The 56,705-nt window shown below is 72.7% G+C and carries 50 protein-coding genes and 4 tRNA genes (2 of these 54 running past the window's edge); 16 read left to right on the top strand and 38 right to left on the bottom strand.

The annotated features are described in order from the left end of the window. From ACGFSC_RS23690 to ACGFSC_RS23680, 3 genes are all read right to left on the bottom strand, one after another. Nucleotides 1–322, bottom strand: the 5' portion of a protein-coding gene (locus ACGFSC_RS23690; RefSeq protein ID WP_359829808.1) for a P-II family nitrogen regulator. Its footprint begins 17 nt before the window's first position; 322 of the gene's 339 nt are visible here — the first part of the coding sequence; its start codon is at nt 320–322; its stop codon lies beyond the left edge, outside the window. Next, complete coding sequence (locus tag ACGFSC_RS23685) at nt 319–1,725, bottom strand: ammonium transporter (RefSeq protein ID WP_359900585.1); 1,407 nt, start codon at nt 1,723–1,725, stop codon at nt 319–321. Before ACGFSC_RS23685 ends, ACGFSC_RS23690 begins: the two co-directional genes overlap by 4 nt. Nucleotides 1,726–2,132: 407 nt before the next feature. Further along, nucleotides 2,133–3,587: a hypothetical protein gene (locus ACGFSC_RS23680; RefSeq protein ID WP_359900583.1), complete on the bottom strand. Its 1,455-nt coding sequence runs from the start codon at nt 3,585–3,587 to the stop codon at nt 2,133–2,135. 637 nt (nt 3,588–4,224) lie between these two features. On the opposite strand from ACGFSC_RS23680, the gene ACGFSC_RS23675 reads away from it, so the two are divergent. Then, complete coding sequence (locus ACGFSC_RS23675; RefSeq protein ID WP_359900581.1) at nt 4,225–4,902, top strand: bifunctional DNA primase/polymerase; 678 nt, start codon at nt 4,225–4,227, stop codon at nt 4,900–4,902. Nucleotides 4,903–5,102: 200 nt separating this feature from the next. Here ACGFSC_RS23675 and ftsY read toward each other — a convergent pair whose 3' ends face one another. The 5 genes from ftsY to ACGFSC_RS23650 all read right to left on the bottom strand — a co-directional run bounded on the left by ftsY (nt 5,103) and on the right by ACGFSC_RS23650 (nt 12,613). Next, nucleotides 5,103–6,338, bottom strand: a complete 1,236-nt coding sequence (gene ftsY, locus ACGFSC_RS23670) for a signal recognition particle-docking protein FtsY (RefSeq protein ID WP_359900579.1) — start codon at nt 6,336–6,338, stop codon at nt 5,103–5,105. 47 nt (nt 6,339–6,385) lie between these two features. Then, the gene (smc, locus tag ACGFSC_RS23665; RefSeq protein ID WP_359900577.1) at nt 6,386–10,036 is read right to left on the bottom strand and encodes a chromosome segregation protein SMC; all 3,651 of its coding nucleotides are present in this window, start codon (nt 10,034–10,036) and stop codon (nt 6,386–6,388) included. A 155-nt stretch (nt 10,037–10,191) separates the two neighbouring features. Further along, a complete protein-coding gene (locus tag ACGFSC_RS23660; RefSeq protein WP_045702518.1) occupies nt 10,192–10,395 on the bottom strand; it encodes a hypothetical protein in 204 nt (67 codons plus the stop codon). Between the two features lie 424 nt (nt 10,396–10,819). After that, the gene (locus tag ACGFSC_RS23655; RefSeq protein ID WP_359900575.1) at nt 10,820–11,119 is read right to left on the bottom strand and encodes an acylphosphatase; all 300 of its coding nucleotides are present in this window, start codon (nt 11,117–11,119) and stop codon (nt 10,820–10,822) included. A 147-nt stretch (nt 11,120–11,266) separates the two neighbouring features. Next, nucleotides 11,267–12,613 (bottom strand): hypothetical protein, encoded by a 1,347-nt coding sequence (locus ACGFSC_RS23650; protein WP_359900573.1) that lies wholly within the window; start codon nt 12,611–12,613, stop codon nt 11,267–11,269. Between the two features lie 320 nt (nt 12,614–12,933). Between ACGFSC_RS23650 and ACGFSC_RS23645 the strand changes: the two genes are divergently transcribed. Next, complete coding sequence (locus ACGFSC_RS23645) at nt 12,934–13,854, top strand: hypothetical protein (RefSeq protein WP_359900571.1); 921 nt, start codon at nt 12,934–12,936, stop codon at nt 13,852–13,854. A 9-nt stretch (nt 13,855–13,863) separates the two neighbouring features. Here ACGFSC_RS23645 and mutM read toward each other — a convergent pair whose 3' ends face one another. The 10 genes from mutM to ACGFSC_RS23595 all read right to left on the bottom strand — a co-directional run bounded on the left by mutM (nt 13,864) and on the right by ACGFSC_RS23595 (nt 23,741). Beyond that, entirely contained in the window at nt 13,864–14,742 is an 879-nt protein-coding gene (mutM, locus tag ACGFSC_RS23640; protein WP_359900569.1) for a bifunctional DNA-formamidopyrimidine glycosylase/DNA-(apurinic or apyrimidinic site) lyase, read from the bottom strand. A gap of 54 nt (nt 14,743–14,796) precedes the next feature. Next, entirely contained in the window at nt 14,797–15,588 is a 792-nt protein-coding gene (gene rnc / locus ACGFSC_RS23635) for a ribonuclease III (RefSeq protein ID WP_359900567.1), read from the bottom strand. Between the two features lie 20 nt (nt 15,589–15,608). Beyond that, nucleotides 15,609–15,782 carry a 50S ribosomal protein L32 gene (gene rpmF, locus ACGFSC_RS23630; protein ID WP_030056747.1) on the bottom strand — a complete coding sequence of 58 codons (174 nt, stop codon included), beginning with the start codon at nt 15,780–15,782 and terminating at the stop codon, nt 15,609–15,611. 2 nt (nt 15,783–15,784) lie between these two features. After that, on the bottom strand, nt 15,785–16,429 hold the full coding sequence (locus ACGFSC_RS23625; protein WP_359900565.1) for a DUF177 domain-containing protein: 645 nt from the start codon (nt 16,427–16,429) through the stop codon (nt 15,785–15,787). A 173-nt stretch (nt 16,430–16,602) separates the two neighbouring features. Continuing rightward, nucleotides 16,603–17,799 carry an ATP synthase F0 subunit B gene (locus ACGFSC_RS23620; RefSeq protein ID WP_359900563.1) on the bottom strand — a complete coding sequence of 399 codons (1,197 nt, stop codon included), beginning with the start codon at nt 17,797–17,799 and terminating at the stop codon, nt 16,603–16,605. A gap of 186 nt (nt 17,800–17,985) precedes the next feature. Next, nucleotides 17,986–18,477 (bottom strand): pantetheine-phosphate adenylyltransferase, encoded by a 492-nt coding sequence (gene coaD / locus ACGFSC_RS23615; RefSeq protein ID WP_359900561.1) that lies wholly within the window; start codon nt 18,475–18,477, stop codon nt 17,986–17,988. Between the two features lie 49 nt (nt 18,478–18,526). After that, complete coding sequence (gene rsmD, locus ACGFSC_RS23610) at nt 18,527–19,111, bottom strand: 16S rRNA (guanine(966)-N(2))-methyltransferase RsmD (protein WP_359900559.1); 585 nt, start codon at nt 19,109–19,111, stop codon at nt 18,527–18,529. A gap of 90 nt (nt 19,112–19,201) precedes the next feature. After that, the gene (locus tag ACGFSC_RS23605; RefSeq protein ID WP_359900557.1) at nt 19,202–19,735 is read right to left on the bottom strand and encodes a hypothetical protein; all 534 of its coding nucleotides are present in this window, start codon (nt 19,733–19,735) and stop codon (nt 19,202–19,204) included. A gap of 103 nt (nt 19,736–19,838) precedes the next feature. Continuing rightward, complete coding sequence (gene recG / locus ACGFSC_RS23600) at nt 19,839–22,070, bottom strand: ATP-dependent DNA helicase RecG (RefSeq protein ID WP_359900555.1); 2,232 nt, start codon at nt 22,068–22,070, stop codon at nt 19,839–19,841. Between the two features lie 39 nt (nt 22,071–22,109). Continuing rightward, nucleotides 22,110–23,741 (bottom strand): DAK2 domain-containing protein, encoded by a 1,632-nt coding sequence (locus tag ACGFSC_RS23595; protein WP_359900553.1) that lies wholly within the window; start codon nt 23,739–23,741, stop codon nt 22,110–22,112. 282 nt (nt 23,742–24,023) lie between these two features. Here ACGFSC_RS23595 and rpmB point away from each other — a divergent pair, with 282 nt between their 5' ends. After that, entirely contained in the window at nt 24,024–24,209 is a 186-nt protein-coding gene (gene rpmB / locus ACGFSC_RS23590; protein ID WP_014138233.1) for a 50S ribosomal protein L28, read from the top strand. Between the two features lie 153 nt (nt 24,210–24,362). Here the strand turns inward: rpmB and thiD are convergent, their stop codons facing one another. The 3 genes from thiD to ACGFSC_RS23575 all read right to left on the bottom strand — a co-directional run bounded on the left by thiD (nt 24,363) and on the right by ACGFSC_RS23575 (nt 27,451). Next, nucleotides 24,363–25,223 carry a bifunctional hydroxymethylpyrimidine kinase/phosphomethylpyrimidine kinase gene (gene thiD / locus ACGFSC_RS23585; RefSeq protein ID WP_359900551.1) on the bottom strand — a complete coding sequence of 287 codons (861 nt, stop codon included), beginning with the start codon at nt 25,221–25,223 and terminating at the stop codon, nt 24,363–24,365. Between the two features lie 24 nt (nt 25,224–25,247). Beyond that, nucleotides 25,248–26,273 (bottom strand): ATP-dependent 6-phosphofructokinase, encoded by a 1,026-nt coding sequence (locus ACGFSC_RS23580; RefSeq protein WP_359900549.1) that lies wholly within the window; start codon nt 26,271–26,273, stop codon nt 25,248–25,250. A 212-nt stretch (nt 26,274–26,485) separates the two neighbouring features. Continuing rightward, a complete protein-coding gene (locus ACGFSC_RS23575) occupies nt 26,486–27,451 on the bottom strand; it encodes a thiamine-phosphate kinase (RefSeq protein WP_359900547.1) in 966 nt (321 codons plus the stop codon). 209 nt (nt 27,452–27,660) lie between these two features. Here ACGFSC_RS23575 and ACGFSC_RS23570 point away from each other — a divergent pair, with 209 nt between their 5' ends. Further along, nucleotides 27,661–27,894: an Lrp/AsnC ligand binding domain-containing protein gene (locus ACGFSC_RS23570; protein ID WP_359900545.1), complete on the top strand. Its 234-nt coding sequence runs from the start codon at nt 27,661–27,663 to the stop codon at nt 27,892–27,894. Between the two features lie 82 nt (nt 27,895–27,976). Beyond that, nucleotides 27,977–28,495 (top strand): DUF3515 family protein, encoded by a 519-nt coding sequence (locus ACGFSC_RS23565; protein ID WP_359900543.1) that lies wholly within the window; start codon nt 27,977–27,979, stop codon nt 28,493–28,495. An 83-nt stretch (nt 28,496–28,578) separates the two neighbouring features. Here the strand turns inward: ACGFSC_RS23565 and ACGFSC_RS23560 are convergent, their stop codons facing one another. The 3 genes from ACGFSC_RS23560 to ACGFSC_RS23550 all read right to left on the bottom strand — a co-directional run bounded on the left by ACGFSC_RS23560 (nt 28,579) and on the right by ACGFSC_RS23550 (nt 31,667). Then, a complete protein-coding gene (locus tag ACGFSC_RS23560; RefSeq protein WP_359900542.1) occupies nt 28,579–29,724 on the bottom strand; it encodes a D-alanine--D-alanine ligase family protein in 1,146 nt (381 codons plus the stop codon). 114 nt (nt 29,725–29,838) lie between these two features. Then, nucleotides 29,839–30,822: an NAD(P)H-dependent glycerol-3-phosphate dehydrogenase gene (locus ACGFSC_RS23555; RefSeq protein ID WP_359900678.1), complete on the bottom strand. Its 984-nt coding sequence runs from the start codon at nt 30,820–30,822 to the stop codon at nt 29,839–29,841. 14 nt (nt 30,823–30,836) lie between these two features. After that, nucleotides 30,837–31,667, bottom strand: a complete 831-nt coding sequence (locus tag ACGFSC_RS23550) for a lysophospholipid acyltransferase family protein (protein WP_359900540.1) — start codon at nt 31,665–31,667, stop codon at nt 30,837–30,839. A gap of 228 nt (nt 31,668–31,895) precedes the next feature. On the opposite strand from ACGFSC_RS23550, the gene cofC reads away from it, so the two are divergent. Then, nucleotides 31,896–32,579, top strand: a complete 684-nt coding sequence (cofC, locus tag ACGFSC_RS23545) for a 2-phospho-L-lactate guanylyltransferase (RefSeq protein ID WP_359900538.1) — start codon at nt 31,896–31,898, stop codon at nt 32,577–32,579. Between the two features lie 108 nt (nt 32,580–32,687). Continuing rightward, nucleotides 32,688–32,909, top strand: a complete 222-nt coding sequence (locus ACGFSC_RS23540; protein WP_359900536.1) for a hypothetical protein — start codon at nt 32,688–32,690, stop codon at nt 32,907–32,909. Nucleotides 32,910–33,119: 210 nt separating this feature from the next. Here ACGFSC_RS23540 and ACGFSC_RS23535 read toward each other — a convergent pair whose 3' ends face one another. The 11 genes from ACGFSC_RS23535 to ACGFSC_RS23485 all read right to left on the bottom strand — a co-directional run bounded on the left by ACGFSC_RS23535 (nt 33,120) and on the right by ACGFSC_RS23485 (nt 40,341). Further along, on the bottom strand, nt 33,120–33,899 hold the full coding sequence (locus ACGFSC_RS23535; RefSeq protein ID WP_359900534.1) for an HU family DNA-binding protein: 780 nt from the start codon (nt 33,897–33,899) through the stop codon (nt 33,120–33,122). Nucleotides 33,900–34,032: 133 nt separating this feature from the next. Further along, the gene (locus tag ACGFSC_RS23530; protein ID WP_380354200.1) at nt 34,033–34,380 is read right to left on the bottom strand and encodes a hypothetical protein; all 348 of its coding nucleotides are present in this window, start codon (nt 34,378–34,380) and stop codon (nt 34,033–34,035) included. Between the two features lie 182 nt (nt 34,381–34,562). Continuing rightward, nucleotides 34,563–35,159: a 3-isopropylmalate dehydratase small subunit gene (gene leuD / locus ACGFSC_RS23525; protein ID WP_359900532.1), complete on the bottom strand. Its 597-nt coding sequence runs from the start codon at nt 35,157–35,159 to the stop codon at nt 34,563–34,565. Nucleotides 35,160–35,162: 3 nt separating this feature from the next. Further along, the gene (gene leuC / locus ACGFSC_RS23520) at nt 35,163–36,587 is read right to left on the bottom strand and encodes a 3-isopropylmalate dehydratase large subunit (protein ID WP_359900530.1); all 1,425 of its coding nucleotides are present in this window, start codon (nt 36,585–36,587) and stop codon (nt 35,163–35,165) included. 324 nt (nt 36,588–36,911) lie between these two features. After that, a tRNA-Gln gene (locus ACGFSC_RS23515) sits at nt 36,912–36,986 on the bottom strand. Between the two features lie 49 nt (nt 36,987–37,035). Then, nucleotides 37,036–37,108: transfer RNA gene (locus ACGFSC_RS23510), tRNA-Glu, on the bottom strand. 27 nt (nt 37,109–37,135) lie between these two features. Next, a tRNA-Glu gene (locus ACGFSC_RS23505) sits at nt 37,136–37,208 on the bottom strand. Between the two features lie 37 nt (nt 37,209–37,245). Beyond that, nucleotides 37,246–37,317, bottom strand: a tRNA-Gln gene (locus tag ACGFSC_RS23500). 238 nt (nt 37,318–37,555) lie between these two features. After that, entirely contained in the window at nt 37,556–39,055 is a 1,500-nt protein-coding gene (gene gltX / locus ACGFSC_RS23495; RefSeq protein WP_380357113.1) for a glutamate--tRNA ligase, read from the bottom strand. Further along, on the bottom strand, nt 39,048–39,848 hold the full coding sequence (locus ACGFSC_RS23490) for a fumarylacetoacetate hydrolase family protein (protein WP_359915358.1): 801 nt from the start codon (nt 39,846–39,848) through the stop codon (nt 39,048–39,050). Before ACGFSC_RS23490 ends, gltX begins: the two co-directional genes overlap by 8 nt. 274 nt (nt 39,849–40,122) lie before the next feature. Then, the gene (locus tag ACGFSC_RS23485; RefSeq protein ID WP_359915360.1) at nt 40,123–40,341 is read right to left on the bottom strand and encodes a hypothetical protein; all 219 of its coding nucleotides are present in this window, start codon (nt 40,339–40,341) and stop codon (nt 40,123–40,125) included. 636 nt (nt 40,342–40,977) lie between these two features. Between ACGFSC_RS23485 and ACGFSC_RS23480 the strand changes: the two genes are divergently transcribed. From ACGFSC_RS23480 to ACGFSC_RS23445, 8 genes are all read left to right on the top strand, one after another. Further along, the gene (locus ACGFSC_RS23480; protein WP_359915362.1) at nt 40,978–44,730 is read left to right on the top strand and encodes a nitrate- and nitrite sensing domain-containing protein; all 3,753 of its coding nucleotides are present in this window, start codon (nt 40,978–40,980) and stop codon (nt 44,728–44,730) included. Between the two features lie 10 nt (nt 44,731–44,740). After that, entirely contained in the window at nt 44,741–45,154 is a 414-nt protein-coding gene (locus ACGFSC_RS23475) for a roadblock/LC7 domain-containing protein (RefSeq protein WP_359915368.1), read from the top strand. Between the two features lie 170 nt (nt 45,155–45,324). Beyond that, complete coding sequence (locus ACGFSC_RS23470; protein WP_359915364.1) at nt 45,325–45,750, top strand: DUF742 domain-containing protein; 426 nt, start codon at nt 45,325–45,327, stop codon at nt 45,748–45,750. Beyond that, nucleotides 45,731–46,315, top strand: coding sequence for an ATP/GTP-binding protein (locus ACGFSC_RS23465; RefSeq protein ID WP_074001502.1), 585 nt, complete (start codon nt 45,731–45,733; stop codon nt 46,313–46,315). Before ACGFSC_RS23470 ends, ACGFSC_RS23465 begins: the two co-directional genes overlap by 20 nt. Nucleotides 46,316–46,715: 400 nt before the next feature. Continuing rightward, complete coding sequence (locus ACGFSC_RS23460) at nt 46,716–50,063, top strand: nitrate- and nitrite sensing domain-containing protein (protein ID WP_359915520.1); 3,348 nt, start codon at nt 46,716–46,718, stop codon at nt 50,061–50,063. Between the two features lie 10 nt (nt 50,064–50,073). Continuing rightward, nucleotides 50,074–50,487 carry a roadblock/LC7 domain-containing protein gene (locus ACGFSC_RS23455; protein WP_097236138.1) on the top strand — a complete coding sequence of 138 codons (414 nt, stop codon included), beginning with the start codon at nt 50,074–50,076 and terminating at the stop codon, nt 50,485–50,487. A gap of 161 nt (nt 50,488–50,648) precedes the next feature. Further along, nucleotides 50,649–51,290, top strand: a complete 642-nt coding sequence (locus tag ACGFSC_RS23450) for a DUF742 domain-containing protein (protein WP_359915522.1) — start codon at nt 50,649–50,651, stop codon at nt 51,288–51,290. Continuing rightward, nucleotides 51,271–51,855, top strand: a complete 585-nt coding sequence (locus ACGFSC_RS23445; protein WP_074001502.1) for an ATP/GTP-binding protein — start codon at nt 51,271–51,273, stop codon at nt 51,853–51,855. Before ACGFSC_RS23450 ends, ACGFSC_RS23445 begins: the two co-directional genes overlap by 20 nt. A gap of 67 nt (nt 51,856–51,922) precedes the next feature. On the opposite strand, the gene cimA is transcribed toward ACGFSC_RS23445, so the two are convergent. The 3 genes from cimA to ACGFSC_RS23430 all read right to left on the bottom strand — a co-directional run bounded on the left by cimA (nt 51,923) and on the right by ACGFSC_RS23430 (nt 56,342). Next, nucleotides 51,923–53,527 carry a citramalate synthase gene (gene cimA, locus ACGFSC_RS23440; RefSeq protein WP_359915401.1) on the bottom strand — a complete coding sequence of 535 codons (1,605 nt, stop codon included), beginning with the start codon at nt 53,525–53,527 and terminating at the stop codon, nt 51,923–51,925. Nucleotides 53,528–53,943: 416 nt separating this feature from the next. Further along, nucleotides 53,944–55,056, bottom strand: coding sequence for a branched-chain amino acid aminotransferase (locus tag ACGFSC_RS23435; protein WP_359915403.1), 1,113 nt, complete (start codon nt 55,054–55,056; stop codon nt 53,944–53,946). Nucleotides 55,057–55,304: 248 nt separating this feature from the next. Then, nucleotides 55,305–56,342: a 3-isopropylmalate dehydrogenase gene (locus ACGFSC_RS23430; protein ID WP_359915405.1), complete on the bottom strand. Its 1,038-nt coding sequence runs from the start codon at nt 56,340–56,342 to the stop codon at nt 55,305–55,307. Between the two features lie 269 nt (nt 56,343–56,611). Here ACGFSC_RS23430 and ACGFSC_RS23425 point away from each other — a divergent pair, with 269 nt between their 5' ends. Next, nucleotides 56,612–56,705: the 5' portion of a YfhO family protein gene (locus tag ACGFSC_RS23425; protein ID WP_359915407.1), read on the top strand. Its footprint extends 2,390 nt past the window's final position; the window shows 94 of its 2,484 coding nt (coding positions 1–94); its start codon is at nt 56,612–56,614; its stop codon lies off the right edge, out of view.

Raw genomic sequence — 56,705 nt, 5'->3', positions numbered from 1 at the left:
CGCGCTCGCCGGTCCGGACCCTTACGGCGGTGTCGACCGGAACGCTCCACACCTTGCCGTCGCCGATCTTCCCGGTCCGGGCGGCCTTCACCAGGACGTCGATCAGGTCCTCGGCGTCCTCGTCCTCGACCAGGACCTCGATCCTGACCTTCGGCACCAGGTCCACGGTGTACTCGGCCCCCCGGTACACCTCGGTGTGGCCGCGCTGGCGGCCGTAGCCGCTGGCCTCGGTGACGGTCAGGCCGTGCACCCCGAAGGCCTGTAGGGCGGCCTTCACCTCGTCCAGTCGGTACGGCTTGATCACGGCGGTGATGAGCTTCATCGGGCGTCGACCTCGGTCTTCTTCTCGGCGGGCTTCTCGGCGGGAGCCGCGGCGGCGGACCGCTCGGCGACGGGCTCCGCGGCGGCGGACCGTTCTGCGGCGGGCTTCGCGGCAGCGACGGCCAGGCCCGGCAGGGCCCGGGCCAGGCCCGCTCCCACGGCGCTGAAATCGTAGGCGGACTCGGCGTGTTCGGCCTGGTCGATGCCGGCCACCTCGACCTCCCCGGCGACCCGGAAGCCGACCAGCCGGTCGACCGCCTTGGCCAGCAGCCAGGACAGCACGAAGGAGTACGCCGCGACCACCGCCACGCCCATCGCCTGCTTGCCCAGCTGCCCGATCCCGCCCCCGTAGAACAGGCCCTTGACGCCCTGGCCGACCCCGCCGGTGGCGAACAGGCCGACCAGCAGCGACCCGATCGCCCCGCCGACGGCGTGCACGCCCACCACGTCGAGCGAGTCGTCGAAGCCCCAGCGGTACTTGAGCGAGACCGCGGCGCAGCAGACCGCACCCGCCACCAGCCCGATCGCCACCGCGCCGAGCGGGCTCACCGAACCGCAGGCCGGGGTGATCGCGACCAGCCCGGCCACCGCGCCGGAGGCGGCGCCCAGCGTGGTGAAGGCGCCGTGCTTGAACCTCTCGTAGACCAGCCAGCCGACCAGCGCCGCGCCGGTGGCGACCTGGGTGTTGACCATCGCCATCGCGGCGACGCCGTTGGCCGCCAGCGCCGAGCCCGCGTTGAAGCCGAACCAGCCGAACCAGAGCAGCCCGGAGCCGAGCATCACCAGCGGCAGGCTGTGCGGGCGCATCGGGTCCTTCTTGAAGCCGATCCGCTTGCCCAGCACCAGGCAGAGCGCGAGGCCGGCGACGCCCGCGTTGATGTGCACGGCCGTCCCGCCGGCGAAGTCGATCACGCCGTTGCGGTCGCCCAGCCAGCCGCCGTGGCCGCCGTCGAAGAAGAAGACCCAGTGCGCCACCGGGAAGTAGACGATCGTCACCCAGAGCGCGATGAACAGGCCCCAGGCCGCGAATCTGGCGCGGTCCGCGACGGCGCCGCTGATCAGCGCCGGGGTGATGACCGCGAACATCAGCTGGAAGAGCGCGAAGGCGGTGACCGGGATGGAGCCGGTCAGCTCGTTGAGGCCGAGGCCGCGCATCCCGAGGTGGTCCAGGTTGCCGATCAGCCCGGCGAAGGAGTCGGACCCGAAGCTGAGCGAGTAGCCGTACAGGACCCACAGCACGCTGACGATGCCGAGCGAGAGGAAGCTCATCGCCAGCATGTTCAGCGTGCTCTTGGCCCTGACCATGCCCCCGTAGAAGAAGGCCAGCCCAGGGGTCATCAGCATGACCAGGGCCGCACTGATGAGCACGAAGGCGGTGTCGCCCGCGCTGAAGCCGTCCGGCATCGGCGTCTCCTCTGCGTCCAGGCCGACCCGCGCCCGGGGACCCGTCCCGTGGTGCCACCCGGGGTGTCGGCGTTGAGGAGGAGCGTGCCGAAGGCTGGTTTCGGCCAGTGCGACCGGTTGTTTCACCGCCGTGACGTGTGCGACGCAGGGGTTACGGCTGCGTGAACCGCGGCCCCGCATCCCCGCAGTCCGGCCGCGCGCCGTGCCGTGCCACCGGGCGCCGGACATACCACCGACCGTGGCGGCGGCGGCCGCCACGGTCGGTGGAGCTTCCCTCGGAAGGCCCTCGGCGGGGCCGGGCGGTCCACCGACCGGCGGATCACCGGCGGGCGGATCACCGGCGGGCGGATCACCGGCGGGCGGATCACCGACCGGTCAGACCACCGGCCGGGCGGATCACCGACCGGTCAGACCACCGAGACGAACTCCGGGATGTCCTGGACCACCCGCTCCTTGAGCCGGCTCACCGCGTCCACGCCCTTGAACCGGGCCGCCGCGGCCTCCGTGGTCTTGCGCACCCGGGAGTTCAGCCGCTCCGAGCGCACCTTGGTGGCGATGTCCACCGCCTGCTCGGCCATCACCGCGGCCTGCTCGGCCTCCCTCTGCAGCAGGTGGACGCTGGCCATGCCGATCAGGTTGAAGGCGTACGAGCGCACGTGGTCGGCGTCCTGGCGGAACAGGTCGACCGCGCGCTCCATCACCGGCGCGGACATCGAGGCGTAGAGCTGCGCGTTGTCCGAGTGGTACGCGAGGTCGCGGAAGGAGTGCGCGTTCTCGGCGTTCAGCTCGGCCGGCGAGAAGAACTTCAGCCAGTCCGGCTCCTGGTCCCCGTCCCGGATGTCGGTGAAGGTGTCCTCGGCCAGCCGGACCGCCCGGGCGCAGCGGTTGACCTCGCCGATGGTGGCGTAGGCGCGCGCCTCCATCGCGTACAGCAGGGACTGCTGGCGCGGGGTGGCGGTGTCGCGGCTGCCGTACTGGGCCAGGTGGATGAGTTCCAGGGCGTCCTCGCCCCGGTTGAGGTGGATCATCTGGCGGCTCATGTCGGTGAGGATCAGCGCGCCGAACGGGCGGTCGCCCGCTTCCTTGGCCGCGTGCAGGGCGAGCACGTAGTACTTCTGCGCGCTCGGGTGCATCCCGACGTCGTACGACATCCACCCGGCCAGGTGGGCGAGTTCGGCGGTGAGCCGGAACAGCCGCCTGGTGGTGTCCTCGCTGTACGTCTCCTGGAGCAGGTCGGTGACCTCGTGCAGCTGGCCGACGACGGCCTTGCGGCGCAGCCCGCCGCCGTTCTGCGCGTCCCACTGCCGGAATATGACCGTGGTCTGCTCCAGCAGTTCGAGCTCGGGCTCGGAGAGCCGGCCGGTGAACGCCTCGCCGCCGTTGGCCGCGGTGAGGATCGGGGTGGGGACGCCGGTCGGGCCGGGGGTGAGCCAGCGCTGCATCGGCTCGATCAGCGCGGCGCCCGCGGTGAGCGCCAGCGAGGTGCCGAGGAAGCCCCGGCGGTTGAGCATGAGGTCGCTGCGGGAGTAGTCGCTGATCAGCTGGACGGTCTGCGGGCCGCTCCACGGCAGGTCGACGCCGCCGCCCACGGTCGAGACCGGGATCGCGGCGCGCAGGCCGAGGTCCTCGATCGAGACCACCGAGCCGAACCGCTCGGAGAAGAGTTCCGACATGATCTTGGGAATAGGCTCGCGGGGCTGTTCGCCGTCGAGCCAGCGGCGCACCCGAGAGGTGTCGGTGGACACGTGGTGGGCGCCGATCTGCCGGGCCCGGCGGTTGACCTGACGGGCCAACTCGCCCTTGGACCAGCCGCTGCGGGCGAACCACGTGGTCAGCTTCTCATTCGGTTGCTTCTCTGCCATGGGTAACGTCCCCATCCCGCCCGGCCCCTACCGGGGCCCCCGATCGTGACCGCCCGACGGTTGCGGGCTCTTGCCAGACGTGCCGTGCCTGAGGTGCTGCCGTGCCGCGGCGGCGCCGTACCGCAGCGCCCTCGCACTGGTGTGCCATCGTTGCGGACGATCCGTCAGATTCCCAACTCCCGCTCCTCGACGGCCCGGGACAGACTCCTCGACGACATCCGCGTGCTGAACGTAATGCCCCGCGAGGGGCCCGCGGGAGCGGCCCTGGCGAAACGCCACCTTTCGCCACCCCCAGGAGTGAACCGAAGCCCGGGGGCACACGCTTCACTTAGGGAGTCCCGACGGCTCGGCATATGCGGGCCGCCAAGTCCCCCGGCGCATCCCGGAGGACCCGGCGGACCTCGCAACCCACCGCAGCCACAGGCGAGTTCACCGTCCACTCGGGACGGCGACAGCCCCACGCACCCGACGATCCGGCATCGGCGCCGCCCCCACAAGGCGGCGCCCGAGGCGCACCGGCGGAACAGGCGCACACCACGCGCTGCGCGCCGCCACTGCACTACGCACCACAGAGCTGACAATCGACACACAGTCACCGTCCCGTAACCATCGGCAACGACAACCTGTTGGGGGAGGCATGGACAACCTGTTCGGCGAACTTCGACTGGGGCACCTGCGGCTGGCACCGCTGGGCGCGCGCCGCCGCACCAAGGTCACCGCGTCCCAGGCCGCCGCGGAGTACACCGGCCGCTGGGGCTGGGCGGTCGCCACCGGCGACCCGGTCACCGGTGCCACCGCCCCGACCCGCTGTCCCTGCGGCTCCCCCCGCTGCGCCGCGCCCGGCCCGCACCCCGTGCCCGGCCGCGGCGGCCGGGCCCGCGGCGCCCGCGCCGAGGGCTCGGTGCTGTTCCCCACCGGCCGCGCCTTCGACGTCCTGGACGTCCCCGAGCAGGCCGGGCTCCAGGCCCTGGTCCGGCTGGAGCGGATGGGCACCCAGGTGGGCCCGGTGCTCGCCGTCCCCACCGGCCGGCTCCAGTTCCTGGTCGCCGCCGGCACCGCCCGGCGCCTGCCCGACCTGCTGTACCGGATGGGCTGGGACGACGCCGCGCTCGACCTGGTCTGCCACGGCGAGGGCGGCTACGTCGCCGCCCCGCCCACCGTCCTCGGCTCCCTCGGCCCGGTCCGCTGGCTGCGCCGCCCCACCCGCGACAACGCGGGCTGCCCGCCCGAGGCCCGGCTGCTGCTCGGCACCCTCGCCTACGCCTGCCACCGCAGCCGCGAGCGCACCGCCGAGCCGGCCTGGATGGCCTCCTGACCCGAGCGGCCACCGCCGGGCCGCCGCGCCGGGGCCCGCTCCCCGGGCGGCCGTCCGAGCGGCCACCGCCGGGGCCCCGCGCCGGAACCGGCGCCCCGCCCGGATCCGGGCACGCGAAAGGGCCCGCCCCCCGAGACGGGGAGCGGGCCCTTCCTGCGCTCTTCGTACGCCCTTCGCGCCTTTCCGGCGCGCGCGGGGCGTCAGTCGCCGATCAGCGCGTCCACGAACGCCCCCGGCTCGAACGGAGCCAGGTCGTCCGCGCCCTCGCCCAGGCCGATCAGCTTGACCGGCACGCCCAGCTCGCGCTGGACGGCGACCACGATGCCGCCCTTGGCCGTACCGTCCAGCTTGGTCAGCACGATGCCGGTGATGTCGACCACCTCGGCGAACACCCGGGCCTGGATCAGGCCGTTCTGGCCGGTGGTGGCGTCCAGCACCAGCAGCACCTCGTCCACCGGGCCGTGCTTCTCGACGACCCGCTTGACCTTGCCCAGCTCGTCCATCAGGCCGGTCTTGGTGTGCAGCCGGCCGGCGGTGTCGATCAGCACGGTGTCCACACCCTCGGCGATGCCCTCCTTGACCGCGTCGAAGGCGATCGAGGCCGGGTCCCCGCCCTCCGGGCCGCGCACGGTGCGCGCCCCGACCCGCTCGCCCCAGGTCTGGAGCTGGTCGGCGGCGGCGGCACGGAACGTGTCGGCGGCGCCGAGCACCACGGTGCGGCCGTCGGCGACCAGGACGCGGGCCAGCTTGCCGGTGGTGGTGGTCTTGCCGACGCCGTTGACGCCGACCACCAGGACCACCGCGGGGCCCTCCTCGTGCCTGGTCGAGCGGACGGTGCGGTCGGCGTCCTTGCCGACCAGCTCGACCAGTTCCTCGCGCAGCAGCGCGCGCAGCTCGTCGGGGGTACGGGTGCCGAGCACCTTCACCCGGGTGCGCAGCCGCTCGACCAGCTCCTGGGTGGGGGCGACGCCGACGTCGGCGGTGAGCAGCGTGTCCTCGATCTCCTCCCAGGTGTCCTCGTCCAGGTGCTCCCGGGAGAGCAGCGAGAGCAGTCCCTTGCCGAGCGAGTTCTGCGAGCGGGACAGCCGCGAGCGCAGCCGGACCAGCCGGCCGGCGGTGGGCTCGGGAACCTCGACGGCGGGCGCCGCCTCGGCCTCGGCGGGCACGACGTCGGGGGCCTCGACGGCCTCGGGGGCCTCCGGCGCGCCGGCCTCCGCCGGGAGTTCCACCTCCTCGATGGTGCGGCGGGGTGCCTCGGTCGGCGGCGCGGACTCCTCGCCGACCTGGGGCTCCTGCGGGGTCGGCTTCGGCGCCGTGATGACCGGCGCCTGCGACTTCGGGGGCAGCTGCTGGCGTCGTCTGCCGGAAACGACGAGGCCGGCGATCGCGCCGACGGCGACCACGGCGATGACTACGGCAAGGATCACGTATTCCATAACTGCTCCAGTATCCGCGACCGGAGCCCGGATGGACCGCAGCCGCCCTACACCGACGCGGTTCGTCCGGCTCGCGGCCGGCGCTCCCGGTGCTCTTCGCGCAGCCGCTGGCTGATCACCTGCGAGATGCCGTCGCCCTTCATGGTCACGCCGTAGAGGGCGTCGGCCGACTCCATGGTGAGCTTCTGGTGGGTGATCACGATCAGCTGGGAGCTCTCCCGCAGCTCCTCCATGATCCCGATCAGCCGGCGCAGGTTGGTCTCGTCCAGCGCCGCCTCCACCTCGTCCATCACGTAGAACGGGCTGGGCCGGGCCTTGAAGATCGCCACCAGCAGCGCCACCGCGGTCAGCGAGCGCTCGCCGCCGGACAGCAGCGACAGCCGCTTGACCTTCTTTCCCGGCGGGCGGGCCTCCACCTCGACCCCGGTGGTGAGCATGTTGTCCGGGTCGGTCAGCACCAGCCGGCCCTCCCCGCCGGGGAAGAGCCGGGCGAAGACGCCCTCGAACTGGGCGGCGGTGTCGTGGTAGGCCGAGGTGAACAGCTGCTCGACCCGCTGGTCCACGTCCCGGACGATGTCCAGCAGGTCGCGCCGGCTGCGCTTGAGGTCGTCCAGCTGCTCGCCGAGGAACCGGTGCCGCTCCTCCAGCGCGGCGAACTCCTCCAGCGCCAGCGGGTTGACCTTGCCGAGCTGGAGGTAGGCCTTCTCGGCCGCCCGCAGCCGCTTCTCCTGCTCGGCCCGGACGTACGGGTACGGCTCCCCCGGCTCCTTCCCCTCCTCGGCGGCGACACTGACGGCGACGCCGGCGGCGACATCGGCGGCCGGCGCCGCGGGCGAGGGCGAGGGCGAGGGCGGGACGGGCTTGTCGGGCCCGTACGAGGCGAGCAGTTCGCCGCCGTCGATGCCGAACTCCTCCAGCGCGCGGGCCTCCAGCTGCTCGATCCGCAGCCGCTTCTCGGCCCGCAGCACCTCGTCCCGGTGCCCGGCGTCGACCAGCTTGTCCAGCTCCTCCTTGAGCCCGCGGCCGTGCTCGCGGTGCTCGCGCAGCTCGTGCTCGCGCTCGGCGCGCGCCTGTTCGACGGCCACCCGCCCGGCGTCCGCCCGGGCCAGCGACACCTCCAGGCAGGCCAGCAGTTGCCGGGCGCCCGCCGCGACGGCGTTCGCCACCGAGGCGTCGTGCTCGGCGCGCCGGCGGCGCTCGGCGGCCCGGGCGCGCGCCTCGCGTTCGGCGCGGGCGGCGCGGTCCAGCTGGTCGGCCCGGCCGGCCAGGGCGCGGACCCGTTCCTCGTGGGTGCGCACCGCGAGCCGGGCCTCCAGCTCGGCCTGCCGGGCGGCGCTCGCGGCCGCGGCCAGGCGCTGCTGTTCGGCGGTGTCCGGCTCGTCCTGGCCCGCCCGGGCCGAATCCTCGGCGGCGGCCAGGCGCTGCGCCAGTTCCTCGGCTCCGTCGAGCAGTTCGGTCAGCCCCTGCTCGGCCCGCGCGGCGGCGGCCGACAGCCGCTCGGCCTCCCCGGCGGCGGCGCGGGCCTGCCCGCCGAGCCGGCCGAGTGCCCCGGCGACCTGGGCCCGTTCCTTCTCCGCCTGCCGCCGCCGATCGGTCAGTTGCTCGACCTCGGCGGCCGACTCCCGCCGTTGTTCGGCGAGTTCGGCCAGCCGCTCGGCCGACTCGGCGCAGCGGTCGGTGAGTTCCCCGATCGCCCGGGCCGCCTCGTCCACCGCCGCCTGGGTCTCCAGCAGGCTCGGCGCACCGCCGGACCCGCCCTGGGCGAAGCCGGCGCCGAGCCGGTCCCCGTCCGCGGTGACGGCGCAGACTCCGGGCCGCGCGGCGGTCAGCCGCAGCGCCTGGTCCAGGTCCTCGACCACCGCCACCCCGGCCAGCAGCCGCCGGACCGCACCGAGCAACTCCTCGGGGCCGTCCACCAGTTCGGCCGCCCAGCGGGCTCCGTCCGGCAACTCCCCCGCCGCCTGGGCCACCTCGGCGGCGCCGGCGATCAGCAGCGCGGCCCGGCCGGCGTCCTCGGCCCGCAGCAGCCGCAGCGCCCCGGCGGCGGCGGACGGCGAGTCGACGGCCACCGCGTCGGCCGCCGCGCCGAGCGCCGAGGCCAGCGGCACCTCGTACCCCGCCTCGATCCGCAGCAGCGCGGCCGCCGGGCCGAGCACCCCGCCCAGCCGCTCCCCGGCCTCCAGCAGCGCGCCGGTGCCGTCCTTGCGGCGCAGCCCGAGGGAGAGCGCCTCGTGCCGCGCGGTGAGGGCGGCCCGCTCGCGCTCGGCGGCGCCGGCCGTCTCCCGGGCCGCGGCCAGCCCCTCCTCCGCGGCGGCCAGCCGCTCGCGCGCCCGCCGGTACCCGGCCTCGGCCTGCTCGTCGTCCCCGGTCGCGCCGTCCACCTGCTGCCGGAGTTCGTCCAGCTCGGCCCGGGCGGACTCGGCGCGCAGCAGCGCCTCGTCCCTGGCCTCGGCGAGCCGGCCGATCTCGGCCTGCGCCGCGGCGGCCCTGGACCGGGCGGCGGCGGCCTGTCCCTGCAGCCGGGCCAGGCCTTCCCGGCGGTCGGCGATGGCCCGGGCGGCGTCTCGCAGCCGGCGTTCCTCGTCGGCCAGTTCCCGCTCCAGCCCGTCCTTGCGCTCGACCGCCTCGGCCAGCGCGTACCGGGCCTCCTCCAGCGCCCCGGTCAGCGCGGCCTCCTCCTCGCGGACCCGTCCGGCCTCCTGTTCCAGGTCCTCGGGGTCGCGCCCGCGCCGCTCCTCGCCGCGGTCCCCGGCGACGGCGTGCCGGGCGCGGGCCTCGGCCAGCCCGATGGTGCCGCGGGTGCGCTCGGCGAGCGCGGAGAGCCGGTACCAGGTCTGCCGGGCGGTCTCCAGGCCGGGTCCGAGCTGCTGGACCTGCGCCTCCAGGACGCTCTCGCGCTGCACCGCGCGGGCCAGTTCCTGCTCGACGGTGGTGCGGCGCAGGCGCAGCGCCAGTTCGTCCGCGATCTCGGCCTCGACGGCCCGGCGGAGCGTGCACAGGTCGTCGGCGAGCAGCCGCAGCCGGGCGTCGCGCAGGTCGGCCTGGATGCCGGCGGCCCGGCGGGCGATCCGGGCCTGCCGGCCGAGCGGCCCGAGCTGGCGGCGCAGTTCGGCGACCAGGTCCTGGACCCGGTTGAGGTTGGCCTGCATCGCGTCCAGTTTCCGCAGCGCCTTCTCCTTGCGCTTGCGGTGCTTGAGGACGCCGGCCGCCTCCTCGATGAAGGCGCGCCGCCCCATCGGGTCGGCGTGCAGCACGGAGTCCAGCTGCCCCTGCCCGACGATGACGTGCATCTCGCGGCCGATGCCGGAGTCGGAGAGCAGTTCCTGGATGTCCAGCAGGCGGCAGGTCTCGCCGTTGAGCGCGTACTCGCTGCCGCCGTTGCGGAACATGGTCCGGGTGATGGTCACTTCGGCGTAGTCGATCGGCAGGGCGCCGTCGCCGTTGTCGATGGTGAGGCTGACCTCGGCGCGGCCGAGCGGGGCGCGCCCGCTGGTCCCGGCGAAGATGACGTCCTCCATCTTGCCGCCGCGCAGCGACTTGACCCCCTGCTCGCCCATCACCCAGGACAGCGCGTCCACCACGTTCGACTTGCCGGAGCCGTTCGGGCCGACGACGCAGGTGATGCCGGGCTCGAAGCGCAGGGTGGTGCTGGAGGCGAAGGACTTGAACCCGCGCAGCGTCAGGCTCTTCAGGTGCACGCGGCCGGTCTCCTCGATCACTCAGGACAGGAACCGACTTTATCCGGCGCCGGACACGACGAAGGGACGCCACATCCGGGCGTCCCTTGCAAGCTGCGTCCCTTTCGGGGCGGCTCAGTGCACAGCGGCGTCGATCTGCGAGGACCGGGCGGGACTCAGGTGAGAGCCGGCTCCCGCTGATCCAGATCGATGCTGTTGAGCAGCGAGTGCTCGTCAGCGACAGCGGTCAGAGCGTCGTTCTCAGCCTGCATCCGAAGGAGCTCGGCTTCAAGGTCCTGGACGCGCTGCTGAAGCCGTCGCATCTCGGAGAGCATTCGCGGGTCGGGGCCGCCGACGTACCCGAGAAGCGCCTTTGCCATGATGAATGGTCCTCCACGCTGAGTGACCGAACCGGAACGGTCCAGGTCTAGGGGGAAGGGGGACGCACGCGCGGCGCGTCACCGGAAGTGCTGGCTGGGCACTACGGCACAACCACCGTGAGCTGGGCTCACGGGGGCATGCGCCTGCCGGGATAACGCGGTCGTGTGCGCGGGCTTCCAGCGTCTCACCAAAGACGGAAAGGGTCAACACGATCACCGCACGCTACCGCGCCCCTGTCACCTGCCCGGCGGTGTCGTCACGCCTGGGGGGTCTCGGGACGGGTCCACCACGTGCTCGTGGATCATCGTTCGATGCGGAGTCAACCACGAGTCTGCCCGGATGGCAACCTCGTGACACCGCCGGTTCCCGATCTTTTCCCGGAACGCCGCGCCCCGCTTCGCCGGAGCTCCGGCCCGGGGCGGCTCAGCGGATCTCGAAACCCTCGTAACCGGGGCCGACGGCCGTCCAGATCTCGGTGACCCCGCTGACGTTCCCCGGGGTCCCCGGGCCGCGCAGCCGGGCCAGCAGCTGCTCGCAGTCGGCCGCGAGTCCCTCGGCCACCACCTGCACCCGGCCGTCGCCGAGGTTGCCGGCGTAGCCGGTCAGGCCGATCTCCAGCGCCCGTGCCCTGGTCCACCAGCGGAACCCGACCTGCTGGACCTTCCCCCGGACCCAGGCGGTCACCCGGACCGGTTCCTCACTGTGGGCGTCGCGACCGTGCATGCCCCTGACCTTAGGACACGCCCCGGCGGCCCGCGCGCCCGGCCACCGCCCGGCCGGCCCGCCCCCGCACGCCGGCCGGGACGAGGACGTCAGCGGCCCCGCCGGTGCTCCGGCGGGGCCGCTGAGTCGGACGGTCGGTGCTGCGGGTTACCAGTCCCCGCCGCCGAAGTCGCCGCCACCGCCGAAATCGCCACCGCCGCCGAAATCGCCGCCGCCGCTGAAGTCGGCCGGGTTGAAGTCGGCGCCGGTGTAGTCGCCGCCCTCGTACTGGTCCTGGTAGCCGCCGCCCATCATCGGCGCCGCCGCGTAGGCCGGGGAGCTCATCATCGAGCCGAGCATGGTGCCGACCAGCAGGCCGGGCAGCAGGCCGCCGCCGAAGCCGCTGTAGTAGCCGCCCGCGTACGGGGCGTACGCCGGGCCGGCGTTCCAGTACGGCTGCGGGCCCTGGTCGGTGTCGACGGTGCGGATCGCCGGGTCGAGGCCGGCCGCCACGCGGTCCGCGTCGGCCTGGCAGACCGGCACGGAGCGGGGGGAGCCGCCGGCCGGGGCCCAGTCCACGTCCTTGACGGACGGGCCGTGCCGCGGGTCCATGAAGCACGGGGGACGGCGCTCGGGCAGCGGCCGCTTGTCCCGCCGGGCGGCCAGGGTGGCCAGCGAGAAGCGGCCGTCCTCGATCGCCTCGGTGACCTGCTTGACGTCCTCGGGCTTCTTCGCCTCGTCCATCAGCCGCTTGGACTTCTCGTACGAGTCCAGGGCGTGGCTGTAGTCGGTGCGCTGGGCGTCGTCGGCGTCGGCCGCGGCCGGGCTGAAGTCGAGCCGCTCCAGTTCGACGCCGAAGGCGGTGATGTCCTCGTCCACGACCCGGCGCAGCTGCTCCAGCTCGGCCCGGGCCTGCTCCTCCTTGCGCTTCTTGGCGCGGCGGAACAGCAGGAAGACGCCGGTGCCGGCGAGCGCGACCAGCACGAGCGGGATGACCACCCAGGCGATCGAGGTGCTGTGGTTGACCCCGGTGCCCTTGGTCTGCGGGGCGGCCTGGTCGACGAAGGAGTTCAGGGTGGCGTCGATGTCGCCGCCGTTCGACCGGAAGGCCGCCCCGGCGATGCGCTGCGGCTGGCCCGCGCCCATCGCGCCGCGGTCGCCGCCGGCGTCGAACTTGTCGCCGTGCCAGACCGCGTAGACGCCGTCGATGCCCACCAGGGTGCGGAGGTCCTGGAGGTTGCTCTTCGCGTAGGCCGCAGAGTCGGGGATCACCGCGATGAAGATCGGCTTGTCGGCCTTGTCGATCTTCTTGGTCAGGGCGTCGGCCCGGTCCTGGCTGAAGCGGCTCGTCATGGCCGGGTCGACGTAGACCCGGCCCTTCTTCAGGGAGGCCGCGGCGTCGCTCAGTCCGCCGGCCGCCGAGGCCGCGGGCGCCAGCAGGAGCAGCAGCCCGAGCAGCGCCGCCACCAGGGCAAGCGGCCCGGCGCCCCGGGAACGTCGTGCAAGGGTTCTCATGCCCCCGACGCTACCGTGACCGGCCCCGGAGCACGCCATACCCTTCGCATACTGGTACTGACAAGGCTCCCCGCCGTCCGCCGGGGCCGCTCCCCTCCTCGGGGATGATGTTTCCCCCAGCCGTCCCCGAGACGGGGCCCGCGCGGGAACCGGCTGCGGCCCCCGGACGTACGTTCCGGCAGGCCCGGCCCGGTTCCGGGGCACTCCGGGGGGCGTGCCGACCGTACCGTGCGAACGGGCATAGTGGTCCCGAACCACCGGCCCCATTGCCCTTTCTTTACTCAGCCAATCCTTGACTCGACTCCCGATCGGAGCACTCGGTGATCATCGGCCTCGTCACCGCCGTGGCGGCATCCGCCTGCTACGGCACCGGCTCGGTCCTCCAGGCCGTCGGATCCCGCCGCTCCGCCCGGGAGGAGGCCGCCAAGGGCGCCACCACCTCGACCACCGAGCACGGCGGCCCGAGCCTGTCCTCGACCGCGAAGGCCGCCGTCACCTGGGAGTTCATCCTCGGCACGGTGCTCGACCTGATCGGTTTCGGGCTCGGCGCGCTGGCCGCCCGGCTGCTGCCGCTGTTCCTCTCCCAGACCATCATCAGCGCCAACCTGGTGATCACCGCGGTGCTCAGCATCAAGCTGCTGGGCATCCGGCTCAAGCAGCTGGAGTGGGCCTCGATCGCCGTTCTCTGCTCGGCGCTGGTGCTGCTGGCCGTCTCGGCCGGACCGGAGGGCGGCCACCACGTGGCGATGTCCTTCCACTGGTGGCTGCTGATCGTCACCACCGTGCTGCTGGTCGGCGGCAGCCTGCTGGTGCGGCGGATGGGCGCCAACGGCGCGATCGTCGCCGGCCTGCTCTCCGGCCTCGGCTTCGGCGCCCTGGGCGTCGGGGTGCGCATCCTCAACGGCATCGAGCCGTTCGACATCGGTTCGCTGCTCTCCGACCCGGCGCTGTACGCGGTCCTGGTCGGCGGCATCGGCGGGATGTACATCCACACCGTGGCGCTCCAGATCGGCTCGGTCAACGGCGCGACCGCCGCGCTGGTGGTCGGCGAGACGGTGCTGCCCGGCGCGGTCGGCGTGCTCTGGCTCGGCGACTCCTCCAAGGCCGGCCTGGGCTGGCTCGGCGTGATCGGCTTCCTGCTCGCGGTGGTCGCCGCGGTCGGGGTGGCCTACTTCGGCCAGGACACCCACGGCACGCCCGGGGAGCCGGCCGCCGAGGAGCCCGAACTCACCCGCAAGTAGCGCGGGGCCTCAGCCCCCGCCGCTGGTGCGCGGCACGCGCTGGCAGCGGGGGCAGAAGTAGCTGGAGCGGTTCATCCAGGCCGCCCGCCGGATCGGGGTGCCGCAGCGGCGGCAGGGCTCCTGCTCGCGGCCGTAGGCGTCGAGGTCCCGGGAGAAGTAGCCGCTCTCGCCGTTCACGTTGACGTAGAGGCTGTCGAAGCTGGTGCCGCCGACGGCGAGCGCCGCGGTCATCACGTCCCGGGCGGCGGCCAGCAGCAGCAGGGCCTGCGGGCGGGTGAGCGTCGCGGTCGGGCGGTCGTAGTGCAGCCTGGAGCGCCACAGCGCCTCGTCGGCGTAGATGTTGCCGACGCCGCTGATCAGGGTCTGGTCGAGCAGGGCGCGCTTGACGGTGGTCCGCTTGGCGCGCAGCGCGGCCGCGAAGGCGGCGTCGTCGAAGCGCGGGTCGAGCGGGTCGCGGGCGATGTGCGCGATCGAGACCGGGGTGCCCTCGGGGTCCCCGTCCTCGGCCTCCTCGACCGCCAGGCCGCCGAAGGTCCGCTGGTCGACGAAGCGCAGTTCGCGCCCGCCGTCGGCGAAGCGCAGCCGCACCCGCAGGTGCGTCTCGTCGGGTACGGACGGGTCCTGGACGAGGAGTTGGCCGCTCATCCCGAGGTGGCCGATCAGCGAGAATCCCGCCCCGGTGCCGGCCAGCGGCACCCACAGGTACTTGCCGCGCCGCTGCGCGGTGCCGAGGGTGGTGCCGGTCAGCCGGGCGGTGAAGTCGGCCGCGCCGGCCGGCTGGCGGCGCACCGCGCGCGGGTGCAGCACCTCGACGTCGGCGACGGTCCGCCCGGCGACCCAGTTGGCCAGACCACGGCGGACGACCTCGACCTCGGGAAGTTCGGGCACGGGAAGACGCCTCCTGCTCGGTACGGTTCGGCAGGAGTGAAGGCTACTCGGAGGTCACGCCCCGGCGGGCAGCCGGTCGGCGTACTTGTCCTTGATCGCGCGCCAGGCGCTCTCGGCGGCCTTCTGCTCGGCTTCCTTCTTCGAGCGGCCGACGCCGCTGCCGAAGTCCTCGCCGGCCACCCGGGCCGCCGCGGTGAAGGTCTTCTCGTGGTCCGGACCGGATTCCATGACCACGTACTCGGGCACTCCGATGCCCACCGAGGCGGTGAGCTCCTGGAGGCTGGTCTTCCAGTCCAGGCCGGCGCCCAGCTGAGAGGACTCCTCGATCAGCGGATCGAACAGTCGGTGGACGAACTCGGTGGCCGCGTCCAGGCCCTGGTCCAGGTAGACGGCGCCGATCACGGCCTCGACGGTGTCGGCGAGGATCGACGACTTGTCGCGGCCGCCGGTGCCCTCCTCGCCCTTGCCGAGGCGGATGAACGTGCCGAGCTCCAGGCCGCGGCCGACGTCCGCGAGCGCGCGGGAGTTGACCACCGCGGCGCGCAGTTTGGCGAGCGTGCCCTCCGGGACGTCCGGGTGGACGCGGTAGAGGGTGTCGGTCACCACGAGGCCCAGCACCGAGTCGCCGAGGAACTCCAGGCGCTCGTTGGTGGGCAGCCCGCCGTTCTCGTACGCGTACGAGCGGTGGGTCAGGGCACGCACCAGAAGGGCGCGCTCGAGCGTGTACCCGAGGCGCCCTTCCAGGACGTCGTATTCGGTCGAAGCCGGCCCGCCGGCCTTGCCGCCGCCCGAAGAGGAACCCTTCGGGGCGGTGGACGCCTTGCGGGTGGAGTTACCGTCCGACATCGATCCGTACACCCCGCCGATCAGACCGAGAGGACCTGGCGACGGTTGTACGTGCCGCAGCTCGGGCACGCGATGTGGCCCAGCTTCGGCTCGTGGCAGCGGTCGCACGCCACGAGGGCCGGGACAACGGCCTTCCAGTTGGACCGACGGTGGCGCGTGTTGCTGCGCGACATCTTCCGCTTCGGAACAGCCACGGCTACTTCTCCTGGTTCTCGGCGAGACCCTCACGGGTGTCGCTGTTCTTAGATCCGTCACCCTCGTCGCCGGGGGCGGCGGAGAGTCCCTGCAGAGCCGCCCACCGGGGGTCGACGGCATCGTGGTGGTGCGCCGGGTCGTCGCTCAGGCGCGCTCCGCACTCGGAGCACAGGCCCAGGCAGTCTTCCTGGCACACCGGCTGCAGCGGCAGTGCGAGCACCACCGCGTCACGCAGCACCGGCCGGAGGTCGAAGAAGTCGCCCTCCAGACGGTAAGTCTCATCTTCCGAGTCCTCTTCGAGGTCCTCGGCCCCGGCGGTCCGGGCGCGGTGGCGCTCGTCGGACTCCGGGTAGTAGTACAGCTCCTGGAAGTCCACGTCGACGTCGAACTCGACGGGCTCCAGGCACCGGACGCACTCGCCCTCGACCCGGGTCTCGGCGGTGCCGGTGACCAGCACGCCCTCGACCACGGACTCCAGGCGGAGCTCCAGCTCGATCGGGCTCTTCTCCGGCACGCCGATCACGTCGATGATCCCGAAGCCCTCCGGGGCCTCCAGGGTCCGGCTCACCTTGCGCATCGAGCCCGGACGCCGACCGAGCTCGTGCGTGTCGAACACGAGGGGGTCGCGGTGGTCGAGGCGGTTCACGGTGTCCTGACTTCCATAGGAATCCAACGAAGCGTCCCCATACAAGTCGGCGCTGCGAGGGCAAGCCAACGGCCGGACATGGGGAGGCCGGAGTGGTCAGACTACCGGAGTCTCCCGTCAGGCCCAACTTCGGTCCCGTCGGGAGACTCCCCCGCGGCCGTGCCGGGGCCGGTTCAGCGGCCTCCGAGCTCCCGCAGCCTGGTCATGTCGATCATGCTGGTGTCGAAGAAGCTGGTCTCGTCCAGACCCTGCCCCTGCGCCTGGCCCTGGCCCTGCTGCTGGCCCTGCTGCTGGTGCGGCACGGCCGGCGGGGTGGCCGGAGGCTGGGGGTAGGCGTAGCCCTCGTACGGCTGCGCGGCGTAGCCCTGCTGCTGCTGGGGATATCCGTAGCCGCCCTGCTGCTGGTCCGGGTAGCCCTGCTGCTGGTAGCCGTCCTGCTGTCCGCCCCACTGGGCGTTGTACGGGTCGCCCTGGCCGGCCGGGTCGTAGCCGCCGCCGTACACCTCGGCGTACTGCCCGCCGGGCTGCTGGGCGGCCGCGTACTGGTCGGTGCCGGGGGCCTGCCAGCCGGCCGCGGCCGGGGTCTGCTCCGGCCAGGTCTGCTGCTGCGGGACGTCCTCGCGGTACCAGGCGATGTCCCCGCCGTCGGGGTCGTGGGCGAAGCCCGCCGCCACCGCCTCGGCCCGCTCCTTGGCCTCCTGGGCCTGGTCGGCGGCGGCCAGGTAGGCGCCCAGCTCGTCGATGGGCCGCTTGCCGAGCAGCTTGTCCCGGCCCTTGCCGACCGCCTCCAGGGTGGCGCCGAGCACGTTCTCCAGGGTGGCGAGCTTCACGTCGACGTACTCGTCCACCTCGGGGCTCGGGCTGATCCGCTGCGGGCGGAACTCCTCGCCGTCGCCCTCGCCCTCGGACTTGGTCTCGAAGACGCTGGAGTCGCCGCGCAGCTTGGTGCGGCCGCGGCCGACCGCGCCGAGCGTCTTGGTCAGCACGACCTCGAAGTTGGCGAGCTTGCTGTCCACGTAGTCGTCGGCCTCGGCCCGCTTGGCGTCGACCTCGGCGCGCGCCTCGGCGAGGATCCGGTCGGCCTGGGCCTGGGCCTGGCGGACCACCTCGGTGTCCGAGATCAGCGAGCCGCGCTCGGCGTGCGCGCCCTGGATGATCCGCTCGGCCTCGGCCTGGGCACCCGCCACCACCTGCTCGTGGTCGGCCATCACCGACTGGGCCTGGGCGAGTTCGGCGGGCAGGGCCGACCTGAGGTTGTTGAGCAGGCCGATCAGCTCGGCCCGGTTCACCACGCAGGAGGCCGACATCGGCATCGAGCGGGCGTTCTCGACCGCCGCCACGATCTCGTCGACCTTGTTCTGCACGTCCACGGGGCTTCGTCTTTCCGTGTGCCGCCGACGGTCCGGCGGAGGCAGGCCCGACGCGGTGAACCTCACCGCGGGGCAGGAGTACAGACTGTACGGCCCCTGCCGGGCGGGGTCACAACGCCTGCGCCGAACCGGTCTGCCGCCCGCGGGACAATCCATGACGAACCGGCAGAAGCGGACAGACGGCGCCTACTGCTCGGCCTTGCGCTCCGCGATCCGCTCCACCAGTTGGCGGTGCACCGTCTCCGGCAGCAGGTGCGAGACGTCGCCGCCGTACGAGGCGACCTCCTTGACCAGCGTCGAGGAGAGGAAGCTGTAGGTCGGCGAGGTCGGCACGAACAGCGTCTCCACCCCGGTCAGGCCGTGGTTCATCTGCGCCATCTGGAGCTCGTAGTCGAAGTCGCTGACCGCGCGCAGGCCCTTGATGATCGCGGGGATGTTGCGCTCCCGGCAGAAGTCCACCAGCAGGCCGTGGTGCGACTCGACCACCAGGTTCCCGAAGCCCGCGGTGACCTCCTCGATCAGGCCGATCCGCTCCTCGACGGTGAACATGCCCTGCTTGTTCCGGTTGATCAGGACCGCGACATGCACCACGTCGTACAGCTTCGAGGCCCGCCCGATGATGTCGAGGTGACCGTTGGTGATCGGGTCGAACGAACCAGGACAGACGGCTCGGCGCATGGCGTGTGTGCTCCCTCGTGGGGTGACGGCTGCTGCGGGCCGCGGCCCGCTACTTCTGCTCACCGGCCGCGGCGGCGGCGCGACCGTACCAGAGCGTGCCCTCGCCGTAGCGGCGGGAGCGCAGTTCCTCGAAACCCCCGGGCCAGTCGAACCCACCGCCGCGGGTGCTGCGCTCCACGGTGACGAGTGCGTCGTCCGCGAGCCAGCCCCCGGCCAGGAGTGTGATCAGCATCTCGCGGACCTCCTCGTCCGTCACCACGTACGGCGGGTCGAGGAAGACCAGGTCGTACGGGCTCTGCGGGGGCGGGCCGGCGATCACCTTCTCCGCCCTGGCGGCCCGCACCTCGGCCCCGGGCAGGCCGATCGTCCGGACGTTCTCCCGGATCACCCGGGCCGCCTGGCCGTCCGCCTCGACCAGCAGGACGTGCTCGGCGCCGCGCGACAGCGCCTCCAGTCCGACCGCGCCCGATCCGCCGAACAGGTCCAGCATCCGGATCCCGTGCAGGGTGCCGCGCAGCGCCTCCAGGGTGGAGAACATCGCCTCGCGGGCCTTGTCGGAGGTCGGGCGGGTGCCCCGGCCGGGCGGTACGGCCAGTCGGCGGCCGCCGGCCGCCCCGGCGATCACGCGGGTCATGGTGGTGGGAGGTCCTTTCGTCGCTGCCCGACCACGCTATACGGCGCAGGCCCCGCCGGGCTTACCGGCGGGGCCTGCGGGGAGCACGGGTCAGCTCGCCTCGGAGCCCGCCGCCTGGGGCGGCAGGGCCGCGCCGAGCAGGGCCGGCGAGGCGTAGCGGGACCAGGACAGGCAGCCGTCGGGCGGGCAGAACTCGGGGCGGCGCGGGTCGTGCCCGAGCTCGCGCAGCTTGGTCCGGACGGAGTCGGGCGTGCGGCCGAACCGGGCGGCGATCCGGGCGATGGTCTCGCCGTCGTGGAAGCGCCGGACCAGTTCCTCCTCGTGCTGCGGCACCCAGGGGGCGCCGTGGCCGGGGTACAGCTCGCGCAGCACGTCGCGGTCGGGGATGGGCTCGGAGACGTCGGCGACGATCGCCAGCGCCCGCAGCGCGCGGTTGAGCGCGATCCGCAGCGAGGCGACGTCCTCGACCGGCAGGCGGAGCTTGCCCGAGGCGAGCGGTGCGGCGGCCGCCCCCTCGCGCCAGCCGGTCAGGGTGAGGGTGACCTCGCGGTCGTCGTCGCTGGCGAGTTCGATCCGGAAGACCTTGTCGCCCAGCGGGAGCTCGTTGAGATGACGGAATGCCATGGCATGACCCCCAAGTGTCGTGCCAGGTACGCACCTTGGAGGTGCGTCCTGAACAACTCCATTCTCTCCCGGGGGTCTGACAATCCGACCCTCGAAGGACCGCTCAGCCCTTCTCCATGTAGGCCGCGCGGTCCTCGTCGAGCAGGCTCTCCAGCGCGGTGCGCAGCTCCGGGTGGGCGGCCAGGTCCGGGTCCTCGGCGACCAGCCGGGTGGCCTCGGTGCGGGCGGTGAGGATGACCTCCTCGTCCTCCAGCACCGAGAGCACCTTGAGCGAGGACTTCACCCCGGACTGGGCCTGGCCCAGCACGTCGCCCTCGCGGCGCTGTTCGAGGTCGATCCGGGACAGCTCGAAGCCGTCCAGGGTGCCCGCCACCGCGTCCAGCCGGGCCCGCGCGGCGCTGCCCCCGGGCATGTCGCTGACCAGCAGGCACAGGCCCGCCGCGCTGCCGCGGCCGACCCGGCCGCGCAGCTGGTGGAGCTGGGAGACGCCGAAGCGGTCGGCGTCCATGATGACCATCGCGGTGGAGTTGGGGACGTTGACGCCGACCTCGATCACCGTGGTGGCGACCAGCACGTCCACCTCGCCGGCCGTGAACCGGCGCATCACCTCGTCCTTGGCCTCGGGCGCGAGCCGGCCGTGCAGGATCTCCACCCGCAGGCCGCTCAGCGGGCCCTTCGCCAGCTTCTCGGCCGTCTCCACCACCGAGAGCGGGGGCCGCCGTTCGTCGCTCGCCGCGCCTCCGTCGCCGCCCTCGTCGCCGACCTCCTCGAAGTCCTCCTCCGCGGCCTTGCGGCGCTTCTTCCCCGGGCCCGCCGCCGGCTCCTCGTCCCCGATCCGGGGGCAGACCACGTACGCCTGGTGGCCCTTGGCGACCTCCTCGCGGACCCGCTCCCAGGCCCGGGTGAGGAAGTTGGGCTTCTCCAGCGCCGGGACGACATGGGTGGAGATCGGCGAGCGGCCGGCCGGCAGCTGGTCCAGGACGGAGGTCTCCAGGTCCCCGAAGACCGTCATCGCGACGGTGCGCGGGATCGGGGTGGCCGTCATCACCAGCAGGTGCGGCGGCTGCTCGCCCTTGGCGCGCAGCGCGTCCCGCTGCTCGACGCCGAAGCGGTGCTGCTCGTCCACCACGACCAGGCCGAGGTCCTGGAACTGCACCTTGTCCTCGATCAGCGCGTGGGTGCCGATGGCGATCCCGGCGTCCCCGCAGGCCATGTCGAGCAGCGCCTGCCGGCGGGCGGGGACACCCATCGAGCCGGTCAGCAGCACCACCCGGGTGCCGAGGTCGGAGCCGCCGAGCATGCCGCCCTCGGCGAGGTCCCCCATCATCTCGACGATCGAGCGGTGGTGCTGCTGGGCGAGCACCTCGGTGGGCGCCAGCAGCACCGCCTGGCCGCCCGCGTCCACCACGGCGAGCATGGCGCGCAGCGCGACCAGGGTCTTCCCGGAGCCGACCTCGCCCTGGAGCAGCCGGTGCATCGGGTGGTCGGTGGCGAGGTCGGCGGCGATCTCGGCGCAGACGGACCGCTGGCCCTCGGTGAGGGTGAACGGCAGCCGGGCGTCGAAGGCGTCCAGCAGGCCGCCCTCGCGGGCCCGGCGCGGCTTGGCGGGCAGGGCGGAGTCGGCGGCCCGGCGCTGCGCGAGGGCGACCTGGAGCACGAAGGCCTCGTCCCAGCGCAGCCGGCTCTGGGCGCGCTCGCGGTCGGCGTGGCCGCGCGGGCGGTGGATCAGTTCCAGCGCCTCGGGCAGCGGGATCAGGTCGTGCCGCTCGCGCAGTTCGGCGGGCAGCGGCTCGCCGACGTCGCCGAGGTGCTTGGTGAGCGCGGTCTCGATGCAGATCGACAGCTTCCAGCTGGGCATCTGCGCGCTGGCGCCGTACACCGGGATGAGCCGGCCGGCGAACTGCCGCGCGGCGTCCGATCCCGTGTCCTCGTCGAGCAGCTGGTAGTCCGGCGAGACCAGCTGGCGGGTCCGGTTGAAGACCCCGACCTTTCCGGCGAACAGGCCCTGGGCGCCGGCCTTGAGCTCCTTCTGCCGCCAGCCCTGGTTGAAGAAGACCAGCGAGAGCCGGCTGCGGCCGTCGGTGACCACGACCTCCAGCCGGTCGCCCTTGCGGCCGCGGAACGGGATCAGGGTGACCTTCTCGATCCGGGCCAGCACGGTGACGTGCTCGTCGACCTCCAGCTCGTCCAGGCTGGTGAGCTGGCCGCGTTCGACGTAGCGGCGCGGATAGTGGTGCAGCAGGTCCCCGACCGTGCGCAGCTTGAGACTGTCGGCGAGCACCTTCGCGGTGCGGTCGCCGACGAGCTTGGTCAGTGGTTCATCGAGAGCGCCCATCAGGCCCCTGTTTACACCAAGGGGCGGACAGAACGGCGGCTACTCCACCCCGATGAGCAGCGGCGCCGGTTCCTGCCCGCCGTGGAAGACCACCGCGTCCACCTCGGGCCGGCGGTGCCGCACGTGGGCGACCAGCCGCTCGGCCAGCGCCTCCTCGGTGCCCTCGCCGAGGATCAGGGTGACGAGTTCGCCGCCCGCCCCGAGCATCCGGTCCAGCACGCTCTCGCCGACCTCGGCCAGCCCGGCGCCGATCACCGCGACGTCGCCGTCGATCAGCCCGAGCACGTCCCCGGCCTGGCAGACCCCGGCCATCGTCCAGGACTCCCCCTCGGCGACGGCCAGTTCCGCGTACCGGGTGGCCCCGGCGGCGGAGGTCATGGCGACCACGTCCTCGTCGAAGCGGCGGCCGCCCTCGTGCACCGCGAGCGCCGCCAGTCCCTGCACCGGCGAGCGGGTGGGCAGGACGGCGATCCGCACCCCCTCCTCGCGCAGCTGGTCGGCGGCGGCCCCGGCGGCGGCCCGCAGCTCCGGGTCGTTCAGCAGCAGGACGACCTCGCGGGCGGCCGAGCGGCGCACCGCGGCGGCGAGTTCGGCGCTGGCCGGCGGGCGGTCCGGGTCGGCGTGCAGGACGACGGCGCCGGCCTGTTCGCAGAGCTCGGCCAGGCCCTCGCCGGAGACCACCGAGAGCACCGCCCGGGCCCGCTCCTCGCGCTCGCCGGGCTCGGCGACGGTGCCGGAGCGGGCGGCGGCCTCGGCGAAGTGGGTGATCCGGATCTGGTGCGGGCGCCCGGCCCCGACGCCGGCCTCCACGGCGGCGCCCGCGTCGTCCACGTGGACGTGCACGTTCCACAGGCCGTCGCCGCCGCCGACCACCAGGGAGTCGCCGAGCTCGCCGAGCCGCTCGCGCAGCGCGGGCAGCGCCTCGTCGGGGGCGTCCAGCAGGTAGATGACCTCGAAGGCGGGGTGGCCGGGGCCGGGCGGCCGCAGGTGCGTCTCGCAGCTCTCGACGGCCCGGACGTCCCCGCGCAGCGCGACCGGCCCCATCGGCTGCTGCCCGGCGACGGCGTCGGCGAGCGCGCCGAGGACGGCCACCAGGCCGCGCCCGCCGGCGTCCACGACCCCGTTCTCGGCCAGCACGGCGAGCTGCTCGGGGGTGTGCCGCAGTGCGTCCCGGGCGGCCCGGTGGGCGGTGTCGGCGACCTGCGCGAGCCCGTCCCCGGCCCGGACGGCCTCCCGGGCGGCGACCCGGGCGACGGTCAGCAGGGTCCCCTCGACGGGCTCCGCGACGGCCTGGTACGCGGAGTCGGCGGCCCGTTGCAGGGCGGCCCGCAGCTGGTCGGCGCCGCCGCCCTCGGCGAGCGTCTCGGCGGTCCCGCGCAACCACTGGGCGAGGATCACCCCGGAGTTCCCGCGGGCGCCGACCAGCGCGCCGCGGGCCATCGCCCGGACCGTGTCCGCCAGCCCGGGGGCCGTCCCGACGGCGGGGTCGGCGAAGCGGCTCTCCACCTCGGCGGCGGCGGACTCGACGGTCAGATAGAGGTTGGTGCCGGTGTCGCCGTCCGGGACGGGGTAGACGTTGAGCGCGTCGATCTCCTCGCGGGCCTGGCCGAGCGCCCGCAGGGCGAGCTGGCACCAGGTGCGCACGGCCGGGGCGTCGAGCGTGTGCAGCACCAGGTCTCCTCCGGATGGGACGCCGCGGTGGCCCGAGGGGCGGCGGCGAGGGGTGATACCGGCAGGTTATCGGGGGGCGGGCGGGGCCGTCCGGGCCGACGACCGGAGCGATCACTCGGCCGGTCATGGTAGTTTCGTGGGACGGAAGCAAGCGTTGTATGCTCTTCCGGTTGCCTGGAACCGTCCAGGCTCACCCCCTCGTCCGGTCTGGTCCACGCGAGTGTTCTGGTGGTCGAGCGGGGTTTTCGAAAGTATCTGATCTGAAGTCTTGGAGTGACTCCTGTGGCTGCCAACTGCGACGTCTGCGGCAAGGGGCCGGGCTTCGGCAACAGCATCTCCCACTCTCACCGCCGTACCCCCCGTCGTTGGAACCCCAACATCCAGACGGTGCGCGCTGTGATTGGGCGGACGCCGAAGCGGCTCAACGTCTGCACCTCGTGCATCAAGGCCGGTAAGGTCTCGCGCTGACGCGCAGACCGGCAAGCCGGTCCTCCAGTGAGCCGGTTCATCCTCGGATGAGCCGGCTTCACTGTTTCCGTGGCCGGCTCTGCCGTTTTCCGGACCCACCGACAGTGGGCGGACTCCTCCCAGGAGCCCGCCCACTGTCGTCTTCCGGGGTCCTCAGCGCCAGCGCCAGGCGTGGTCGACCGGGCCGATGCCGGCGCCCAGGGCGAAGCCCCCGGCGATCGCGCCGGTGATGTACTCCTTGGCCGAGGCCACCGCCCGCGGCAGCGGCTCGCCCTTGGCCAGTCCGGCCGCGATCGCGCTGGCCAGGGTGCAGCCGGTGCCGTGGGTGTGCCGGTTGTCGTAGCGGGGCGCCCGGAACCAGTGCACCTCGCCGGGTCCGCCGTACAGCAGGTCGGCGGCCTCGCCCGGCAGGTGGCCGCCCTTGACCAGCGCCCAGCGCGGCCCGAGGTCGACCAGCGCCCTGGCGGCGTCCAGCATCTGCGACTCGTCCTCGACGGTCAGCCCGGTGAGCTGGGTCACCTCGTGCAGGTTGGGGGTGGCCAGGGTGGCGACCGGCAGCAGCTTCTCGCGGACGGTGGCGACGGCCTCGGCGACCAGCAGCGCGTCCCCGTGCTTGGAGACCCCGACCGGGTCGACCACCACCGGGGCGTCCACCCCGGCCAGCAGCTCGGCGACGGTCTCGACGAGTTCGACCGAGGCGAGCATGCCGGTCTTCACGGCCTGCACCCCGATGTCGTCCACCACGCTGCGGAACTGCGCCCGGACCGCTTCCGCGGGCAGCTCCCAGTAGCCCTGGACGCCGAGCGAGTTCTGCGCGGTGACGGCGGTGATCACGCTCATGCCGTGGACGCCGAGGGCGAGCATCGCCTTGAGGTCGGCCTGGATTCCGGCGCCGCCGCCGGAGTCGGAGCCGGCGACGGTGAGCACCCGGGGAGGCGTGAGGCGGGCGGTGGCGTCGGAGGGGCCGTGCGAAGCGCTTCGGCCGGGGGCGGGGGTGGGAGACGGGAGGGCCATGGGCCCCAACCTACCGGCGCGCTCTCAGAGCACCGCCTCGGACTCCGCCCAGCGGTCCTTCGGCACCGTCTTCAGCCTGGTCACCGCGTCGCCGATCGGCAGCAGTTCGATGCCGGTCCGGCGCAGCGCGGTGAAGTGTCCGAACGCCCCCTGCTGGACGGCCTCCACCGCGTGCCAGCCGAACCGGGTGGCGAGCACCCGGTCCCGGGCGGTCGGGGTGCCGCCGCGCTGGACGTGGCCGAGGATGACCGGGCGGGCCTCCTTGCCGAGCAGGTTCTCCAGCTCGTGGGCGAGCCGGTTGCCGATCCCGCCGAAGGTCCGGTGGCCGTACTGGTCGACCTCGCCGTGGTCGAAGCGCATGGTGCCGGGCAGCGGGGAGGCGCCCTCGGCGACGGCGATGATGGCGAACTTCTTGCCGCGCGCGAAGCGGTCCTCGATTATCCGGGCCACCGCCTCGATGTCGAAGGGCTTCTCCGGGATCAGGATGCCGTGCGCACCGCCCGCCATGCCCGCGGTGAGGGTGATCCAGCCGGTGTGCCGGCCCATCAACTCGACCACCATGACGCGCTGGTGGGACTCGGCGGTGGTCTTCAGCCGGTCGATCGCCTCGGTCGCGACGTGCACGGCTGTGTCGAAGCCGAAGGTCACGTCGGTGGCGTCGATGTCGTTGTCGATGGTCTTCGGCACCCCGACCACGGGCAGTCCGGCGTCGCTGAACAGCTTGGCGGCGGTCAGCGTGCCCTCCCCGCCGATCGCGATCAGCGCGTCGATGCCGATCTCCCGGGCCAGCGTCTTGGCGTTCTCGACCGCCCAGGCGATCCGGTCCCGCCGCACCCGGGCCGAGCCCAGGATGGTGCCGCCGAGGGTGAGCAGGCCGGTGACGTCGTCGTGCGAGACCGTCCTGGTGCGGCCCTCGATCAGTCCGAGGAAGCCGTCCAGGATGCCGACGATCTCGTGTCCGTGGACGTCGGTGCCCCGGTGCACCACGGAGCGGATCACCGCGTTGAGGCCGGGGCAGTCGCCGCCGCTGGTCAGTACACCGATGCGCATGTCTGGTGTGCTCCCGCTCGCAGTGGGTCGGGCCACCCGCGCCGTGCGGGTGGGCTGGGGTGTCGCAAGCCTACGCACAACGCACCCTCGACACCCGTTCCCAGCGCACCGGAGCGTCACGCGCCGCCCGCCGTACGGGGATCGGCGCGGACCGCCCGCCGGGGCCCGCCTCCCGGGCCCCCGCCGGGGCCGGCGCGATCCGGGGGCGGGCCCTACTCGGCGAAGTGGTCCCAGCCGCCCACCCGGTCCCAGGGGGCGCCGTCCACCGTGACCCGGCCGCTGCGGCTGCCCGTCGGGCGGCCGGTCACCTCGCCCACCACCCGCCAGCGGGCCGGGAGTTGGACCCCGCGCGGGAAGGTGGCCACGATCGCGTGGTCCTCGCCGCCGGAGAGCACCCAGACCAACGGGTCCACGCCGACCGCCTGGCCGATGTCGGCCATCTGCGCCGGGACGTCGAAGTCGGCGGCCTTCAGGTCGATGTCCACCTCGCTGGCCCGGGCCACGTGGCCGAGGTCGGCGACCAGCCCGTCGCTCACGTCGATCATCGAGGTCGCGCCCAGCTCGGCCGCCGCCGGGCCCGCGTGGTACGGCGGTTCGGGCCGGCGGTGCGCCTCGACGAAGGCGCGCGGGGAGCGGAAGCCGCGCTGGAGCACGGTCAGGCCGGCGGCCGACCAGCCGAGCCAGCCGGTCACCGCGACCACGTCGCCGACCTGCGCACCGGAGCGGGTCACCGCCGCACGCCCCTGGAGGTCCCCGAGCGCCGTGATGGCCAGCATGACGGTGTCGCCGCGCACCACGTCGCCGCCGACCACCGTCGCCCCGGCCACCTGGCACTCGTCGCGCAGCCCGTCCATCAACTCGGTGGCCCAGGTGGTCGGCAGGTCCGCGGGGGTGACCAGACCGAGCAGTATCGCGGTCGGCACCGCCCCCATCGCGGCCACGTCGGCGAGGTTCTGGGCGGCGGCCTTGCGGCCCACGTCGTAGGCGGTGGACCAGTCCCGGCGGAAGTGCCGGTTCTCGATCAGGACGTCCGTGGTCGCCACCACCCGGCCGTCCGGAGCCCGTACCACCGCGGCGTCGTCACCCGGGCCGAGGTCGACCGCGTCGGTGAGCGGTACCCGGGCGGTCAGCTCCCTGATGAGGCCGAACTCGCCGAGCTCGCCCACGGTCCCCTGCATCTGCCGTCCTCTCGCGTTTCCATCCGTCTTCGGCCCCCGTCGCGCTCCCCCGCGCGCAGCGTACGCCCTTCCGGGGCCTCGGGGTCTCCCCTCCCCGGCCCGCTGCGAGGTAGCGTGGTGATCAGACTGCCGGTGAGCCCACCCACCCATGCGCCTGACCGGGCGATCACGGCGGCGATCCCCCCTCAACCGGCCGCCGGGAGGTCCCCGTGGTACAGGCATACATCCTGATCCAGACCGAGGTTGGCAAGGCCACCGCCGTGGCCCGAACCATCGCCGAGGTCCCCGGCGTACTCACCGCCGAGGACGTCACCGGCCCCTACGACGTGATCGTCAAGGCCGAGGCCGAGACGGTGGACGAACTGGGCCGACTGGTGGTGGCCCGGGTCCAGAAGGTCGAGGGCATCACCCGCACCCTCACCTGCCCGGTGGTGCACCTGTAGGCCGGTGCACCGGTGCGCCCGGGCCCCGGTGGCCCGGCGCACCGGCACGTCCGGCCACCCGGGCCCCGGTTACCATCGGCGGGTGGCCAGAGAACTCCGCGTCCCCGAGGCGCTGACCGCCCTGCCGGCCCCGGTCCGCTGGCTGGCCCTGCCCGTCGCCCTGACCTGCACCGTCGTGGCGCTGGTCGGCAGCTGGGGGCCGGCCGACCCGAAGGTCGAGGTCCCGCAGCCGGGCGGCCGGGCGGCCGGGTACTGCCGGTCGCTGGCCGCCGCGCTGCCGGCCGACCTGCTCGGGCACGCCCGCAACGACCCGTCGCCCGCCTCCCCGTACGTGGCCGCCTGGGGCGATTCCCCCCGGACGGTGCTGCGCTGCGGCATCGACCGGCCGGAGGAGCTGGACGGCGACCACGCCGCGGACTGGTCCCCGAGCGTCGACGGCGTCACCTGGTGGTCGCAGAAGCTCGCCGACGGCGGCTACCGCTTCGTGACGACCATGCGCGCCGCCTACGTCGAGGTGACCGTCCCGGCCGGGGCCGCGCAGAACCCCTTCGACCCGGCGGCCGCCCTGACCGGCGCGGTCAAGGCCAACGTCCCGGGCTGAGCCCGGCGGCGGGAGCCGCGCCCCGGGGGACGCACCGAGGGCGGGCCGGGAGCTCCCCGGCCCGCCCTCCGCGGCAGGACCCGCTAGCGCAGCCCGGTCGAGCGGCGCAGCGCCGTCCCGAGCAGCCGGTCGATCAGCTCCGGGTACGCGACCCCGCTGGCCTCCCACATCTTCGGGTAGGCCGAGATCGGGGTGAAGCCGGGCATGGTGTTGATCTCGTTGATCATCCAGGTGCCGTCCTCCAGCAGGAAGAAGTCCACCCGGGCCAGGCCCTCGCAGCCGAGCGCCTCGAAGGCCTCGACCGCCTGGCGCCGGATCTCGGCGAGCTCCTCGGCGGTCAGGTCCGCCGGGATCTTCACGTCCGAGGAGTCGATGTACTTGGCCTCGAAGTCGTAGAAGTCGAAGCCCTCGCCGACCAGGATCTCGCCGGCCACGCTGGCCCGCGGGCCGTCCTCGAACTCCAGCACGCCGCACTCGATCTCGCGGCCGGTCACGCCGGCCTCGATGATGAGCTTGGGGTCGTGCCGGCGGGCCTCCTCGATCGCGGCGTCGAGGTCGGCCAGGTCCTTCACCTTGGTGATGCCGATGCTGGAGCCGGCCCGGCAGGGCTTCACGAACAGCGGCAGACCCAGCTCGGCGGCCCGCTCGCGCACCGCCGCGCGGCCCGCCTCGGACTCCCAGTCGCGCGGCCGCACGATGGTGTAGCGGCCGACGTTCAGGCCGTGCGAGGCCAGGATCCGCTTCGCGAACTCCTTGTCCATGCCGGCCGCGCTCGCCAGCACGCCGTTGCCGACGTACGGGACGCCGGAGAGCTCCAGCAGGCCCTGGAGCGTGCCGTCCTCGCCCCACGGGCCGTGCAGCAGCGGGAACACCACGTCGACCTCGCCGAGGGCCTTGGGGGCGCTGCCCGGCTCGGTCAGGACCACCTCGCGGCTGCCCGGGGAGACCGGCAGCGCGACCTGGCCGTCGACGCCCTCGGCGACGTGCGCCACGTCCGGCAGCCGCCCGTCGGTGATGGCCATCCGGGCCGGCTCGTCGCTGGTCAGCGCCCAGCGGCCCTCGTGCGTGATGCCGATCGGCAGCACGTCGTACTTGTCGCGGTCGATCGCCCTGAGCACACTGCCCGCGGTGGAGACCGAGATCGCGTGCTCGGAGCTGCGCCCGCCGAAGACCAGCGCGACGCGCGGCTTCCGGTCGGGCCGGTTCGGGGAGGACTGTTCGATGCTCATATCGGGTTTGAGACTACCGTGCGAGGCCCTGCCGGAAGGCAGGCACCACCGGGGAGTCGGCGGTCCCGCGGGGGCCGGACGGGCGCCGCGGCCCCGGGCCGCGGCCCGCCGGACTCAGCGCCGCTCGGCCTTCGCCGAACGCGACATCAGCGTCTGCAGCGCCTCCTGGGTCGGCCGCCCGTTGTGCACCACGTCCACCACGGCCTCGACGATCGGCATGTCGACCCCGTTGCGCCGGGCCAGGTCCAGGACCGACTCGCAGGACTTGACGCCCTCGGCGGTCTGCCGGGTGGCCGCGATGGTCTCCGCGAGCGACATGCCCCGGCCCAGGTTCATCCCGAAGGTGTTGTTGCGCGACAGCGGCGAGGAGCAGGTGGCCACCAGGTCGCCCATCCCGGCGAGTCCGGCGAAGGTGTGCGGGTCCGCGCCCAGCACCTCGCCGAGCCGGGTGGTCTCGGCCAGCCCTCGGGTGATCAGGGTCGCCTTGGTGTTGTCCCCGAGTCCCATGCCGGCCGCCATGCCGACCGCCAGGCCGATCACGTTCTTGACCGCGCCGCCGAGTTCGCAGCCCACCACGTCGGTGTTGGTGTACGGCCGGAAGTACGGCGTGTGGCAGGCCGCCTGGAGCCGCTTGGCGACCGCCTCGTCGGAGCAGGCGACCACGCTGGCCGCGGGCTGCCGGTTGGCGATCTCCTTGGCCAGGTTGGGCCCGCTGACCACCGCGACGCGCTCCGGGCCGACTCCGGTGACCTCGTCGATCACCTCGCTCATCCGCTTGGCGGTGCCGAGTTCGATGCCCTTCATCAGGCTCACCAGCACGGTCTGCGGCTCGATCAGCGGCGTCCAGGCGGCCAGGTTGTCGCGCAGCGTCTGCGAGGGCACCACGAGCACCGCGAAGTCGGCGCCGGCCAGCGCCTCGGCGGCGTCGGTGGTCGCCCGCACGGTGTCGGGCAGCCGGACGCCCGGGAGGTAGTCCGGGTTCTCGTGGGTGGAGTTGACGGCGTCCACCAGCTCCTGGCGGCGGGCCCACAGCACGACCTCGCAGCCCGCGTCGGCGAGCACCAGCGCGAACGCGGTGCCCCAGGAGCCGGTCCCCATCACGGCGCAACGGATCACTTGCCGGCCTCCTCGGTGCCCTTGCCCCGCTCGCCCTTGGCGCGCCGGCGCTCGGCCAGCGCCGCCGCGGCACGCTCCCGGGCGGCCCTGCGCATGTCGTAGCGCTCGGCGGGCGGTTCCTCGCCGCGGACCTCCGCCAGCACGGCGGTGATCGCCGTCATGATGTCCTCGGTGGCGTCGGCGAGCACCTGGGCGGTGAGTTCCTGCCCCCGGTACTTGCTCAGGTCCACCGCGGGCCCGGCCGCGACGGTGACCCGGTGCCGCGGGAACAGGTTGAACCTGCCCTTTCCGAGACCGGGCCGGCCGTACGGCGGGATGATCTCGTGGGCGCCCCAGTGCGCGACCGGGATGACCGGCGCACCGGTCATCAGCGCGACCCGGGCGACACCGCTCTTGCCGGTCATCGGCCACAGGTCCGGGTCCCGGGTGAGCGTGCCCTCCGGGTAGAACTGCACGCACTGGCCGCTGTTGACCGCGTCGATCGCGGCCCGGAACGCCTGCGCGGCGTCGGTGGACTCGCGGAACACCGGAATCTGACCGGTTTTGCGCAGCATGAATCCGATGAAGGGGACCGAGAACAGCGAGGACTTGCCGAGAATGCGCGGCGGACGTCCGCTGTTGTACTGCCAGTGCGCGTAGATCACCGGATCGATGATCGAATTGTGGTTCACCGCGGCGATGAAGCCGCCGTTCTTCGGAATGTGCTCCCAGCCCCGCCAGTCGGGCTTCACCAGGGCGGTCGTCACCGGCTTCACCAGCACGGCCGCGAAGCGGTACCAGATGCCGTAGTCGGCGTTGCCGAACTTGGCGTACGAGCGGCGGGCCACCCCAGCTCCTTCTCATCCGATGCGGCACGGATTACCGCGGTCATGGCGTCCCGGTGCCGCGCACCGATTCCACCGGTGCCCGGGCCACGGGCGCGGAACAGTGTCGCCCGCCCGATCACCGGCTGTCGAGCAACCGCGCCAACCCGCCCGGCGGGCGTGATCAAACGCACGTCCGCACAGCTCGGACGGCCTGGCGAGGGCTCCGGGACCGGCGCCAGAATGACGCCGATGACCCAGGACACCGTACGCCCCAGCGGGGCCGTCGCGCCCCCCGCACCCACCGCCGGCTGGTCGCTGGTGCTTCCGCTCAAGCCGCTCACCATGGCGAAGAGCAGACTGGCGCCGTACGCCGGACCGCACCGGGCCGACCTGGCCCTGTCCTTCGCCCTGGACACCGTCACCGCCGCCCTGGCCACCCCCGGGGTCGGCCGGGTCCTGGTGGTCACCCGCGACGCCGCGGCCGGCGCCCGGCTGACCGCGCTCGGCGCCCTGGTGGTCGCCGACGAGCCCGACGGAGGCCTCAACCGGGCGCTGGCGCACGGCGCCGAGCGCGCCCTGGCCCTGGCCCCGCGGGCCCCGCTGGCGGTGCTCTCGGCGGACCTCCCGGCGCTGCGTCCGGCCGAACTGGCCCGGGTGCTGGGCGCGGTGCCGGCGGACGGCCGGGCCTTCCTGCCGGACACCCCCGGCCTCGGCACCACGCTGCTCGCCTGCGCCCCCGGCCGTCCGCTCTCCCCCGCCTTCGGGGACGGCTCACGGGCCCGGCACGCGGCCGGCGGGGCGCTCGAACTGCGCCTCGCGGACGTGGAGTCGGTGCGCCGGGACGTGGACACCGGGACGGACCTCGGCGAGGCCGCGGCGCTCGGCCTCGGACCGCACACCAGCGCGCTGTTCGCCCGGCTGAGCCTTTCCTGAGCCCTCCCGGCCGCCGCCCGGGCACCGCCCGGAGCCGCCCCGGCGCGTCCCGGCCCGGGCGTCGACCTGCTCCCGGGCCGGGGCCGGCCCGCTCGCTATGCTGCTCGCATGCAGGCCACCTCGTTCACCTTCGACCCCGCCACCCGGGCCGGCTCCGTGCTGCTCGACGACGGGACCCCGGTGCCGTTCGACGCGGCCGCCTTCGACGCCGGCGGCCTGCGGCTGCTGCGCCCCGGCCAGCGGGTGCGGATCCGCACCGAGGGCACCGGCGAGGCCCGCCGGGTGGTCTTCGTGACGCTCCAGACCTTCCCGGACCCCGCCGAGGGCTGACGGCCCCGTCCGGCGCCGTCGGGCCCGGCCGGACCGGCCCGCGGGCCATCCCGCCGCACCGCCCGGAACTCCCCCGCGCCGCCGCACGCCGTCGATTCCTGACTAAGCGCCCGGAAATCGAAAGAGCCGCGGCGACCCGTCTCCGCGAATTCACGGAAGGGGGTGCCGCGGCTCTGAGCCGAAGGCCGTCCTGGGACGGTCGCGCGGGACTTACTTGGCAGAGGTCTTGCGCGCGGTGGTCTTGCGGGTGGCGGTCTTCTTCGCCGGCGCCGTCTTCTTGGCCGTGGCGGTCGCCTTCTTGGCGGTGGCCGTGGTCTTCTTGGCGGCGGCCGTGGTGGTCGCCTTCTTCGCCGCGGCCGTCTTCTTGGTCGCGGCGGCCTTGGTCGCGGTCGCCGTGGTCTTCTTCGCGGCGGTGGTCTTCGCGGCCGTGGTCTTGGCGGCGGTGGCCTTGACGGCCGTGGTCTTCGCGGCGGTCTTCTTGGCGGTCGCCGTGGTCTTCTTGGCGGCGGCCGTGGTGGTCGCCTTCTTGACGGCGGCCGTGGTGGCCGTCTTCTTGGCGGCGGCCTTCTTGGCGGCCGGGGCGGCGGCGGCAGCAGCGGCGGCGCGCTTGGTGGCGGCACGCTTGGCGGCCGGGGTGGCGGCCACGCCGCTCTTGCCCGGGGTGAGGGAGCCCTTGGGGGCCTTCTTCACCGAGGGGCCTTCCTTCGGCAGCTTCTTGCTGCCGCTGACCAGGTCCTTGAAGCCCTGACCCGGACGGAAGCGCGGGACCGAGGTCTTCTTGACCTTGACCCGCTCGCCGGTCTGCGGGTTGCGGGCGAAGCGCGCGGAGCGCTCCACCTTCTCGAAGGTGCCGAACCCGGTGACCGAGACCCGGTCACCGGCCACAACGGCACGGACCATGGTGTCGAGCACTGCGTCGACGGCCTCTGCGGCAGCCTTGCGACCGCCCAGCTGCTCGGCCACCGCTTCGACAAGCTGAGCCTTGTTCACGTCTTCCCCTTCGGAAACGGGCGCCGGATGATTCCATCCGTTCTTTTCGCACGTTAGGTATGTATCTGCGGACTTTCAATTACCAAACGCGCGAATCACCCTAGTGTCGCAATGGATTTGCGCGTCGGCGACCTCAGTCGAGCGGCGGGGGCCGCTCGTCGAGGTCATGTACAAAGCGACTCAACCGCCTTGCCGCCTCCGGAAGATCGCGCTTGGCGGCCTCGGTGACGATGAGGAGTTGACGGGTGAGAGCGGTCTTTGCATCGGCAGACACGTTCAGCGCATGCACGCGGGCGTGAGCTTGCTTCAACCGCTCGGCCACAAGCGCGTAGAGCGCTGCGACTTCCTGGTCGTCCGGCCCCTCAGCTGGTGCGGAGGTGACGTCCGGCCGATCGTCAATTCGGCGTTCGGATGGCCGGCCCATGGAGTCCTCAGCCGCGGGTTCGCCGCCCGCGTACGGAGGTTCATGGTGCCGGTGCATGTACTGATTGTGCCATCTACCCGCAGTTGTACTTGCGCGGGCCCCTCTTCCGCAAAGCCAAATGGGCAATCCGGGGCGGGCCGCGGCGCTAACTCGTGCTCCGGAACGACGGATGGCCCGGCCCCCCCGAGGGGGGCACGGGCCATCCGGTGGATCGTCAGAATGCTTGTTCTGAGGGGAACTCAGGCGACCGGCAGAGTACGGGGCTTGAAGGCCGGACGGGTCTCCTCGAAGGCCGCGATGTCGGCCTCGTTCCGCAGGGTGATGCTGATGTCGTCCAGGCCGTTGAGCAGCCGCCACCGGACGTTGTCGTCCAGTTCGAAGGCCGCGACGACGCCCTCGGCACGCACTTCGCGCGCCTCCAGGTCAACGGTGATCTCGGCCGAAGGGTCACTCTCCGTGAGCGCCCAGAGCCGTTCCACGGTCTCCTGCGGCAGGACGACCGTCAGCAGGCCGTTCTTCAGGGAGTTGCCCCGGAAGATGTCGGCGAAGCGCGACGAGACGACCGCGTGGAAGCCGTAGTTCTGGAGCGCCCAGACGGCGTGCTCCCGGGAGGAGCCGGTGCCGAACTCGGGGCCGGCCACCAGGACCGTGGCGCCCTGCCGCTCGGGCCGGTTGAGGATGAACGACTCGTCCTTGCGCCAGGCCTCGAACAGGCCGCCCTCGAAACCGGATCGGGTGACCTTCTTGAGCCAGTGGGCCGGGATGATCTGGTCGGTGTCCACGTTGCTGCGGCGCAGCGGCACGGCCCGGCCGGTGTGGGTGGTGAACTTCTCCATGGCTCAGGCCTCCACGGCAGCGACGTCGGCGGACAGGTCGGAGGGGGCGGCGAGACGGCCCAGGACGGCGGTCGCGGCGGCGACCTGCGGGGAGACCAGGTGGGTACGGCCGCCCTTGCCCTGCCGGCCCTCGAAGTTGCGGTTCGAGGTGGAGGCGCAGCGCTCCCCCGGGGCGAGCTGGTCGGGGTTCATGCCCAGGCACATCGAGCAGCCCGCGTGGCGCCACTCGGCACCGGCCGCGGTGAACACCTTGTCCAGGCCCTCCTCGACGGCCTGGAGGGCGACCCGGACGGAGCCGGGGACCACCAGCATCCGGACGCCGTCGGCGACCCGGCGGCCCTCCACGACGGCCGCGGCGGCCCGCAGGTCCTCGATCCGGCCGTTGGTGCAGGAGCCGACGAAGACGGCGTCGACCTTCACCTCGCGCAGCGGGGTGCCGGCCTCCAGGCCCATGTACGCCAGGGCGTTCTCGGCGGCCAGGCGCTCCTGCGGGTCGGCGAAGGACGCCGGGTCCGGCACCTCGGCGCCCAGCGGGGCGCCCTGGCCCGGGTTGGTGCCCCAGGTGACGAACGGGGTCAGCTCGCTCGCGTCGATGAAGATCTCGTGGTCGAAGACCGCGTCCTCGTCGGTGCCCAGGGTCCTCCAGTACGCGACGGCGGCGTCCCAGTCCTCGCCCTGCGGGGCGTGCGGGCGGCCCTGGAGGTACGCGAAGGTGGTCTCGTCCGGGGCGATCATGCCCGCCCGGGCGCCGGCCTCGATCGACATGTTGCAGACGGTCATCCGGGCCTCCATGGACAGGCTCCGGATCGCCGAACCGCGGTACTCCAGGACGTAGCCCTGGCCGCCGCCGGTGCCGATCTTCGTGATGACGGCCAGGATCAGGTCCTTGGCGGTGACGCCCTCGGGCAGCTCGCCCTCGACGGTGATCGCCATCGTCCGGAACGGCGCCAGCGGCAGGGTCTGGGTGGCCAGCACGTGCTCGACCTGGCTGGTGCCGATGCCGAACGCCAGTGCGCCGAAAGCGCCGTGGGTCGAGGTGTGGGAGTCACCGCAGACCACGGTCATGCCGGGCTGGGTCAGGCCGAGCTGCGGGCCGACGACGTGCACGACGCCCTGCTCGACGTCGCCGAGCGAGTGGATCCGGACGCCGAACTCGGCGGCGTTCCTGCGCAGGGTCTCCAACTGCACCCTGGAGACCGGGTCGGCGATCGGCTTGTCGATGTCCAGGGTGGGGGTGTTGTGGTCCTCGGTGGCGATCGTCAGATCGGTGCGGCGGACCGTACGGCCGGCCAGCCGCAGCCCGTCGAAGGCCTGCGGGCTGGTGACCTCGTGGAGCAGGTGCAGGTCGATGAAGAGGAGGTCGGGTTCGCCCTCCGCGCGCCGCACGACGTGGTCGTCCCAGACCTTCTCTGCGAGTGTCCGTCCCATCGGATTCCCTCCAGCCGGCCGCGTTGCCGGCCTTCTCGTGTCGTCGAGGTCAAAGCGTGTGCGCCGCCCTGAGACTCCCGGGCCGCTCCCGTCCAGAGTGGCGCTTTTCGCCGGAGATTGAACTTGTGTCTCGCGGAGTGAGACCGCAGTCTTAGCGCATGGACAGCGCTCCGCCCCGTCCGACCCCGGGGCGGCAGGACCCCGCGGAAAGCCCGAAGGGCCCCGTGGAAAGCCGGAAGGGCCCCGCTCGGAACGGAGCGGGGCCCTTCGGGGCATTTCCGGGGAAAGCAAAAAGACCCCGGGGACCGGGGTCTTTCCAATTTCTGGCTGGGGTACCAGGACTCGAACCTAGACTAAATGAACCAGAATCACTCGTGCTGCCAATTACACCATACCCCAACACAAAGCAAGGGCCGATGGGCGAGCCCACCGGCTTCCTGCTCTGAAGTACCCCCGACCGGATTCGAACCGGCGCTACTGCCGTGAGAGGGCAGCGTGCTAGGCCGCTACACAACGGGGGCTTTCCAGGTGATCCCTTGCGGGATCAGTACCCCCGACCGGATTCGAACCGGCGCTACTGCCGTGAGAGGGCAGCGTGCTAGGCCGCTACACAACGGGGGCTTGATCTTCTTTTGTGGTGCTGTACTCACGTACTGCGCTGGGGTACCAGGACTCGAACCTAGACTAAATGAACCAGAATCACTCGTGCTGCCAATTACACCATACCCCACCAGAGTTGAAGCCTCGCGGGCCCTTCTCAGGCGTTGCGCCTCTCGGTCGGTCCCTTCCGAGGGGCTTTCGTTCCCTCGTCCGTTCCCTCCCGGGCGGCGCAGAAAGAACATTACCCGACGTCGGCCCCGGGTCCAAAATCGATAACCCCAGGCAGCGGCCGGGAGGCCTGCGGACGGCCTCCGGGTACGCCGCGGGCCCGGCACGAAGCCGGGCCCGCGGCCTGCTCGGCGCCCCGCTCAGGCGGCCGGCAGGGCGTCCAGGGCGGCCCGCAGCCGACGCAGCGTCTCCGGGCGTCCCAGCAGCTCCATGGACTCGAACAGCGGCGGGGAGACCCGGCGGCCGGTGACGGCCACCCGCAGCGGCGTGAAGGCGAACTTGGGCTTGATGCCCAGCCCCTCCACCAGCGCCTCGCGCAGCGCGGCCTGGATCGGCTCCGGGGTGAAGTCCGCGAGCTCCTCCAGCGCCTTGATGCTGGCCTCCAGCACCGGGCGGGAGTCCGCGGTGAGCACCTTGGCGGCGTCGTCCGGGTCGAGGGCGAACTTCTCCGGCGCCACGAACAGGAAGCCGGCCATGTTCACGATCTCGCTCAGCACGACCATCCGCTCCTGGGTGAGCGGCGCCACCTTGGCGAGCAGGTCCAGCTGCTCGGCGGTGGGCTCGGCCGGCAGCAGCTCGGCGCCCTGGAGGAAGGGCACCAGGCGGCGGACGAAGTCCTCCGGGGCCAGCCGGCGGACGTGCTCGGCGTTGATCGCCTCGCACTTCTTCAGGTCGAAGCGGGCCGGGTTGGCGTTCACCTTGGTGACGTCGAAGGCGGCGACCATCTCGTCCATGTCGAACAGGTCGCGGTCCTCGGCCAGCGACCAGCCCAGCAGGGACAGGTAGTTGAGCAGGCCCTCGCGGATGAAGCCGCGCTCGCGGTACATGTTGAGCGAGGACTGCGGGTCGCGCTTGGAGAGCTTCTTGTTGCCCTCGCCCATCACGTACGGCAGGTGGCCGAAGCGCGGGGTGGTGCCGTTGCCGACGCCGATCTCGGCGAGCGCGGCGTACAGCGCGATCTGCCGCGGGGTGGAGGACAGCAGGTCCTCGCCGCGCAGCACGTGGGTGATGCCCATCAGGGCGTCGTCCACCGGGTTGACCAGGGTGTACAGCGGGGCGCCGTTCGCCCGGACGATGCCGTAGTCCGGCACGTTCTCCGGCTCGAAGGTGAGCGTGCCGCGGACCAGGTCGTCGAAGCTGAGGGTCTTGTCCGGCATCCGGAAGCGCAGGATCGGCTCGCGCTTCTCCAGCTTGTAGACCGCCACCTGCTCGTCCGTCAGGTCGCGGCAGTGCCCGTCGTAGCCGGAGGGCTTGCCGGCCGCGCGGGCGGCCTCGCGGCGGGCGTCCAGCTCCTCGGTGGAGCAGTAGCAGTAGTAGGCGTGGCCGGCCTCGTGCAGGCGGCGGGCGACATCGGCGTAGATGTCCATCCGCTGCGACTGGCGGTACGGCGCGTCCGGGCCGCCGACCTCCGGGCCCTCGTCCCAGTCGAGGCCGAGCCAGCGCATGGCGTCGAGCAGCTGGTTGTACGACTCCTCGGAGTCGCGGGCGGAGTCGGTGTCCTCGATCCGGAAGACCAGCGTGCCGCCGTTGTGGCGGGCGTAGGCCCAGTTGAAGAGGGCCGTGCGGACCATCCCCACGTGGGGGTTGCCGGTCGGGGAGGGACAGAAGCGAACCCGGACGGCCGGGTCAGTGTTAGCCACGCTTGATCACCTTGTTGGTGAGAGTGCCGATGCCTTCGATGGAGACGGCGACCTCGTCGCCGACGTTGAGCGGGCCCACCCCTGCGGGCGTGCCGGTGAGGATGACGTCGCCGGGCAGCAGCGTCATGGCCTCGGAGATGTGGACGATCAGCTCGGCGACCGAGCGGACCATCAGGGAGGTGCGGCCGGTCTGGCGGAGCTCGCCGTTGACCGTGCAGGTGATCGCGAGGTCGCTCGGGTCGAGGTCGGTCTCGATCCACGGGCCCAGCGGGCAGGCCGTGTCGAAGCCCTTGGCCCGGGCCCACTGGCCCTCGCGCTGCTGGACGTCCCGGGCGGTGACGTCGTTGGCGCAGGTGTAGCCGAGGATCACCTCGGGCACCCGGTCCAACGGCACCTCACGGCACATCCGGCCGATCACCACGGCCAGTTCGGCCTCGTGGTGGACGTCCGAGGAGAACGGCGGGTACGCGATGCTCTCGGTCGGACCGATCACCGAGGTGGACGGCTTGAAGAAGGTGAGCGGGGCGTCCGGGACCTCGTTGCCCAGCTCCGCCGCGTGCGCCGCGTAGTTGCGGCCGACCGCCACGATCTTGTTCGGGAGCATCGGGCTGAGCAGCCGGACGTCCTGGAAGCGGTAGCTCTCACCGGTGGGCTGGGGCTGGCCGAACGGGTGGCCGGCCAGCGCGTGGACGACCAGCGAGTCGGGCCGGGAAGGGTCACCCTCCACCACGCCGAAGGAGACGCTGCCGGCGGCAGGGCTCCCTTCCCGGACGGAGAACCTGGCAATGCGCACGGCTGGGACACCCCTCGCTTCGTCGGCCGCCCGGGGCGCGCCCGGGCGCTGGTGGGCGCCCCGCCCGCAGTGGGCGCGGCCCCGTCAATCGGCCTCCAGGCTATCGCGTGGGGGCCCGGCCGACCGCTTTGCCCCTGTTCAGGAGGGTCGGGGTCGAATGCCCCGCGAGGCGCGCGGGCGGGTCGCCGCCGCGGGCCGCGGGGGCGCCGCACAACGGCGAGGGCGCCGCCGCCACCGGGGTGACGACGGCGCCCTCGTCGCGGCGCCGCGGCGGTCAGTCCTGCAGGACGACGACCGGGGCGACCATCAGCCGGGTGCGGCGCGGGTTGGCGGTGGCGGCCGGCAGCTCGGTGCCGTAGGTCACGACGTCCTCGGGCTTGCGGGCGCCCGGGATCTTGCTGAAGTCCTCGACCGAGGCCAGCGTCGTCCGGCGGGGGTTCGCCGTGGGGCGGCAGGACAGCGTGGACTTGGTGGCGTTCTTCGCCTGGGACATCGAGAGCACCTCGTGGTCATGGCCGGGTCGATCGCGGCGATCGGCACCGGCCTGATGGATTCCGATTGATTCGGAGGGGTTCTGGGCAGGCTGATCGGGGCCGTGCTCCGGAGACAGCCAGGTTACGAGATCTCATTCCACAGAGGCCGTGACCAAAGCTACACATTAGACTGTGATTTTGCTCACAAAATGCCGAGCAAAGTGCAGATATCCGACATATCGCCGCACCGGGATTTTCCGGCATTTCGCCGATAAGGGGCATTCCGGAAGGTCTGTGACTCTTCCCGGCCCCGGGTCCGCTTGGCATGTATCCGGCGAGTGTCCGAAAAAGGCGGTATTCCGGTCCTGTTACCGCACAGTCCGTGAGAAGACGCAAGCGGTCGGTAGCGCCGGGCGCCCGGTACGTGCGGCCCTTGTTGGGATTCCCCGGCTGTGCTGGAATGCGACGGACCGTGGGTAGGGAGTGGTCCACCCCGGTGCCCGCTCTCCCGGACCGGCCGGGGTGCGGATGGAAACTCGACACCGTCCAGGCCGTGGCGACGCGGCGGGACGCCCGGTCCAGAGGTTGCGACGCCAGTGCAGGGACGTTTCAAAAGGGGTAGCGGCGCCGCGGGTAACCCGGAGTCGCGTGAGCCTGTGGCAGCCCCTCAACAGGCGGCGGCCCCCAGCGGCCCGGCCGAGCCGGTGACACCCGAGGCCGTCGGCCACCCGGAGGAGGAGGGCCAGGAGCGGAAGTCCGCCCGGGACAAACTCCGCACCTCCCTGACCCGGCGCCGCGCCACCGGTCTGAACCGGCTCGCGATGCGCAACTGGCGCATCCGCACCCGTCTGATCGCGCTGCTCGCCCTCCCCGTGCTGGTCTCGCTGGTCCTCGGTGGCCTGCGCATCCAGAGCTCGATGGAGAACTCGCAGCAACTCGCCCAGATGGCCAACCTCTCCGACCTGGCCAAGAAGGCGACCAACCTCGCCGACGCGCTCCAGACCGAGCGAGACATCAGCGCCGGCCCGATCACCCACGACCCGGCCGCTCCGCTGGACGACGACATCGTCGCGGCCCGCAAGTCCACCGACGACCTGAGCCGCACCTTCACCGCCTCCTCCGACAAGTTCGAGAACCTCGAACTGTCCGGCGGAAAGGCGCTGTTGCTCCAGATCCGCAAGGACCTGAACTCGATCGCGGACACCCGCAGCCTGCCGTACCAGAACAACCAGAACATCCAGTCGACGATCACCGCCTACGACGTGATCATCCGCGACCTGCTGTCCATCACCCAGGACATCGCGCTCGCGTCGAACAACAAGGACCTGGTCGTCTCCACCCGCGCGCTCCAGCAGTTCTCGCTGGCGAAGAACGCGACCTCGCAGCAGCGGGCCCTGATCAGCGCCGCGCTCGCCAACCCGAAGACCCCCGACCTCAGCCCCAGCGACGAGTCCTTCGGTATCCGTCTGCGCAGCTCGTACGACAACGCGATCGCGAGCTTCAACAACATCTACACCGCGCACGACCTGGACAACCTGCGCAGCCAGCTGAGCTACAACTCGGTGGTCGCCGACGCCGACCGCTACGCCTCCACGATCCTCACCCAGAGCGGCATCCGCCAGACCGAGGCGGTCAGCTACAAGGACTGGTTCGAGAAGGCCAGCTCCAAGATCACCGCCGAGCGCCGGATCGAGTCCAAGCTCATCGAGAACCTGGACGGCAAGGCCCAGGACCTCCAGTCCCAGGCCGACGCCGACGCCCTGATCATCGGTGTCGCGGTCGCCCTGGTGCTGCTCGTCGCCCTCGGTGGCGCCGGTCTGATCGCCCGCTCGATGGTGCGCTCGCTGACCCGCCTCCAGGCGGCGGCCGAGGACGTCGCCGAGCGCCGTCTGCCCGAGCTGGTCAAGACCCTCTCCGAGGCCGACCCGCACGACGTCGACACCACGGTCGAGCCGGTCGCCGTCGACTCCACCGACGAGATCGGCCACGTGGCCCACGCGTTCGACATGGTGCACAGCGAGGCCGTCCGCCTCGCCGCCGAGCAGGCCCTCCTGCGAGGCAACATCAACGCGATGTTCACCAACCTCTCGCGCCGCAGCCAGGGCCTCATCCAGCGCCAGCTGTCGCTCATCTCCGAGCTGGAGAGCCGCGAGGCCGACCCGGACCAGCTGGCCAACCTCTTCAAGCTGGACCACCTCGCGACCCGCATGCGCCGCAACGGCGAAAACCTCCTCGTCCTCGCCGGCGAGGACCCGGGCCGCCGCTGGACCCGTCCCGTCCCGCTGGTCGACGTGCTCCGCGCCGCCGCCTCCGAGGTGGAGCAGTACGAGCGCATCGAACTCGCCGCCGTACCGTCGGCCGAGGTCGCCGGCCGCGTCGTCAACGACCTCGTCCACCTGCTCGCCGAGCTGCTGGAGAACGCCACCTCGTTCTCCAGCCCGCAGACCCGCGTCCGGGTCACCGGCCACGCGCTGCCGGACGGCCGCGTGCTGGTCGAGATCCACGACACCGGCATCGGCCTGAGCCCCGACGACCTCGCCGAGATCAACGAGCGCCTCGCCAACCCGCCGACGGTGGACGTCTCGGTCTCCCGCCGCATGGGCCTCTTCGTGGTCGGCCGCCTGTCCCTGCGACACGGCATCCGCATCCAGCTGCGCCCCAGCGACTCCGGCGGCACCACCGCGCTGGTCATGCTCCCCGTGGACGTCACCAATTCGGGTGACCGCCGTGGCGCCGGCCGGGCCGGCTCCGGCCAGGGCAAGCAGCAGCGCGGGGTCACCCCGACGCCGCGCCAGCAGCGCCAGGTGCCGCCCGCCCGCCAGGGCGGTCCCGCCGCGCTCGGCCAGGGCCCGGCCGCGGGTGCCCCGCAGGGCGGTCGCCCGCAGCTCGGCCAGGGCGGTCCGGCCGCTCCGGCCGCTCCCGCTCCGCAGGCCGGCCCGGGTGCGCCCGCCGGCGGTCTGCCGACCCGCCAGGTCGGCAAGTCGCTGCGGGAGAACCCGGCCCCGCAGGGCGGCGCTCAGCAGGGCCAGGGCCGACGGCCCGCCCAGCCGCAGCAGAAGCAGCAGGCCCCGCAGCAGCCGCAGGCGCCGCAGCAGCAGACTCCGCAGCAGGCCCAGCAGCAGGCCCAGCAGGGCGGTCTGCCGCAGCGCGCCCCGGGCCGCCAGGGCCCGCCGCAGAGCGGCCCGAACGGCCTGCCGCGCCGCGGCGGCCGTCCGCAGCAGCCCGGTCAGCCCCAGCCGGGTCAGCAGCAGCCCGGCCGGCCCGGCCAGGAACGGCAGCGTCCCGGCGGCGAGTTCGACGGCGGTCCGGGTGCCCGGACCGGCGAGCAGCCCCAGCACGGCCGCCCCGGCGGTCCCGGCACGCCGCAGCAGGGTGCCCGTCCGGGCAACCGTCCGCAGGACGGCCTGCCGCAGCGCCGTCCGGCCCCGCAGGGCCCCGGTGCCCCCGGCCGGCCCGCCGGCCAGGGCCCGCGCGGTCCGCAGCGCCCCGGCCCGGACGCGCCGCAGCGCGACCGTCAGCCGCAGCTGCCGCCGCAGGCCCAGCAGCAGCCCCAGCCGCTGCCGTCGGCCGAGCCGGCGCCGGTGGAGAGCACCCAGCAGTTCGCCCGCCCGCGCTTCGAGGCCAGCCAGATCGACCCGCGCGACCCGCTGGGCCTCGGCCTGGTCGAGCCGGTGCTGCCGAACGTGCCGAACCCGCCGCGTCCGGAGCCGGTGCGCCAGGAGCAGGCGCCGCAGCAGCCGCAGCCGCTGCCGTACCAGGAGCCGATGGCGCTGCCGACCGGTCCGTCCGAGGCCGGTCAGCGGCCCGGCGGCGAGCAGCCGTGGGCCCCGCAGGCCGACGGGCTGCAGGCGCGGCAGCGGTCGTACCAGCCGCGCCGCCCCGGCACCTCCTCGCCGGAGTTCCAGCCGCAGGCCCAGGAGCAGCAGGCTCCGCAGCAGGCACCCCGGCAGCAGGCGCCCCAGCCGGCTCCGCAGCAGCAGGCCCCGCAGCAGCAGCCGCAGGCCCAGCAGCAGAACCAGCAGCAGCCTCCGCAGCCGCAGGGCCAGCAGCCCGGCGACGCGCCGTGGCGTCCGTCCGCGAACGACGAGCGCTGGCGCCGGGCCGAGCAGATCCGCGAGCCCTCGACCAGCGGTGTCACCATGTCGGGCCTGCCCCGGCGGACCCCGCAGGCCAACCTGGTCTCCGGCACCGCCGAGGCCTCGCCGCTGACCGGTCCGCAGGTCTCCCGGGCCCCCGAGGAGGTCCGCGGCCGGCTGACCAACCTGCGCCGCGGCATCCAGCAGGGCCGCCGCGTCGGGGCCGAGCAGGCCGCCAACCAGTCGGGCTTCCAGCATGGTGCCCAGCAGCCCGGATTCGATAGTTTCGGTGGCCGGAGCGACGGCAACGGCGCAGATCACCAGGAGCGTTGAGTTGAACCAGATGAGCCAGGCCGCACAGAACCTGAACTGGCTGATCACCAACTTCGTGGACAACACCCCCGGGGTGTCCCACACCGTGGTGGTCTCCGCGGACGGCCTCCTGCTGTGCATGTCCGAGGGCTTCCCCAGGGACCGGGCCGACCAGTTGGCGGCGGTCGCCTCCGGTCTCACCTCGCTGACCAACGGTGCGAGCCGGATCTTCGAGGGCGGCGAGGTCAACCAGACCGTGGTCGAGATGGAGCGGGGGTTCCTGTTCCTGATGGCCGTCAGCGACGGCTCGGCGCTGGCCGTCCTGGCCGCCCCGGACTCCGACATCGGCCTCGTCGGCTACGAGATGGCCCTGCTCGTCGACCGGGCCGGCGCCGTCCTCACCCCCGCACTCCGCGCGGAACTCCAGGGCAGTCTCCTGCACTGACCCGGGGCTCCCGCGCGGATCCGCCCACCCCGTCCCACCTGCCCTCGCCGGGTCCGACCCGACCGGACCCGGCGAACCACCCTCAGCTACCCTCAGGCAGCTGATCTCGCCTCAGCTGGCACCGCCCCAGCTGGAACCGGCTGCTCAAGGCTGCAGCACTAGGAGGACCCATGACCCCGCCTTCGACACCCGCCGGCTCGTACGGCAACGGGTACGGCAGCGGCTACGGCGGGCAGCAGTCCGACGGCTACGAGCAGCAGCCGCTGGTCCGCCCGTACGCGATGACCGGCGGCCGGACCCGCCCGCGGTACCAGCTCGCCATCGAGGCCCTGATCTCCACGACCGGCTCGGCCGACCGGACCACCGGACTGCTGCCCGAGCACGCCCGGATCGTCAGCCTCTGCCGCGAGGTCAAGTCCATCGCGGAGATCTCCGCACTGGCCGGCGTGCCGCTCGGTGTCGCCCGCATCCTCGTCGCCGACCTTGCAGAGGCCGGTCTCGTCGCCATCCACCAGCCCGCCGCCGCGGGCGAGTCGGGCGGAACGCCCGATGTCACGCTGCTCGAAAGGGTCCTCAGTGGACTTCGCAAGCTCTAACGCGGCCGCCCCCACCCGCGCCACCACCTCCGCGAAGATCGTCGTCGCGGGCGGCTTCGGTGTCGGCAAGACCACGCTCGTCGGCGCCGTCTCCGAGATCAACCCCCTGCGCACCGAAGCCGTCATGACCTCGGCCTCCGCCGGCATCGACGACCTCAGCCACGTCTCCGGCAAGACGACCACCACCGTCGCCATGGACTTCGGCCGCATCACTCTCGACGAAGACCTCATCCTCTACCTCTTCGGCACCCCCGGACAGGACCGCTTCTGGTTCATGTGGGACGACCTCGTCCGAGGCGCCATCGGAGCCGTCGTCCTCGTCGACACCCGCCGCCTCGCCGACTGCTTCCCCGCCCTCGACTACTTCGAGAACAGCGGACTGCCCTTCGTCGTCGCCCTCAACGGCTTCGACGGACACCAGCCCCACACCCCCGACGAAGTCCGCGAAGCACTCCAACTCGGCGCCGACACCCCCGTCATCACCCTCGACGCCCGCCGCCGCGACAGCGCCAAGAGCGCCCTCATCACCCTCGTCGAACACGCCCTGCTGGCCCGGCTCCGCTGAGCGAGGGGGAACCGCCCGGCCCCGACGGTCCGTCCCCTGCAGCGGGCCGTCGGGGCCGCGATGCTTACCGGCCGGTGTCCTCCGGGGGCCCCGCGCAAGACCCGTGTATAAGCAGCGGATAACAGTTCGGTAGGCATTTTGTGATCAACAATGACTCAGTGTGGCGAATCCGCGTCACTCAGCGCCAGGTGACCACGGATTTGCTCCGCCATGTCGGTGAATGTCCGGATTGTTCCGGCGTGGGCGTCGGACTTCGGCTGTTTGTCCCCCATCCCCGCACGTGCTGAAATTCCAGCTACCCCTGGATGTCTCCTGCTCCGGCCCGTCCGGCGGAGGTCAGGGCACCGGGGTAGCGCTGGATTGATCCATGGCCGGCAGTCGGCCGAGAGGTAGTTGTCGAGTGAGGCGTAAGCAGCAACCCGCCCCGCAGCGGCGCTCCGAGCCCCGCCAGAGCGAGCCGAACGGTACCCAGGGGGATCCGGCCGGATTCTCCGCGTTCACTCCCACCGAGGAACGCGCCCAGGGCCCCGCCCCGGCCCCCGAGCCCCAGGCCGCGCCCACGGCGCCCCGCAGCGGCGGTTCGTCGGGCGACGGCGGCGGCTCCAGCCGGTACGACTTCCTCCGCCCGCGCAACTGGCGCGTGCCGACCCGTCTGATCGCGATCCTGCTGATCCCCGTGATCATCAGTCTCGTCTTCGGCGGTCTGCGCGTGAACACCTCGGTCGACGGCTACATCAAGGCCTCCCGCGCCGAGAAGACCGCGGAGCTGGCCAAGGCGGCGACCGAACTCGCCGAGGCGCTGGAGAACGAGCGCGACAAGACGCTCATACCCCTGCTCACCAAGCAGGACCCGAACAACGAGGTCACCAAGCGCCGCAACGACACCGACGCCGCGCTGAAGGCCTACAACGCCGCCTACGCCGCCTCGGACAAGTCCGGTGAGCTCCCCCGCCGCCACGAGGCCTTCCAGGCCCTGGTCATCGACCTGGCGCACCTGCGGGCCAACGCGTACAGCCCCGAGCTGTTCATCAGCGCGACCGCCAACGCCTACTCGGTGATGTTCGCCCCGCTGCTGGCCTACGACAACTCGGTCGGTCTGGGCTCCGCCAACGCCACCAGCAAGGGCCGCGCGATCTACGCGATGTCGCTGGCCAAGGCCTCCGCCTCGACCCAGCGCGCGCTGATGCTCAGCCTGCTGGTCGGCATCTCGCAGAATGCCACCACCCGGTACGAGAACGTCGACGCGACCCAGCAGATCGTGATCTCGGAGAAGCTGGAGCAGGTCTCCCTCAACGAGTTCAAGACCGGTAGCGCCCCCGAGGACGCCAAGAAGTACTCGGACGCGCAGGTCGCCCTGGCCACCGCCCAGGAGCGCTCGGCGTACAAGATGCCCAACGGTTCTGCGCCCAGCATGCAGGGCCTGCTGGCCCTGGCTGCCTCGTACAGCCAGGCCGCCGCCGACGGCCAGCAGAAGGGCAAGGCCGCCGCCGACGCCGCGTTCGCCGAGGCGAAGAACGCCGGCCTGACCCCGGACAACTGGAACCAGGCCGCCAACACCCACATCCAGGCCCTGCGGAACACCGAGATCGCGCTGCTGGACGACGTCCTCACCGAGTCCCGCGCCCTGAAGGACAACGCGCTCTACGACGCCATCCTCAACACGATCATCGTCGTCGCGGCGCTCATCCTGGCCGGTCTGCTCACCGGCTACGTGGCCCGCTCGATGATCCTCGGCATGCGCACCCTGCGCAGCGCCGCCCTGGAGATCGCCGACCACCGTCTGCCGGACCTGGTCGAGAAGCTCTCCAAGACCGACCCCGAGCGGGTCGACACCTCGGTGACCCCGATCCCGCTGCACGGCAAGGACGAGATCGGCGAGGTCGCCCGGGCGTTCGACCAGGTCCACCAGCAGGCGGTGGCGCTCGCCGCCGAGCAGGCCCTGCTGCGAGGGAACGTCAACGCGATCTTCACCAACCTGTCGCGCCGCAGCCAGAGCCTGATCCAGCGCCAGCTGGCGCTGATCACCGACCTGGAGAACAACGAGGCCGACCCGGACCAGCTGGAGAACCTCTTCAAGCTGGACCACCTCGCGACCCGTATGCGCCGCAACGGTGAGAACCTCCTCGTCCTCGCGGGCGAGGAGGCCGGCCGCCGCTGGAACACCCCGGTCCCGCTGGTCGACGTGCTCCGCGCCGCCGCCTCCGAGGTGGAGCAGTACGAGCGCGTCGAGCTCTCCGGCATCCCGGAGGTCGACGTCGTCGGCGCCGCCGTGACCGACCTCGTCCACCTGCTCGCCGAGCTGCTGGAGAACGCCACCTCGTTCTCCAGCCCGCAGACCCGGGTCCTGGTCAACGCGACCCGCCTGCCGGACGGCCGGGTGCTGGTCGAGATCCACGACAAGGGCATCGGCCTCACCGCCGAGGACTTCGCGGAGATCAACGAGAAGCTGGCCGAGCCGCCCACGGTGGACGCCACCATCTCCCGCCGCATGGGCCTGTTCGTGGTCGGCCGGCTCTCCCAGCGGCACGACATCCGCGTCCAGCTCCGCCCGTCCGGCGAGTCCGCCGGCACCACCTCGCTGGTCATGCTCCCGCCGTTCGTCACCCAGTCGGGTGCGGCGCCGGAGCCGGACGAGCAGTTCACCGTCTCGCGGATCTTCGCCGAGCAGGAGCCGACCGCCCAGTGGGCGCCGGACGCCACGGCCCGCAGCGCCGCCGAGCTCGGCTTCGACGACCACCTCACCGGCATCGGCAACGCCGGCTCCAGCGGGTTCAGCCCGGCCCTGGAGTCCGTCCAGCGCTCGCAGCGCCTCGACCAGGTCCGCCGCGCGGCCCTGGAGGGCGGCCCGCAGGCGCCGGTGGTGGACGCCGAGGTCGAGGAGGACTACCAGCAGGGCTACGACCAGTACGCCCCGCAGGGATACGAGCAGCAGCCCCACGCCGACGACCGGTACGGCTACGACCAGGGCGGCTACCAGCAGGACGAGTACCAGCAGGACGAGTACGCCCAGGACGGCTACGACCAGTACGCCCCCCAGGGCTACGAGCAGCAGGGCTACGCCGACGACCGGTACGGCTACGACCAGGGCGGCTACCAGCAGGACGGGTACGCCGACCAGTACGGCCGGCAGGCCGAGGAGTCCCCGGCCGGCCACCCGTACGCCCCGGAGCCGCCCGCGCTGCCCGCCGCCGAGGCGCACACCACCCTGCCGTCCGGGCTGCCGCAGCGCCGCCCCGGCGAGCAGCTGGCGAGCGGTGGCCCCGCCGCCGCCCCGTCCGGCGCCGGCGCGTCCGGCGACGCCCCGAACTGGTTCGCCGGCGCCAAGGACACCTCGGCGTCCCCGACCCAGCGCGGCCACGACGTGTCCTCGCTCGGCGGATACGGCCCGACCGGCCCGACCGCCAGCACCGCCTGGCAGTCGCCGAACGACGGCGACTGGCAGCGGGCCGAGCAGCTGCGCGAGCCCAGCTCCAGCGGCACCACGGGTGCCGGTCTGCCGCGGCGCGTGCCCAAGCAGAACCTGGTGCCCGGCAACGCCAAGCCCACCCCGCAGGACGGGCCGCAGGTCTCCCGCAGCCCGGAGGAGGTCCGTGGCCGCCTCACCAACCTGCGCCGCGGTGTGGAGCAGGGCCGCAGCGCCGGTAACACCGGAAGCTTCCGGATCGACCCCGATCAGGCAGACCAGTCCGGCAACGGACAGAACCGGAGCACCGATCTCTTCGGCGGCTCGAACCACCAGGAGCGTTGAGTTGACTCAGATGAGCCAGGCCGCACAGAACCTGAACTGGCTGATCACCAATTTCGTGGACAACACCCCCGGGGTGTCCCACACCGTGGTGGTCTCCGCGGACGGCCTCCTGCTGTGCATGTCCGAGGGCTTCCCGCGCGACCGTGCCGACCAGCTCGCCGCCGTCGCCTCCGGCCTCACCTCCCTCACCTCCGGCGCCAGCCGGATCTTCGAGGGCGGCGAGGTCAACCAGACCGTGGTCGAGATGGAGCGGGGCTTCCTGTTCCTGATGGCCATCAGCGACGGTTCCGCGCTCGCCGTCCTCGCCTCCCCGGACTCCGACATCGGCCTCGTCGGCTACGAGATGGCCCTGCTCGTCGACCGCGCCGGCGCCGTCCTGACCCCCGCTCTTCGCGCTGAACTCCAGGGCAGTCTCCTGCACTGACGGTTCGTCGGATACCGTCCAGGTATTCGAAGCACCTCCGCGTCCTTCCCGGGCCCGCTTCGGCGGGCTCGGGTTCGGACGTTGTACGGCCTTCGCACCACCGGCTCCGGACCTGCGCCGAAGCTCGCACCGCACCGCCGCACCCTGTGAGGAGAGGAACCGTGACACCGCCCGACGACCGCAGCGGCCAGTACGGCGTTCCGTACCCTGGCACAGGCCATGACGCCTTCGGAGCACCCGGCGTCGGCCACGGTCAGCAGTACGGCCGGCACCAGTACGGACAGCCCCAGCAGCCGTACCCCCGCCCCGAAGAGCAGTACGGCCAGTACGACCAGTACGCCCGGCAGCCCTCGTACGGCGCCCCGGCACCCGGCTACCCGGCCCCGGCGCCCGAGCCGGCGCCCGGCTACCGGCCCGCCCAGGAGCCCGGCCACTACGAGGAGTTCGAGGACGAACCCGACTCCGGCCCGCTGATCCGCCCGTTCGCGATGACCGGCGGCCGGACCCGCCCGCGCTACGAACTCGCGCTGGAGGCCCTGGTCTCCGCCGATGTCGACCCGCAGCGCCTGGCCACCCTGCTCCCCGAGCACCAGCGGATCTGCACGCTGTGCACGGAGGTCAAATCCGTCGCCGAGGTGTCGGCGCTGCTCTCGCTTCCCCTGGGAGTGGCCCGCATCCTCGTGGCCGACCTGGCCGAGGCCGGCCTGGTCGCCATCCACCAGCCCGCTTCCGGCGGCGAAACCGGAAACCAGCCCGACGTCACGCTGCTCGAAAGGGTCCTCAGTGGACTTCGCAAGCTCTAACGCGGCCGCCCCCACCCGCGCCACCACCTCCGCGAAGATCGTCGTCGCGGGCGGCTTCGGTGTCGGCAAGACCACGCTCGTCGGCGCCGTCTCCGAGATCAACCCCCTGCGCACCGAAGCCGTCATGACCTCGGCCTCCGCCGGCATCGACGACCTCAGCCACGTCTCCGGCAAGACGACCACCACCGTCGCCATGGACTTCGGCCGCATCACCCTCGACGAAGACCTCATCCTCTACCTCTTCGGCACCCCCGGACAGGACCGCTTCTGGTTCATGTGGGACGACCTCGTCCGAGGCGCCATCGGAGCCGTCGTCCTCGTCGACACCCGCCGCCTCGCCGACTGCTTCCCCGCCCTCGACTACTTCGAGAACAGCGGACTGCCCTTCGTCGTCGCCCTCAACGGCTTCGACGGACACCAGCCCCACACCCCCGACGAAGTCCGCGAAGCACTCCAACTCGGCGCCGACACCCCCGTCATCACCCTCGACGCCCGCCGCCGCGACAGCGCCAAGAGCGCCCTCATCACCCTCGTCGAACACGCCCTGCTGGCCCGACTGCGGTGATCGCGCACGACCGTGGCCCGCGGGACCTCCGGCGAGGTCCCGCGGGCCACAGGCGCGTTCGGGGCGACTACTCGGTGGGCTCCAGGCCGGCCCGGATCAGGCCGTAGGTGTACGCGTCCTCCAGCGCCAGCCAGGAGGCGGCGACCACGTTGTCGGCCACGCCCACCGTCGACCAGGTGACGGCGCCGTCGGTGGACTCGATCAGCACCCGGGTCTTGGAGCCGGTGCCGTGCTGGCCCTCCAGGATGCGGACCTTGTAGTCCACCAGCTCGAAGGTGGCCAGCGGCGGGTAGATGCCCTCCAGGGCCGCGCGCAGCGCCTGGTCCAGCGCGTTGACCGGGCCGTTGCCCTCGCCGGTGGCGATCCGGCGCTCGCCCTTGGCCCACAGCTTGACGGTGGCCTCGTTGCCGGTGAAGCCGTTCGGGCCCTGCTCGCTGATGGTCCGCCAGGACTCCAGCGTGTAGAAGCGGTCCCGGCCGCCGCGCACCTCGTCGCGCAGCAGCAGCTCGAAGGAGGCGTCGGCGGACTCGTAGGTGTAGCCGAGGTTCTCCTGCTCCTTCACCCTGGCCACCACCCGGCCGGCCAGGTCCCGGTCGCTGGAGAGGTCGTAGCCGAGTTCCTTGCCCTTGAGCTCGACGGAGGCCCGGCCGGCCATGTCGGAGACCAGCATCCGCATGGTGTTGCCGACCCGCTCGGGGTCGATGTGCTGGTAGAGGTCCGGGTCGACCTTGATCGCGGAGGCGTGCAGGCCCGCCTTGTGGGCGAAGGCCGAGAAGCCGACGTACGGCTGGTGGGTGGAGGGGGTCAGGTTGACCAGCTCGGCGATCGCGTGCGAGATCCGGGTCATCTCGGCCAGCCGGCCCGCGGGCAGCACCCGGCGGTCGTACTTGATCTCCAGCGCGCCGACCACCGGGAACAGGTTGGCGTTGCCGACCCGCTCGCCGTAGCCGTTGGCGGTGCACTGCACGTGGGTCGCGCCGGCGTCCACCGCGGCCAGGGTGTTGGCCACCGCGCAGCCGGTGTCGTCCTGGGCGTGGATGCCGAGCCGGGCACCGGTCCTGGCGAGCACCTCGGCGACGATCTCCCGCACGCCGGCCGGCAGCATCCCGCCGTTGGTGTCGCAGAGCACCACGACGTCCGCGCCGGCCTCGTGCGCGGTGCGGACCACCGACACCGCGTACTCGGGGTTCGCCCGGTAGCCGTCGAAGAAGTGCTCGCAGTCGATGAACACCCGCCGCCCCTGGGAACGGAGGAACTCGACGCTGTCCCGGACCATCTCCAGGTTCTCGTCCAGGGTGGTGCGCAGCGCGAGCTCCACGTGCCGGTCGTGCGCCTTGGCCACCAGGGTGATCACCGGGGCGCCGGAGGCGACCAGCGCGGCCAGCTGCGGGTCCTCCGCCGCCCTGCCGCCGGCCCGGCGGGTGGCGCCGAAGGCGACCAGCCGGGCGTGCTCCAGCTCCAGTTCGGTGGCGGCGCGGGCGAAGAACTCGGTGTCACGCGGGTTGGCGCCGGGCCAGCCGCCCTCGATGAAGCCGACCCCGAACTCGTCCAGGTGCCGGGCGATGGCCAGCTTGTCCGCCACCGTCAGGTTGATGCCCTCCCGCTGTGCTCCGTCGCGCAGCGTGGTGTCGAACACGTGGAAACTGTCGTCGGTACGGGTGACCTCGGTCATGACCCCTGGTTCTCCGTTTCGGGGAGGAAGGTACTGCTCTGCCGGACTTTCTCGTCCCGGCTCCACTGTCCATGATCCCGCGCGCGGTCCCGGTGTCCCCGGGCCCCTTGTGAGGGCCGTCGGCCGGTCCGGGAGAAACAAAAAGACCCCTCGCGGGTGCGAGAGGTCTGCGCGCGGGTCTGGACGCTAGTGGTCGCTCCGCATCGGGTCGTGCGGGAAGCGGTCACTGCGGACCGGCGCGCCTGCTGCTAATCATCAGCGAAAGCGAGGACACGCTCGAAGTCTGGCACAGCTGCCCGGGATCCGGCCCGCTCGTCTCGCGATGCGAAACGGGCGGGCCGGGCGGGTGGGGCGGCCGGGCGCGGGCAGGCCGGAAGGGCGAGCCGGGCCGGGCGGTGCCGGACGGGGTGCGGCGATCAGACGATCTTGTGCAGCCAGTGGTGGGTGTCCGGGGTCTGGCCGCCCTGGATCGACAGCAGGGCCTTGCGCAGCTCCATGGTGACCGGGCCGGGCTCGCCGGCGCCGACGGTCCAGTCGGCGGCGGCGGACTTCACCGAGCCGACCGGGGTGATGACGGCGGCGGTGCCGCAGGCGAAGACCTCGGTGAGGGTGCCGTCGGCGTTGGCCTGCTGCCACTCGTCGGTGGAGATCCGGCGCTCCTCGACGGCGTAGCCGAGGTCGGCGGCCAGCTGGAGCAGCGAGTCGCGGGTGATGCCGGGCAGCAGGGCGCCGGACAGCTCCGGGGTGACGATCCTGGCGTCCTTGCCCTCGCCGAAGACGAAGTACAGGTTCATGCCGCCCATCTCCTCGACCCACCGGTGCTCGGCGGCGTCGAGCCAGACCACCTGGTCGCAGCCCTTCTCGGCGGCCTGGGCCTGGGCGACCAGCGAGGCGGCGTAGTTGCCGGCGCACTTGGCGGCGCCGGTCCCGCCGGGCGCGGCCCGGACGTACTCCTTGGACAGCCAGACCGAGACCGGCTTGATGCCGCCCTGGAAGTAGGCGCCGGCCGGCGAGGCGATGATCATGAAGAGGTAGGAGTTGGCCGGGCGGACGCCCAGGCCGACCTCGGTGGCGAACATGAACGGGCGCAGGTAGAGGCTCTGCTCCGGCTCGTTCGGCACCCAGTCCTGCTCCTGGCGGACCAGCAGCTCGACGGCCTCGACGAAGGTCTCCACCGGCAGCTCCGGCATCGCCAGGCGGCGGGCCGAGGCCTGGAAGCGGGCGGCGTTGGCCTCCGGGCGGAAGGTGGCGATGGAGCCGTCGGCCTGGCGGTAGGCCTTCAGGCCCTCGAAGATCGCCTGGCCGTAGTGCAGGGTCATGTTCGCCGGGTCGATCTCCAGCGGGGCGTACGGCGCCAGCTGGGCGTCGTGCCAGCCCACGCCCTCGGTCCAGCGGACGGTGACCATGTGGTCGGTGAAGACCCGGCCGAAGCCGGGGTTGACCAGCCGGGCCTCGCGCTCCGCTGCGGACAGCGGGTGGGCGGAGGGCTTGAGGTCGAACGTGATGGGCGCCTGGGTGGCCGTGCTCATGGCTGTTTCCTTCACCGTGGGGTTGGTCCGGGCCGCCACCGCCGCAGATACGTTTCGGCAAAATTCGCCGGAATGGACGCACAACGGCACGACCCACTGTCGATACTCGCATCCAGAGGGCCGTGCCGAACAGCTGTCCGCCCTTTTTTCGAGGGCGGCGAGCTGCGGTAATGCGGTCCGGCCCGCCGGGCCGGAAACCTTGTCGGATCCGGCCCGTCGGCCGGAACTCCGCTCCTGGGTCCGGCCCGTCAGCCGGATACTCGGGCGGCGAGCGCGTCGCCGACCTGGGAGGTGCTGCGGGTGCCGGAGCGCTCGGCCAGGTCCGCCGCCACCGCGGCCTCGACCCCGGCGGCCTCGGCGGCGAAGCCGAGGTGCTCCAGCAGCATCGCGACCGACAGCACGGTGGCGGTCGGGTCGGCCTTGCCCTGGCCGGCGATGTCCGGCGCCGAGCCGTGCACCGGCTCGAACATGGACGGGAACTCGCCGCTCGGGTTGATGTTGCCGCTCGCGGCCAGGCCGATCCCGCCGGTGACGGCGGCGGCCAGGTCGGTCAGGATGTCGCCGAACAGGTTGTCGGTGACGATGACGTCGAAGCGCTCCGGCTGGGTGACGAAGAAGATGGTCGCCGCGTCGACGTGCAGGTAGTCGGTGGTGACCTCGGGGAACTCCTCGCCGACCTCGGCGAAGATCCGCGTCCACAGGTGCCCGGCGTGCACCAGCACGTTGTTCTTGTGCACCAGGGTGAGCTTCTTGCGCGGCCGCGCCTGCGCCCGGCGGTAGGCGTCGCGCACCACGCGCTCGATGCCGTACGCCGTGTTCAGGCTGACCTCGGTGGCCACCTCCTGCGGCGTCCCGGCGCGCAGCGTGCCGCCGTTGCCGACGTACGGGCCCTCGGTGCCCTCGCGGACGACCACGAAGTCGATCTCCGGCTCGCCGCCCAGCGGGGACCGCACCCCGGGGAAGAGCCGGCCCGGACGCAGGTTGATGTGGTGGTCGAAGGCGAACCGCAGCTTGAGCAGCAGCCCCCGCTCCAGCACGCCAGACGGCACGCTCGGGTCGCCGATGGCGCCCAGCAGGATCGCGTCGTGCGACTTCAGCTCCGCCAGCACGTCGTCCGGCAGCGTCTCCCCGGTCCGGTGGTAGCGCCGGGCGCCGAGGTCGTACTCGGTGGTCTCCAGCTTCACGTCGGCGGGGAGCGCGGCACCCAGGACCTTGAGGCCTTCGGCCACCACTTCCTGGCCGATGCCGTCACCGGGAACAACTGCGAGACGAATGGTGCGAGACATGCTCGGACCCTACTCCGCCGTCCCAGGTACTGACACCTGCCGTCCACGATGCGGACTGCCGCGGGTCGTCCGCGGTGCAGCCGGTGGCCGGCGGCCCCAGCCGCTCCGGCATCTCCGCATCGGCGGCCGCTGCCACGGGAACACGGTCGCGGGCCGAATCCCGCCGGTGCCGTCCCATCACCCCTTCGAGGGGGCGCGCGTGACGTCGGGGGCGCCTGGGGCGTGCTTAGGGTGGGCGGGTCCGGCGAAGCGCGTGGAACGGGGTGCGGATGGGCGAGCGGCGGCGGGAGGTGCTGGTCTGCGGGGGTGCCGCGGGGCTGGCCGCGGGCGGGTACGGGCTGGCGGCGGCGCTGAGCGGGCAGT

The sequence above is a fragment of the Kitasatospora sp. NPDC048715 genome (assembly GCF_043198905.1).
Taxonomy (GTDB): domain Bacteria; phylum Actinomycetota; class Actinomycetes; order Streptomycetales; family Streptomycetaceae; genus Kitasatospora; species Kitasatospora lactacystinica.
Note: the sequence above shows the minus strand (reverse complement) of the source record. Positions and strands in the feature narration are given on the sequence as shown.

Coding starts and splice junctions, on each gene's coding strand:
- ACGFSC_RS23685 (WP_359900585.1), bottom strand. CDS start 1,725: ATGCCGGACGGCTTCAGCGCGGGCGACACCGCCTTCGTGCTCATCAGT.
- ACGFSC_RS23680 (WP_359900583.1), bottom strand. CDS start 3,587: ATGGCAGAGAAGCAACCGAATGAGAAGCTGACCACGTGGTTCGCCCGC.
- ACGFSC_RS23675 (WP_359900581.1), top strand. CDS start 4,225: ATGGACAACCTGTTCGGCGAACTTCGACTGGGGCACCTGCGGCTGGCA.
- ftsY (WP_359900579.1), bottom strand. CDS start 6,338: ATGGAATACGTGATCCTTGCCGTAGTCATCGCCGTGGTCGCCGTCGGC.
- ACGFSC_RS23660 (WP_045702518.1), bottom strand. CDS start 10,395: ATGGCAAAGGCGCTTCTCGGGTACGTCGGCGGCCCCGACCCGCGAATG.
- ACGFSC_RS23655 (WP_359900575.1), bottom strand. CDS start 11,119: ATGCACGGTCGCGACGCCCACAGTGAGGAACCGGTCCGGGTGACCGCC.
- ACGFSC_RS23650 (WP_359900573.1), bottom strand. CDS start 12,613: ATGAGAACCCTTGCACGACGTTCCCGGGGCGCCGGGCCGCTTGCCCTG.
- rnc (WP_359900567.1), bottom strand. CDS start 15,588: ATGTCGGACGGTAACTCCACCCGCAAGGCGTCCACCGCCCCGAAGGGT.
- coaD (WP_359900561.1), bottom strand. CDS start 18,477: ATGCGCCGAGCCGTCTGTCCTGGTTCGTTCGACCCGATCACCAACGGT.
- rsmD (WP_359900559.1), bottom strand. CDS start 19,111: ATGACCCGCGTGATCGCCGGGGCGGCCGGCGGCCGCCGACTGGCCGTA.
- ACGFSC_RS23605 (WP_359900557.1), bottom strand. CDS start 19,735: ATGGCATTCCGTCATCTCAACGAGCTCCCGCTGGGCGACAAGGTCTTC.
- recG (WP_359900555.1), bottom strand. CDS start 22,070: ATGGGCGCTCTCGATGAACCACTGACCAAGCTCGTCGGCGACCGCACC.
- thiD (WP_359900551.1), bottom strand. CDS start 25,223: ATGGCCCTCCCGTCTCCCACCCCCGCCCCCGGCCGAAGCGCTTCGCAC.
- ACGFSC_RS23580 (WP_359900549.1), bottom strand. CDS start 26,273: ATGCGCATCGGTGTACTGACCAGCGGCGGCGACTGCCCCGGCCTCAAC.
- ACGFSC_RS23575 (WP_359900547.1), bottom strand. CDS start 27,451: ATGCAGGGGACCGTGGGCGAGCTCGGCGAGTTCGGCCTCATCAGGGAG.
- ACGFSC_RS23560 (WP_359900542.1), bottom strand. CDS start 29,724: ATGAGCATCGAACAGTCCTCCCCGAACCGGCCCGACCGGAAGCCGCGC.
- ACGFSC_RS23555 (WP_359900678.1), bottom strand. CDS start 30,822: ATGGGGACCGGCTCCTGGGGCACCGCGTTCGCGCTGGTGCTCGCCGAC.
- cofC (WP_359900538.1), top strand. CDS start 31,896: ATGACCCAGGACACCGTACGCCCCAGCGGGGCCGTCGCGCCCCCCGCA.
- ACGFSC_RS23540 (WP_359900536.1), top strand. CDS start 32,688: ATGCAGGCCACCTCGTTCACCTTCGACCCCGCCACCCGGGCCGGCTCC.
- ACGFSC_RS23530 (WP_380354200.1), bottom strand. CDS start 34,380: ATGCACCGGCACCATGAACCTCCGTACGCGGGCGGCGAACCCGCGGCT.
- leuD (WP_359900532.1), bottom strand. CDS start 35,159: ATGGAGAAGTTCACCACCCACACCGGCCGGGCCGTGCCGCTGCGCCGC.
- leuC (WP_359900530.1), bottom strand. CDS start 36,587: ATGGGACGGACACTCGCAGAGAAGGTCTGGGACGACCACGTCGTGCGG.
- ACGFSC_RS23485 (WP_359915360.1), bottom strand. CDS start 40,341: ATGTCCCAGGCGAAGAACGCCACCAAGTCCACGCTGTCCTGCCGCCCC.
- ACGFSC_RS23475 (WP_359915368.1), top strand. CDS start 44,741: ATGAGCCAGGCCGCACAGAACCTGAACTGGCTGATCACCAACTTCGTG.
- ACGFSC_RS23470 (WP_359915364.1), top strand. CDS start 45,325: ATGACCCCGCCTTCGACACCCGCCGGCTCGTACGGCAACGGGTACGGC.
- ACGFSC_RS23455 (WP_097236138.1), top strand. CDS start 50,074: ATGAGCCAGGCCGCACAGAACCTGAACTGGCTGATCACCAATTTCGTG.
- cimA (WP_359915401.1), bottom strand. CDS start 53,527: ATGACCGAGGTCACCCGTACCGACGACAGTTTCCACGTGTTCGACACC.
- ACGFSC_RS23435 (WP_359915403.1), bottom strand. CDS start 55,056: ATGAGCACGGCCACCCAGGCGCCCATCACGTTCGACCTCAAGCCCTCC.
- ACGFSC_RS23430 (WP_359915405.1), bottom strand. CDS start 56,342: ATGTCTCGCACCATTCGTCTCGCAGTTGTTCCCGGTGACGGCATCGGC.